This is a genomic window from Thermotoga sp. RQ2, from assembly GCF_000019625.1.
GTDB classification, from domain to species: Bacteria; Thermotogota; Thermotogae; order Thermotogales; family Thermotogaceae; genus Thermotoga; species Thermotoga maritima.
In genome coordinates this window covers 1,600,652-1,658,322 of sequence record NC_010483.1, presented here as the reverse complement: position 1 = coordinate 1,658,322, position 57,671 = coordinate 1,600,652, and the positions used below count along the sequence as shown (strand labels likewise).

50 protein-coding genes and 1 tRNA gene (2 of these 51 running past the window's edge) are annotated in these 57,671 nt (G+C 46.5%); 18 read left to right on the top strand and 33 right to left on the bottom strand.

Annotated elements, in window-relative coordinates; all coding sequences use genetic code 11:
• Positions 1-233, bottom strand: partial view of a chromosome segregation protein SMC gene (gene smc, locus TRQ2_RS08460; RefSeq protein ID WP_012311232.1) — the beginning only. It extends 3,280 nt beyond the left edge of the window; 233 of the gene's 3,513 nt are visible here — the first part of the coding sequence; the start codon lies at positions 231-233; its stop codon lies off the left edge, out of view.
• A gap of 73 nt (positions 234-306) precedes the next feature.
• On the opposite strand from smc, the gene TRQ2_RS08455 reads away from it, so the two are divergent.
• From TRQ2_RS08455 to TRQ2_RS08445, 3 genes are read left to right on the top strand one after another with little or no spacing between them, the layout of a single operon-like run.
• A complete protein-coding gene (locus tag TRQ2_RS08455) occupies positions 307-1,446 on the top strand; it encodes an aldo/keto reductase (protein WP_012311231.1) in 1,140 nt (379 codons plus the stop codon).
• A complete protein-coding gene (locus tag TRQ2_RS08450; RefSeq protein ID WP_012311230.1) occupies positions 1,443-3,374 on the top strand; it encodes a sensor domain-containing diguanylate cyclase in 1,932 nt (643 codons plus the stop codon). Before TRQ2_RS08455 ends, TRQ2_RS08450 begins: the two co-directional genes overlap by 4 nt.
• Positions 3,367-3,867, top strand: a complete 501-nt coding sequence (locus TRQ2_RS08445; RefSeq protein ID WP_004080162.1) for a methylglyoxal synthase — start codon at positions 3,367-3,369, stop codon at positions 3,865-3,867. Before TRQ2_RS08450 ends, TRQ2_RS08445 begins: the two co-directional genes overlap by 8 nt.
• Here TRQ2_RS08445 and TRQ2_RS08440 read toward each other — a convergent pair.
• Positions 3,864-4,070, bottom strand: coding sequence for a zinc ribbon domain-containing protein (locus tag TRQ2_RS08440; RefSeq protein WP_011943987.1), 207 nt, complete (start codon positions 4,068-4,070; stop codon positions 3,864-3,866). The genes TRQ2_RS08445 and TRQ2_RS08440 overlap by 4 nt on opposite strands.
• Before the next feature lie 4 nt (positions 4,071-4,074).
• Positions 4,075-5,040: an AI-2E family transporter gene (locus tag TRQ2_RS08435; RefSeq protein WP_012311229.1), complete on the bottom strand. Its 966-nt coding sequence runs from the start codon at positions 5,038-5,040 to the stop codon at positions 4,075-4,077.
• A 43-nt stretch (positions 5,041-5,083) separates the two neighbouring features.
• Here TRQ2_RS08435 and TRQ2_RS08430 point away from each other — a divergent pair, with 43 nt between their 5' ends.
• Both TRQ2_RS08430 and TRQ2_RS08425 read left to right on the top strand, forming a co-directional pair.
• Complete coding sequence (locus tag TRQ2_RS08430) at positions 5,084-6,094, top strand: acyltransferase family protein (RefSeq protein ID WP_011943985.1); 1,011 nt, start codon at positions 5,084-5,086, stop codon at positions 6,092-6,094.
• A gap of 89 nt (positions 6,095-6,183) precedes the next feature.
• Positions 6,184-6,259, top strand: a tRNA-Asn gene (locus TRQ2_RS08425).
• Positions 6,260-6,264: 5 nt separating this feature from the next.
• On the opposite strand, the gene TRQ2_RS08420 is transcribed toward TRQ2_RS08425, so the two are convergent.
• The 17 genes from TRQ2_RS08420 to malE all read right to left on the bottom strand — a co-directional run bounded on the left by TRQ2_RS08420 (position 6,265) and on the right by malE (position 31,286).
• Entirely contained in the window at positions 6,265-6,609 is a 345-nt protein-coding gene (locus TRQ2_RS08420; protein WP_235231220.1) for a GGDEF domain-containing protein, read from the bottom strand.
• A 39-nt stretch (positions 6,610-6,648) separates the two neighbouring features.
• Positions 6,649-7,857 (bottom strand): RNA-guided endonuclease TnpB family protein, encoded by a 1,209-nt coding sequence (locus TRQ2_RS08415; RefSeq protein ID WP_012311228.1) that lies wholly within the window; start codon positions 7,855-7,857, stop codon positions 6,649-6,651.
• A 251-nt stretch (positions 7,858-8,108) separates the two neighbouring features.
• A complete protein-coding gene (locus TRQ2_RS08410; protein ID WP_011943983.1) occupies positions 8,109-9,161 on the bottom strand; it encodes a galactokinase in 1,053 nt (350 codons plus the stop codon).
• Positions 9,158-10,114: a galactose-1-phosphate uridylyltransferase gene (gene galT / locus TRQ2_RS08405; protein ID WP_011943982.1), complete on the bottom strand. Its 957-nt coding sequence runs from the start codon at positions 10,112-10,114 to the stop codon at positions 9,158-9,160. The genes TRQ2_RS08410 and galT overlap by 4 nt, the downstream gene beginning before the upstream one ends.
• On the bottom strand, positions 10,111-11,769 hold the full coding sequence (galA, locus tag TRQ2_RS08400; protein WP_012311227.1) for an alpha-galactosidase: 1,659 nt from the start codon (positions 11,767-11,769) through the stop codon (positions 10,111-10,113). Before galA ends, galT begins: the two co-directional genes overlap by 4 nt.
• Positions 11,770-11,774: 5 nt before the next feature.
• Positions 11,775-15,029: a beta-galactosidase LacZ gene (gene lacZ, locus TRQ2_RS08395; protein ID WP_012311226.1), complete on the bottom strand. Its 3,255-nt coding sequence runs from the start codon at positions 15,027-15,029 to the stop codon at positions 11,775-11,777.
• A gap of 5 nt (positions 15,030-15,034) precedes the next feature.
• Positions 15,035-16,015, bottom strand: a complete 981-nt coding sequence (locus tag TRQ2_RS08390) for an ABC transporter ATP-binding protein (RefSeq protein WP_011943979.1) — start codon at positions 16,013-16,015, stop codon at positions 15,035-15,037.
• A gap of 14 nt (positions 16,016-16,029) precedes the next feature.
• Positions 16,030-17,979 carry a beta-galactosidase gene (locus tag TRQ2_RS08385; RefSeq protein ID WP_012311225.1) on the bottom strand — a complete coding sequence of 650 codons (1,950 nt, stop codon included), beginning with the start codon at positions 17,977-17,979 and terminating at the stop codon, positions 16,030-16,032.
• A gap of 12 nt (positions 17,980-17,991) precedes the next feature.
• On the bottom strand, positions 17,992-18,951 hold the full coding sequence (locus TRQ2_RS08380; protein ID WP_012311224.1) for an ABC transporter ATP-binding protein: 960 nt from the start codon (positions 18,949-18,951) through the stop codon (positions 17,992-17,994).
• A gap of 21 nt (positions 18,952-18,972) precedes the next feature.
• Positions 18,973-19,848, bottom strand: a complete 876-nt coding sequence (locus tag TRQ2_RS08375; RefSeq protein WP_012311223.1) for an ABC transporter permease — start codon at positions 19,846-19,848, stop codon at positions 18,973-18,975.
• A 16-nt stretch (positions 19,849-19,864) separates the two neighbouring features.
• A complete protein-coding gene (locus tag TRQ2_RS08370) occupies positions 19,865-20,869 on the bottom strand; it encodes an ABC transporter permease (protein WP_012311222.1) in 1,005 nt (334 codons plus the stop codon).
• 70 nt (positions 20,870-20,939) lie between these two features.
• On the bottom strand, positions 20,940-22,841 hold the full coding sequence (locus TRQ2_RS08365) for an ABC transporter substrate-binding protein (RefSeq protein WP_012311221.1): 1,902 nt from the start codon (positions 22,839-22,841) through the stop codon (positions 20,940-20,942).
• 153 nt (positions 22,842-22,994) lie between these two features.
• Complete coding sequence (locus TRQ2_RS08360) at positions 22,995-23,996, bottom strand: LacI family DNA-binding transcriptional regulator (RefSeq protein ID WP_012311220.1); 1,002 nt, start codon at positions 23,994-23,996, stop codon at positions 22,995-22,997.
• Between the two features lie 15 nt (positions 23,997-24,011).
• A complete protein-coding gene (locus TRQ2_RS08355; protein WP_012311219.1) occupies positions 24,012-25,832 on the bottom strand; it encodes a glycosyl hydrolase 53 family protein in 1,821 nt (606 codons plus the stop codon).
• A 14-nt stretch (positions 25,833-25,846) separates the two neighbouring features.
• Entirely contained in the window at positions 25,847-28,318 is a 2,472-nt protein-coding gene (locus TRQ2_RS08350) for an ABC transporter permease subunit (protein ID WP_012311218.1), read from the bottom strand.
• Complete coding sequence (locus TRQ2_RS08345) at positions 28,318-30,051, bottom strand: DUF4896 domain-containing protein (protein WP_012311217.1); 1,734 nt, start codon at positions 30,049-30,051, stop codon at positions 28,318-28,320. Before TRQ2_RS08345 ends, TRQ2_RS08350 begins: the two co-directional genes overlap by 1 nt.
• A 59-nt stretch (positions 30,052-30,110) precedes the next feature.
• Positions 30,111-31,286, bottom strand: a complete 1,176-nt coding sequence (gene malE, locus TRQ2_RS08340) for a maltose/maltodextrin ABC transporter substrate-binding protein MalE (protein ID WP_004080109.1) — start codon at positions 31,284-31,286, stop codon at positions 30,111-30,113.
• A 326-nt stretch (positions 31,287-31,612) separates the two neighbouring features.
• Between malE and TRQ2_RS08335 the strand changes: the two genes are divergently transcribed.
• The 13 genes from TRQ2_RS08335 to TRQ2_RS08275 are packed head-to-tail and all read left to right on the top strand — an operon-like array spanning position 31,613 to position 42,171.
• Complete coding sequence (locus TRQ2_RS08335; RefSeq protein WP_012311216.1) at positions 31,613-32,080, top strand: Na+/H+ antiporter subunit E; 468 nt, start codon at positions 31,613-31,615, stop codon at positions 32,078-32,080.
• Positions 32,077-32,325 carry a cation:proton antiporter gene (locus TRQ2_RS08330; RefSeq protein ID WP_004080106.1) on the top strand — a complete coding sequence of 83 codons (249 nt, stop codon included), beginning with the start codon at positions 32,077-32,079 and terminating at the stop codon, positions 32,323-32,325. The genes TRQ2_RS08335 and TRQ2_RS08330 overlap by 4 nt, the downstream gene beginning before the upstream one ends.
• Complete coding sequence (gene mnhG, locus TRQ2_RS08325) at positions 32,322-32,645, top strand: monovalent cation/H(+) antiporter subunit G (RefSeq protein WP_004080104.1); 324 nt, start codon at positions 32,322-32,324, stop codon at positions 32,643-32,645. Before TRQ2_RS08330 ends, mnhG begins: the two co-directional genes overlap by 4 nt.
• Positions 32,642-32,884 (top strand): Na(+)/H(+) antiporter subunit B, encoded by a 243-nt coding sequence (locus TRQ2_RS08320; RefSeq protein WP_012311215.1) that lies wholly within the window; start codon positions 32,642-32,644, stop codon positions 32,882-32,884. Before mnhG ends, TRQ2_RS08320 begins: the two co-directional genes overlap by 4 nt.
• Positions 32,881-33,645, top strand: coding sequence for a Na(+)/H(+) antiporter subunit B (locus TRQ2_RS08315; RefSeq protein WP_012311214.1), 765 nt, complete (start codon positions 32,881-32,883; stop codon positions 33,643-33,645). Before TRQ2_RS08320 ends, TRQ2_RS08315 begins: the two co-directional genes overlap by 4 nt.
• Positions 33,646-33,651: 6 nt before the next feature.
• Positions 33,652-33,990: a sodium:proton antiporter gene (locus TRQ2_RS08310; RefSeq protein WP_004080098.1), complete on the top strand. Its 339-nt coding sequence runs from the start codon at positions 33,652-33,654 to the stop codon at positions 33,988-33,990.
• Positions 33,987-35,387, top strand: coding sequence for a complex I subunit 5 family protein (locus TRQ2_RS08305; RefSeq protein WP_012311213.1), 1,401 nt, complete (start codon positions 33,987-33,989; stop codon positions 35,385-35,387). Before TRQ2_RS08310 ends, TRQ2_RS08305 begins: the two co-directional genes overlap by 4 nt.
• A 1-nt stretch (position 35,388) precedes the next feature.
• On the top strand, positions 35,389-37,269 hold the full coding sequence (locus TRQ2_RS08300) for a proton-conducting transporter membrane subunit (RefSeq protein WP_012311212.1): 1,881 nt from the start codon (positions 35,389-35,391) through the stop codon (positions 37,267-37,269).
• Between the two features lie 4 nt (positions 37,270-37,273).
• Positions 37,274-38,155, top strand: a complete 882-nt coding sequence (locus tag TRQ2_RS08295; protein ID WP_012311211.1) for a respiratory chain complex I subunit 1 family protein — start codon at positions 37,274-37,276, stop codon at positions 38,153-38,155.
• 12 nt (positions 38,156-38,167) lie between these two features.
• A complete protein-coding gene (locus tag TRQ2_RS08290; RefSeq protein WP_012311210.1) occupies positions 38,168-38,704 on the top strand; it encodes an NADH-quinone oxidoreductase subunit B family protein in 537 nt (178 codons plus the stop codon).
• Positions 38,685-39,212, top strand: a complete 528-nt coding sequence (locus TRQ2_RS08285; RefSeq protein WP_012311209.1) for an NADH-quinone oxidoreductase subunit C — start codon at positions 38,685-38,687, stop codon at positions 39,210-39,212. Before TRQ2_RS08290 ends, TRQ2_RS08285 begins: the two co-directional genes overlap by 20 nt.
• On the top strand, positions 39,205-40,311 hold the full coding sequence (locus TRQ2_RS08280; protein ID WP_004080082.1) for an NADH-quinone oxidoreductase subunit D: 1,107 nt from the start codon (positions 39,205-39,207) through the stop codon (positions 40,309-40,311). The genes TRQ2_RS08285 and TRQ2_RS08280 overlap by 8 nt, the downstream gene beginning before the upstream one ends.
• A 12-nt stretch (positions 40,312-40,323) precedes the next feature.
• Positions 40,324-42,171 carry an FAD-dependent oxidoreductase gene (locus tag TRQ2_RS08275; protein ID WP_004080080.1) on the top strand — a complete coding sequence of 616 codons (1,848 nt, stop codon included), beginning with the start codon at positions 40,324-40,326 and terminating at the stop codon, positions 42,169-42,171.
• 24 nt (positions 42,172-42,195) lie between these two features.
• Here the strand turns inward: TRQ2_RS08275 and TRQ2_RS08270 are convergent, their stop codons facing one another.
• From TRQ2_RS08270 to mggS, 13 genes are all read right to left on the bottom strand, one after another.
• Positions 42,196-43,182 (bottom strand): LacI family DNA-binding transcriptional regulator, encoded by a 987-nt coding sequence (locus tag TRQ2_RS08270; protein WP_004080078.1) that lies wholly within the window; start codon positions 43,180-43,182, stop codon positions 42,196-42,198.
• 1 nt (position 43,183) lies between these two features.
• Positions 43,184-44,131, bottom strand: a complete 948-nt coding sequence (locus TRQ2_RS08265; protein ID WP_012311208.1) for an ABC transporter ATP-binding protein — start codon at positions 44,129-44,131, stop codon at positions 43,184-43,186.
• Positions 44,128-45,108, bottom strand: a complete 981-nt coding sequence (locus tag TRQ2_RS08260) for an ABC transporter ATP-binding protein (protein WP_004080073.1) — start codon at positions 45,106-45,108, stop codon at positions 44,128-44,130. The genes TRQ2_RS08265 and TRQ2_RS08260 overlap by 4 nt, the downstream gene beginning before the upstream one ends.
• Complete coding sequence (locus TRQ2_RS08255) at positions 45,105-45,953, bottom strand: ABC transporter permease (protein ID WP_004080070.1); 849 nt, start codon at positions 45,951-45,953, stop codon at positions 45,105-45,107. The genes TRQ2_RS08260 and TRQ2_RS08255 overlap by 4 nt, the downstream gene beginning before the upstream one ends.
• Before the next feature lie 5 nt (positions 45,954-45,958).
• Positions 45,959-46,948 (bottom strand): ABC transporter permease, encoded by a 990-nt coding sequence (locus TRQ2_RS08250; protein WP_004080068.1) that lies wholly within the window; start codon positions 46,946-46,948, stop codon positions 45,959-45,961.
• A gap of 55 nt (positions 46,949-47,003) precedes the next feature.
• Positions 47,004-48,677 carry an ABC transporter substrate-binding protein gene (locus tag TRQ2_RS08245; RefSeq protein WP_012311207.1) on the bottom strand — a complete coding sequence of 558 codons (1,674 nt, stop codon included), beginning with the start codon at positions 48,675-48,677 and terminating at the stop codon, positions 47,004-47,006.
• Between the two features lie 131 nt (positions 48,678-48,808).
• Entirely contained in the window at positions 48,809-49,915 is a 1,107-nt protein-coding gene (locus tag TRQ2_RS08240; protein WP_004080064.1) for an ROK family transcriptional regulator, read from the bottom strand.
• A 13-nt stretch (positions 49,916-49,928) separates the two neighbouring features.
• Positions 49,929-50,909 (bottom strand): glycoside hydrolase family 130 protein, encoded by a 981-nt coding sequence (locus tag TRQ2_RS08235; RefSeq protein WP_012311206.1) that lies wholly within the window; start codon positions 50,907-50,909, stop codon positions 49,929-49,931.
• A 52-nt stretch (positions 50,910-50,961) separates the two neighbouring features.
• Positions 50,962-52,644, bottom strand: a complete 1,683-nt coding sequence (locus tag TRQ2_RS08230; protein ID WP_012311205.1) for an ABC transporter substrate-binding protein — start codon at positions 52,642-52,644, stop codon at positions 50,962-50,964.
• A 2-nt stretch (positions 52,645-52,646) separates the two neighbouring features.
• Entirely contained in the window at positions 52,647-54,656 is a 2,010-nt protein-coding gene (locus tag TRQ2_RS08225) for a cellulase family glycosylhydrolase (RefSeq protein WP_012311204.1), read from the bottom strand.
• A gap of 158 nt (positions 54,657-54,814) precedes the next feature.
• A complete protein-coding gene (locus TRQ2_RS08220; protein ID WP_004080056.1) occupies positions 54,815-55,615 on the bottom strand; it encodes a MurR/RpiR family transcriptional regulator in 801 nt (266 codons plus the stop codon).
• Positions 55,599-56,741 carry a glycosyltransferase gene (locus tag TRQ2_RS08215; protein ID WP_012311203.1) on the bottom strand — a complete coding sequence of 381 codons (1,143 nt, stop codon included), beginning with the start codon at positions 56,739-56,741 and terminating at the stop codon, positions 55,599-55,601. Before TRQ2_RS08215 ends, TRQ2_RS08220 begins: the two co-directional genes overlap by 17 nt.
• On the bottom strand, positions 56,738-57,671 hold the 3' portion of the coding sequence (gene mggS, locus TRQ2_RS08210) for a mannosylglucosylglycerate synthase (protein ID WP_012311202.1). Its footprint extends 350 nt past the window's final position; 934 of the gene's 1,284 nt are visible here — the last part of the coding sequence; the start codon falls outside the window, past its right edge — the gene reads right to left on this strand; the stop codon is at positions 56,738-56,740. Before mggS ends, TRQ2_RS08215 begins: the two co-directional genes overlap by 4 nt.

The following is a 57,671-nucleotide window of genomic DNA, read 5'->3' as shown; positions in this document are numbered from 1 at the left end:
GCAGAACCAGCCGGTGGAAGGTTCTCCGATCCAGCGAAGATCATATCGAACTTTTCACTCGCACGGAGCTCTTTCTTCGATTGTTCACCGAACACCCATTTTATGGCATCTATGATGTTGGATTTCCCGCTACCGTTGGGGCCAACGATAGCGGTCACGCGATCGGAGAAACCTATCAGGGAAGGTCTTCCAAAGGATTTAAAACCTTTTAAGTAGAGTTTTTTCAATCTCAAACCGATCCCCTCCCACACGTTAGATTTTATCATTGTGGAGTGATAAAATTGATAACTGTAAGGAGGTGAAAATATGCAGTACAGAGATTTCGGAAAAACCGGAGTGAAGACGTCGCTCCTCGGTTTTGGAGCCATGCGACTCCCCGTCATTGGAGAGGATCATTCAAACATCGACGAAGAGAAAGCCATCGAAATGATCCGTTACGCCATCGATCACGGTGTGAACTATGTCGATACGGCCTATCCTTACCACGGAGGAAACAGTGAAAAAGTCGTGGGAAAAGCTCTGAAAGACGGATACCGTGAAAAAGTTTTCCTCGCAACCAAATCTCCCGTCTGGCAGGTGGAAAAACACGAAGATTTTGAGAGAATTCTCGACGAACAGCTGGAGAAACTCCAGACGGATCACGTTGATATGTACCTCATGCACGCACTGAACAAAGAAAGATGGGAGAAGATCAAGAATCTGAGATTCTTCGATTTCTTCGAGAAAGCGAAAGCAAAAGGGAAGATAAGATTTGCGGGCTTTTCGTTCCACGACAGCTATCCAGTTTTTAAAGAGATCGTCGATGGGTACGACTGGGACTTCTGCCAGATACAGCTCAACTACATGGACGTGAACTACCAGGCAGGACTGAGAGGGTTGAAATACGCTGGATCAAAGGGACTTGCCGTTGTGATCATGGAACCACTCAAAGGTGGAAAGCTCGCAAGACTTCCAGAGAAGGTCATGGAAATTCTTAGGAAATACAACAAGGACTGGTCTCCGGTAGAACTGAGCTTCAGATGGATTGGACATCACCCGGAGGTTTCCACCATATTGAGTGGAATGAGCACCCTCGAACAGGTGGAACAGAACGTAAAGATCATGAGCAATATCACTCCCGGCAATCTCACAGACGAAGACATGAAGATGATAGAAGAGGTAAGAAAAACCCTTGAGTCTTTTGCTGTGATAAACTGCACCCAGTGTGGATACTGCATGCCGTGTCCGAACGGTGTGGATATCCCCGGAAACTTCCGTCTGTACAACGAAACCATCATGTTCGAAGATTGGGAAGGTGGAAGAAGAACGTACAAATGGTTTGAAAGTCAAAAATCCGCCGCTTCCTTCTGTGTTGAATGCGGCGAATGTCTCAGTAAGTGTCCGCAAAAGCTCGACATACCGAACCTTCTGAAGAAAGTTCACAGGGAGTTAGCGGAGGTCAAATGAAAAAACTCATCTGGCCGGTGCTCCTCGTGGGCACCGTACTTTTAATCATTTATTCTTTCCTGATCGGCACCCCTCTTGAAATTCACTTAGCGACTCGCTGGGAAATTGCCCTTCCCAGAGTTCTTTTTCTTCTCGGATCTTTTTTGCTGAACACTTTGTTTTCCCTGACAGGATCGTACGTGGTTCTTTTTGGAAGCGTTTCTTTGTTTCTCGGCGCGCTGATGAATCTTCTGGAATTTTTCTTCGCTTTTCCTTCTTTTTTCTATACAGTCAAATTGATCTTTTACGTGGCCGGTTCTCTTCTGCTTCTAATTGGAATCTTCAGAGTATTTTTAAAACTGAAAAGATTCACCCTGATGTTCAGAGGACTCTTCGAGGAAAACAACGACATGGTGATATACTACGACCCATCTGGAAAGATCGTTGATGTGAATCCAGCCGCTGAGAAATTCCTGGGATACACTCGCATCGAGCTTCTCGGAAAAACCATAGAGGAGATTTCTAAGCCAGGTGAAGAAAGGGTATTGTTTCAAATCTTGAATTTTTCACAGAATGGTATAAAGACTCTGGAAAGGGAACTTCTCTCAAAGGATGGAAGAACCGTTCTGTGCGAGTGTAAATTGGCTCCGGTATATGAAGGAAAGAAGATCGCTATGATTCAGGAAATCGCACGCCCCATCGATGATATAAGGAAAATAGAGGATCAGATCAGAAGAGAAAGAAAAAGATTCCTCACTTATTTCAACAACATTCCCGTTTTGAGTGTGATTCTGAGAGAAGATGGAACGGTTGAAGACGTGAACGAAGCAGGTTGCAAACTTCTTGGAGTGAACAGAGAACAGCTTCTGAACAAAAACTGGTTCGACATGTTCCACGAAAGTTTTCCACACGAAACTTTTGAAAGATCCTTCAAAGAAAAAATGGTGCACGAAGGTACCATAGATGGAAGAATCATAAGATGGGTGTTCATACCCCTTGAGGAGAACAGAGTGATGGTAACAGGCCTTGACATCACTGAGTTAAAGGAAAATCTCACCTCTCTGGAAGAAGACAAAAAATTCTATCAGCTTCTTCTGGATCTTTCAAAAAGCCTTCTATCGCTCGGATGGAACGATTTCGTGTTCAAACAGTATCTTTTATCACTCGGTGAAGTGTTCGGTTCAAAGAGTGTGGCTCTGTACGAAAAAAAGAACGGGGATTTCGTTCTGACAGCCTCTCTCAACGGTTCTTTCGAAGAGATTTTGTCCAGGATACCGGAAGACATAGATTGTGAGAATAGAATGTTGAGAATTCCTCTTGAGTACGAAACAGATACTTTTGCAGTACTCCTCATCGGCTGTGGAAAAACCGATGAGAGACTTTTTGAGATGGCCAGACTTTTGAAAAATCACCTAGAACTCATCTACTGGAAATTGAAGGGGGAGGAGAGGATCCTCTGGCTCGCTGAACGCGATTCCCTAACTGGTGTGTACAACCGAGAAGCGTTCGAAAGTAGACTCGCTTACCTCATCAACCTTTCAAAGAGGTACAGCAGAAAACTCTCCTTCGTCTTCATCGATCTTGATGATTTCAAGCGTATAAACGATTCAAAGGGCCACCTGGTTGGAGATCGAGTTCTGAAAGAGTTTGTAAACAGACTCACCTCACTTCTGAGAAAATCGGATGTAGTTGGTAGACTCGGGGGTGACGAATTCGGTATCATACTCCCTGAAACGGATCGAACAGGAGCGGAAATTCTCATGAAGAGAATAGAAGAGCACTTCAGAGAATCTGTTCCAGTGGATGGAGAATTGTTTTCAGTGAATTTCAGTTATGGTATCAGCGTGTTCCCCGAAGACGGAGAAAGTGTGGAAGAACTCCTGAAGGTCGCAGACGAAAGGATGTACATGAATAAATTCAGCAAGAAGAGGGGGAGAGAGAATGTCTGACAGACCAAGAAGGTACAAGATCTTTATGGATAAAAAGAAGAGGATCGCTCTCATTGCACACGATAGGAGAAAGAGAGATCTTCTTGAGTGGGTGAGCTTCAATCTTGGAACGCTCTCCAAACACGAGCTTTACGCTACAGGTACGACCGGTGCTCTCCTTCAGGAAAAACTCGGTCTCAAAGTACACCGACTGAAAAGCGGACCCCTCGGTGGAGATCAGCAGATCGGTGCGATGATCGCTGAAGGAAAGATAGACGTGCTCATATTCTTCTGGGATCCTCTGGAACCCCAAGCTCACGATGTGGATGTGAAAGCACTCATCAGGATAGCCACAGTGTACAACATTCCCGTCGCCATCACAAGATCCACAGCGGACTTCTTAATCTCCTCACCGCTCATGAACGATGTGTACGAGAAGATTCAGATAGACTACGAAGAAGAACTGGAAAGAAGGATCAGAAAAGTAGTGGAGGGTGAGGAAGAAGAGACTTAGCTACATCCTGAACATCCTCCACAGCTTCCACCGCACGAGGAGGAAGAAGAACCACCCTGCACGGAGAAGGAAATCTTCCTGTACACTCTTTCCTTCTCTTTTGAGTCACACTTAGGACATCTCACCTCGTCTATTTTGCTGTAAGAGGTGAATACCGTGTATTCTTCCCCACACTTTTTACACCTGAACGTGTAAGTGGGCATCGTTTCAGCCTCCCATTACGTACTGCTTCCAGAAGTTTTTCAGGAATATCAGAAACGGAAGCGCAATTAGAACGCCACCGAAACTGAAAAGATCGCCGAGGATGAGTATAGTGATCAGAATGATGAACCAGTGAACGTTCAAGGTGTTGCTCTGTATCTTTGGAGCGAGCACCCACATTTCCAGTTGATTCGCCGCGACGAGGATGATCGTTCCTATGAGAAGACCGCTCAGACCATGAACAGAGAAGGCAAGCATCAGAAGAGGAATAGCAGATATCACCACCCCAAGATACGGAACGAAATCCGTTACGAAAGCAAGCATTCCTAAAAAGAACGCACTCGGTATTTTGAAAATGAAAGCACCAAAGCCAACAAACAGACCGACGAATATCGCAACGAGCACCTGACCACCCACAAACCTTTCGAACTCGGTGTAAGTAGTTTTCAGGAACTCTTTACCGTCACTGGGATTTGTGGGAAACAGGTAGTGTACATTTTCTTTTATGAGTCTCTTCAACGAGGACACGATAAAGGCCGTGATCACTATGAGTATGGCAGCCGTTATGAAAGAAGGAACGTAGCCTATGATTTTGTTCACAAGCGAGAGTGCCCCTTCTGAGAAGGATGCGCTGATGCTGTTCAATATAGAAGACAACCATCCGGGTATGTCGATGTTCTCCAAACCCGATTTTATTCTGTCTATCTCAGTGAAGACCTTCTGCGCTTCTCTTACGATCACCGGAAAGAAATTAACAGCCGAATAGGCTGTCGTGAGGAAGACAAGAACGTTTGATATCACGCGGGGAAGAACGCGCGGTTTTTTTACGAGTATTCCCAAAAATCGCGCAACGTAATCGATAATTATCGAAAGATACAGCCCCATTATCAGAGCGGTTATAATGAAAGGGGAAAGTTTTGCGAGTACTAAAAACAGAACAAGATACAGCAGGGCAAAGTGTTTGTTCTTCAAGTTCTTCACTCCTTTCGATATTATTTTAGCAGAGGTGGGACCGTTGGAATCGTTGAGGGGACTTTTGATTCTGTTCGTTTTAATGGGTCACGCTATCGTGGGGGTGTACAGAGACCTCACTTTTCTCGTTCCACTGCTCAGATTCGTGAGTCCTTCCGTTTTCGTCTTCGTGTATCTGTTCGGATATTCACAGGGAAGAGTGAAAAAGAACCCTTTGAAGATTCTCCAGAAGGCTTCTTCTTTCTTTCATTTCTATCTCTTCTGGGCTTCCCTTTCTTTCATTGCTTATGTGTTGTTGGATGGAGAATATACGAACGTCTGGGTGACGAAGAGGGTTTTCAGCGTTGATGATTCAATACTCAAAAAATATCTGATCACCATCTTTTCTTTCACAGGATCGTGGCAGTACTATTTCGTACTGGTTGTAATGATTCTGCTGTTGATATCGATTTTCATAAAAGATCCCCGGAAGATTCTGCCGTTTTCCTTCGCCGGAGCTGTTGTTAACTCCTCTTTTGTGAGTTTTTGGTTCCTCACGAAGGACAGACTCCTTCCTCCCATAGAAGGTGCGTTGATCACTTATCTCAATCCTGTTCACTGGCTTTTTCCATTTCTGATGGGATACAAAGATGCTGTCGAGAGAAAGAAGAGAGAACCACGAAAGCTATCTTTGTTCCTATACGTCTTTCTCTTTGCGATCGGATCTCTGGAGTACTGGAACGCGTACGGAAAATTCCACACACTTTTGGGAGTCGATCAGTTTTCTCTCACAGGAGTACTTCTGGGAATCTACAGTATAGAGGTGTTCACCTGGCTGGCTGAAAAAGTTAATCTGTCCTTTTTGAAAAGGATGGGAAGGTATTCTTTCCTTCTCTTCATGATTCACATGCCGTTTCAGTGGATGTTCTACGTGTTTCTCGACACTTTTGTTGATCTTCCCGAATGGTGCTGGGTGATCATCATGGTGGTGTTTTCCTTGATGATCATGGAAATTCTACTGAAACTGGCACGGATCCTTCCAAAACCGGTAAGAAAAATAGTCATCGGTGCTTGATATCAACCTTTTTTCAATTTTTTCATTCATTTTACCATCAAGTCCACTTGAAATTCAGGAAGGTATGTAGTACAATTATCCGTGGAGGTTCCGGCGTAGCTCAACCGGTAGAGCGCCTGGCTGTTAACCAGGTGGTTGCAGGTTCGAGTCCTGCCGCCGGAGCCATTTTTTTATTTTAACGTCCCCTTCTTAACATCCTTCATTCTGTACATCGATTCATCGACTTCCCTAAGTGTCCTTTCGAGGCTTTCTTTGAAGGGAACCACACCGTAGGAAAACTCTGGCTGGAGAGGATGGCTGTTTTTGAATTCAAGCAGTATCTTCTGGAAGATTTCCTCCGCTTTCTCTGGTTTGCATCCTCTCAATATCACAAGAAATTCATCTCCTCCCATTCTCACCACGATATCGGACTGTCTCACATTCTTTTTTATTGTTTGAACGAGGGCCTTCAAAATCTCATCACCGCTTTCGTGTCCGTAGGTATCGTTGATCTTTTTGAAATTGTCCAGATCCACGTGAACTACCCCACCTTACAGAAGATGTGGTTTCCCGCTTCAACCCGTGATAGCTCGTAGACCCCTTTCGGATTCCGCCGCCAGAGCACGGTCCACAGGCATGAACTCGGACGGTTCCCGCCCTATTGAAAGCATCAAGCCGTACCTGACCAAATTCTTCGCAGCGTTCACGTCTCTATCGTGATGCGCTCCACATACAGGACACGTCCATTCTCTAACGCTCAGGTCTTTGACTTCTTTGTTTATGTACCCGCATTCACTGCACATCTGACTTGAGGGATAGTATCTGTTCGCTTTTATCACTTCGATCCCACAGCGCTTTGCCTTGTACTCGAGAAGTTCTAAGAATCTCCTCCACGACTGCATGTGGATGTGCCTGGCAAGTCTGTGGTTTTGAACCATACCTTTGATGTTGAGATCTTCCACCACGATCTTTCCAGCTTGGCTTTCGCTGACAAGATCGTGTGTGATCTTGTGAAGCCAGTCGTTTTTTATGTTGACTATTTTCTCGTACAGCTTTGCAAGACACAAACGTGCTTTTTCCCAGTTCTTTGAACCTCTCTGTTTCCTGGATAATCGTCTGTGAAGTCTTTTGATCTGTCTCTCGTATTTTGAAAGGTCTGGCATTTTATATTTCTTGCCATCGCTCAATGTGATTGTGTCTTTGATTCCAAGGTCTATACCTAGAATGTCGGTGGAAGTATTTTGTACTTCAGCATCTTGGACTTCAAAGACTATCGCAGCGTAATATTTGTTCGTTGGTGTTTTGATGAACGTTGCTTGTTTTATCTTTCCGTCTTTCGGAAGCTTTCTGTGAAGCCGCACTTTTATCCCTTCTTTGAACTTGGGAACGAATATACAGCCGTATTTTGGATTGTCTTCTTTGATATACAGCTGAATGTGCTGTGGAATACGAAAGGTTTGGCGGGAGAATTTCTTTTTCTTGAACTTTGGATAGCCAGCTTGCTTTTTGAAGAAATTTTTGAATGCACGTTCTAAATCTTTCAGCGACTGCTGGAGCGCTTGAGAGTTCACTTCGTTGAGCCATGAATATTTGTTTGTCTTTTTGAGTTTTACCAAAACAGATGCCCATTCGTTGTAGTATGTAGGACGTTCCATTACTCTGTAGATGATGTTGGCGTAGTTCAGAAAGAAGTTGTACACGAATCTGGTGTGACCGAAATGTTTGGCCAGTTTTTCTTCTTGTTCTCTCGTAGGGTAGATTCTGAACTTGTAGGTTCGAAGCATTTTTGTCACGTCCTTGAGATTTGATGTATTCTTTTAACACTTCCAAAGGTGATCCGCCTACTGTCAAAAGACAATCTTCTTCATTTCTCTATGATATATTAACATTTTGGCACAAATTAAATTGCAAATTCATCCCCACCTTATAGAAAATGGTGTCTTCTTTGCACTTTGTTCGATAAACAAAGATCGCAGATCCCCCCGAATCTGGAAATACCAACTTCATTTTAACAAAAAAGGGAGCTCACGCTCCCTTAGATTTTTTGAACACCGTCTGAACTCTCTATCTCGTGGAAGGTGAGATCTATCCCGAAATGCTTCTTATAAGACTCCACCAGCTCTTCTTTTATCTTCCCAAAAGCCCCCTTCTTTGAAAGAACGATCACTCCTCCTCCGAATCCGCCACCGACCATCCTCGCACCGAGGATACCTTCCTTTCCTCTCAAATAATCCACGATGAAATCCGTTTCCTCGCAGGAAACTTCGTACAGGTCTCTGAGACTCTCGTGAGAAGAAAAGAGCAGTTTTCCAAGGGTTTCAAAATCTCCTTCTTTCAAAGCCTGAACACTTTTCAGGACTCTTTCGTTTTCTTCGAGCACGTGCTGGGCACGTTTTCTCAGAGTGCCTGAGAGTCTTTCGAGATCTTCTTTTGTCACTTCTCGAAAGCTCTTTTTCCCAAGCGTTTTCAGTACCTCTTCGCACTCCTGTCTTCTTTTGTTGTACTCCGAAGAGGAGAGCTCGTGTTTAACATTCGAATCGACGAGGTTGATCTCGTAACCTTCCAGTCTCAGAGGAACGTACTCGTACTCGAGGGTCATCGTGTCCAGAAAGATTGCGTGGTCTTTCTTTCCAAAAGCGGAAGTGAACTGGTCCATGATACCACACCTGACTCCCACGAACTCCACCTCGGCTTCACGAGCGATCTTTACGAGTTCGAGTTTCGGAACGTTGAAACTGAAATATTCTGAAATCGCGTAAGCGGTCGCCACCTCGAGAGCGGCGGAACTGGAAAGACCCGCTCCCATGGGAAGATTGGAAGAAACGGAGATTTTAACAGGAGACACCCTGTAGCCCCTTTTTTCAAAAGAGGCGATGACTCCCGAGATGTAATCCGTCCATTTGTTGAGTTTCTCTATCTTTTCCATCTCCACCGTTTCGTTTACGTTTTCTGAGTGGAAGATGAATCTATCTGAGCCTTCTATCGAGAGAAACACGTATCTGTTCACCGCAAACGGCAGAACGTAACCGTCGTTGTAGTCGGTGTGCTCCCCGATGATGTTTATTCTTCCTGGTGCCTTCACTTTCATATTTCCACCTCCGTCTCTCTGAGCTGCCTCGCTGCTTCTTCGGGAACGACGGGGTTTATGAACGCCCATGTACCCGTCTCGACACTCGCCATCCACTTCAGTTTATCTTTGTCTCGCTTCGGTGGGTTGAACTCCACATGGAAGTGGAAGAAGTGAGACACATCCTCTTCGTTGAACGGTGCCTGGAAGAACATCATCATGTAGGGAAACTCCTGATCGAAGAGTTTGTCGTACTTTGCAGTTACCACCTTGAGAACTTTCGCAAACTCTTTCTTTTCTTCTTTCGAAAATTCCAGAAGAGTGCTCACGTGCCTCTTCGGGTAGATGTGCACCTCGTACGGGAAGCGTGCATAGAAAGGAACGAGTGCGAGGAAATGTTCCGTCTCGTAAACTTTTCTTTCCTCTCCTTCGCTCTCCAGGACCTCGCAGATGGGACACTTCCTTTCCTCTTCGTACCAATTCCTCATCGCGTCTATCTTCACTTCTATTCTCTTTGGAAGGAAAGGAAACGCGTATATCTGACCGTGCGGGTGTGGAAGGGAAGCACCGACTTCCTTTCCACGGTTCTCGAAAATGAAGATATATTTCACAAAGTCGTGCTGAGAAAGGTCCCTTGTTCTGTCCACCCACATCTCAACGAGCTTTTCTATCTGCTTCAAAGGCATTCCAGGAAGTGCTGTGTTGTGATCCGAGGTGTAGACGACCACCTCGCAGATACCGCGGGACTCTTCTTTCCTGAAAGGCCCCTTATCTTTCCAGTCCACAGGAGGTGGATCTTTTTTCAGAGAAGGATACCTGTTCTCGAAGGTGACAAGATCGTACTCCTCGGGAAGCTCGAGGCCTCCAACACAGATGGGACACTCCGTCTTCGATGGCTGTACCGGTCTTTTCTGTGTGGCCGCCGAAACGATCACCCATTCATCTGTGAGCGGATTGTACCTGAGTTCCATCATTCTCTCTCACCCTCTTCGTAGAAGTAGAAGTTTCTTCCGTCTTCTCTTTTGACGACTCTTTTTTTCAGGGAGGACTTTCCTTCTTTTTCCAGGTGGTACTCTCTGCTGTTCAGATCGACCACGATCTTGACGTTTCCTGAGAGAGTGCCAGACGAGACGATCTCGTATCTCAGATCCTCCGACATGATGTTCTGAACCCGTGGTCTTCCACCGAGGAGTTCGAGCGTTTCTTTCAGAACCTTTTTTCCATGATCTCTGACGAGCGAGAGATCATCGCTTTCTATGATCATGTTGTCGAGCACTCCACACGTGTACGAGTAGAGCTCCTTTTCCTTCTGTGTGAGATCCGTTTTCTCCTCTCTCAATATCAAACAGTCAGGGTCGTTCAGCCAGAGTCTGTCGTGCATGAAGTACCTCGTTATGGCGTTTCTCAGCGCCCATCTTGCAGCGGGAGCTCCGTTGTCTTCTATATGTTCTCCCCAGAACGGTGTGGTGTCGGGTCCTATCCTCATGCCGTCGACGTATCCCACTGCGGGAAGAAGGGGAGAACCGCATCCGAGGATGAAAGAATCTTCTCCCACAGCCTTTCTGATCGTCTCCATTCCTTTTCTGAATGCTTGAATCGGTGTTATGTTCTTTTTTCTCTCTCCTGGAACGGCACCCGCGAAGAGAAAGTCGATCTTGAAGTACCTGTAGCCCATCTTTTTCAGAAATGAGAAGAGATCGAAGAGCCAGCTCAGAACCTCATCGTTTGAAAGATCGAGGGCGTATATCTTTTTGTTCCAGTTTCTGTAAGCCATCTTCGGCTCTCCGTTTTCCTTCACCACCCAGTCCGGATGTTCGTTGAATACATCGGAGGTTTCAGAGACGCTGAACGGAGCGGTCCATATACCCGGGATGAAACCGTTTTCCGCTATAACTTTTGCCATCTCTTCCACCGATGGAAAGTCTCCTCTTGTCACGAGCCAGTCACCTATGTCCTTTTCGTAGGCGTCGTCTATCTGGAAGACCTCGAACGGGAAATTCTTCGCGAGCTTCAGGTTCTTGAGGGTCTCTTCCCAGGTGAGATCGAGGAAGTAATGGTACCAGCTGCACCATCCAGTGGGTGTGTGTTTTGGAACTCTCGCGTTGTTTTCCATTCCAACGAGTTCCGCGTATTTCTCCAGAAGAAGAGATGTGTTGGGATCCTCGAGTACAACGAGAGGTTCAAGAGGAACAAAGTCTTCGAACTCGACATCGAAATATTCGAGGTATGCCACAAGTTCCCCATCTTCCACAGCGAAGAAAGGATGAGCGATTTTCGAACTCAGAAAGCCGTACACTTTTCCTTCTTCAGCCACGAAATAGTCGCTCTGGAGGTTCCTTTCAAGTACGTCGGGCACCACCGAAGCGGTGTATCTCCAGTTCGGGTCTATTTTGGGTGGTTTGAAAGAAAAGGCATCGACCACCCTGCACGGTCCCCAGGATTGCCAGTTGTTCACAAGTACCTTTTCCGGTGCTTTCGTTCGAAGAACCTCAAGCCTTCCCGGACTTCCCTTCACCCTGCCGGAGATCTTCCAGCCAAGGTGTATCTTCTCCACCGCGAACTCAACTGTGAAGTTTTTCTCTTTGAGAACGAATCTTCCCTCTCTGAAGGTCTTTCCGAATATTTCCACACATATCACCTCACGTAGATAGTTTTTCTCGTGTTCAGATTAGTATGTATCAGATGTTCTCCCTTCTTCAATCCTTCTACTTTGAACACCAGCTCTTCCTTCTTGAAGGGTGGAATCACCACTCGCCTCACCGAGTATTCGTTTCCATCAACAAAGAGAACCACCTGTTCTTCCTTGCTCAGTGGAGTGTCGTTCAGAAGGGAAAATTTCACTCTCAGGGTGTCTCCTTCGCGTATCACGTCTTCTGAGGACATCTCAACATGGAGCGTTTCAGGGATCGCCGCAAGAACCCTCCAGGATGGAATCTCTTTGCTAATCCTCATTCTGAAAGAAAAACGATACGGCTTTGGTAGAAGCCTGTACTCCAGATGAGGCATCGCACCCCAGCTGTCGTCTCCTCCAAGGCCCATCTGTCTGAAGTCCACGTTCACGGTGACGAAGTCCCTCTCCGGGAGTTCACTTATGTGCTGAGCCCTCTCGAGATCCTCCATGGAAAAGGGCCAGACGCTGAAGTCTATCTGCGGCATGCCTGACACAAAGAGTTTTGTTTCACCATCGGAAAGCGCAAACCATCTCACGTCCGATCTGTTCCCCGTTTCCTGGGGCCTGACGTACCTGTGTATCATCTCATCGACAGCTTTTCTGTGCCTTGCGAAAAGGCCACTTTCTTTTCTGTCCCAGTAAGTCTCGTGCGGTCCCCTTCCGTACCACTCCACGGTGCCGAACTCTTCAGGGACCGTGAACTGAAGACCGATCCTTGGAATCTCCGGTACATCCTCAGCGAGAATCAGAGAAAGGTCCACTAGGATGTCTCCATTTCCGAAAACGGTGTATGTTGTGTACACCCAGCTGTTTCCCGGAAGCTGAAAAACACTATGGACAGAAACACGATTTTCTTCCTTTTTCCAGTGCATTTTGAAGAGTTTTCTCTCTTTCGATGCCCTCTTCCAGATGGCGAGCCTCTGCGGCATTCTGTTTCCGATGTCGTTGTCGGTTGGAGCTCTCCAAAAGTTGGGAACAACGGGACTTTTCAGGATCTTTTTTCCTCTGTGAAGGATCTGCTCCAGAAGGCCTGTGAGTTTTGAGAATACATACACCGTGTCTTTTGCTTCAACGGTGAGATGTTTCCCCTCTTCTCTGAGTGATACTCCATCTGAAATGGATTTTTTCTCAAATGCCGGTGCTTTCAGAAGGAACTGCTCCCACGCCACAACGTGGCCTTTTTCCGCCCAGGGGGTATCCTCAGAAAGGGAGAAACTGATCTCGAGGAAATACTCAGAATCGTCCATTTCTGGGAGTGGTATCTTCAAGAGACGCTTTTCTCCAGGTTCAGCGAAGATCTTGAAGGTTTTTTCTTCGATGACCTCTCCGTCTTTTCTGATTTTCCAGGCGCCATCGAACATCTCAAGGTTCGTGAATAGATACCTGTTTTCCACTTCATAAGTGTCTTTCGATACTTGTCTTATTTTGACGTTCTGATAGACCTTCTTCACCTCGTAAAGTTCCGGCTCAGGTGTTCTATCGGGCAGTACCACACCGTTTATACAGAAGTTTCCGTCATTCGGTGTGTCACCGAAGTCACCACCGTACGCCCAGAATTCTCTTCCGTTCTCGTACTTCTTTCTTATTCCCTGATCCACCCAGTCCCAGATGCAACCTCCATGAAGGTACGGATACTTTTCTATCACGTCCCAGTAGTCCTTCAGATTTCCCACACTGTTTCCCATCGCGTGCGCGTATTCACACATGATGAAGGGCTTTTCCCTCTTCTTTGAAGCGTACTCAAGAAGAACGTCCATCTTCGGATACATGAGGGAGAAAACATCGACGTAGTACGATTCTCCCCTCCTTGTTGTTCCCTCGTAATGGATAAGTCGCGTGTTGTCCCTTTTCTTTATCCAGAGAGCGGCTTTTTCGAAATTCACTCCATCTCCCGCTTCGTTCCCGAGAGACCAGAGGATGATACTGGGATGATTCTTGTCGCGCTCGACCATCCTTTTGATCCTGTCGAGATGTGCCTTCTCCCATTCCGGTCTGTTCGCAAGGGTCACTTCAGGAGCTTCACCGATTCCATGAGATTCGATGTTTGCCTCGTCTATCACGTAGAGTCCAAAATAGTCACACAGATCGTACCACTTCGTCTGGTTCGGATAGTGTGATGTGCGAACTGTGTTTATGTTGTGCTGCTTCATTAGCTTTATGTCCTGAATCATTCTCTCCACTGTCACCGCATGACCCCTGTCGGGGTCGAACTCGTGTCTGTTCACTCCCTTTATGTAGAGAGGTTTCCCGTTGAAAAGAAGCATTCCGTCTTTTATCTCTATCTTCCTGAATCCGAAGTTGACTTTCTTTTCGTCTTCTCCCAGTTTCAGTTTCAAAACGTACAGATGTGGTGTCTCCGCGGACCACTTCCTCGGATCTTTCACGTCAAAGGCAAAGGAAAGGACTCTGTCCTCCGGCTTTACTGTCTCTTTCACGAGTGTTTTTTCGTCTCCATCCGGTGTGATGAGTGTTACTTCAAGGTCTTTTTCTTCTTCCTCACCGAGATTTCTCATCTCTACGTCCAGAAAGATCTTTCCGTCTCTGTAATTTTCATCCAGATCCGTTCTCACGAACACGTCCCTGATGTGAAATTTCGGCAGCGAGTACAGATAAACGTCCCTGTATATCCCCGCAAACCACCACATGTCCTGATCTTCGAGATAGCTTCCATCGCTCCACTTCAGAACCTCAACGGTGATCAGATTCTTCCCTGGCCTTAGAACATCGGTGAGTCTGAATTCAGCGGGTGTGCAGCTGTCTTTGCTGAAACCGATCTTCTTCCCGTTCACCCACAGATAGAAGAAGGATCGAACACCTTCAAAATGCAGAAAGATCTCCCTTTTGAACCAATCCTCAGGTATCTCGATCCACCTTCTGTACACCCCGGTCGGATTGTCGTCTTTTGGAACAAAAGGAGGGTTCGGTTCAAATGGATAAACCACGTTCGTGTAGATGGGCTTCCCATATCCTTTCATCTCCCAGTTGCTTGGAACTTCTATCTCATCCCAGTTCGAGTCGTCGAAGTTCTCTGAAAAGAAATCCTCCGGCACCTCGAAGGGATTTTTCGCGAAGAGAAACCCCCAGTTCCCGTTCAAAGAGATGAATTCCTCAGGGTACTCCCATTCCCCGCTGAACGGGTCCAGATAGGGTATGAAAGAAGCGTGTGGCTTCTCCGTTCCTTCACCCACAAGCTGTGGGTTTTCCCATTCGTAGGACATGTTCTTCACCTCTCCATTAAAAAACAAGCTACTTTATAACCCGGTTTTATCTCTTTTAAAAGTGGTTCTTCTTCCCTGCATCTCTGGGTAACATGTGGACATCTCGGGTGGAATCTGCACCCCGGCGGGGGTGTCACCAGCGAGGGTGGCGAACCGGGAATTCCTGATCTCAATTTCTTATCACCGATTGATGGAAGAGACTGTATCAGATAACGCGTATAAGGATGGAGAGGATTTTTGAAAATTTCCAGCGTGGGGCCCTCCTCCACGATCTTTCCCGCGTACATGATCGCCATCCTCGTTGCGATTTGAGCGTGCACACCCATATCATGAGTTACCAGAACAACGGTGTTTTTTAGATCATTTTGAATCTTTCTTATTAGTTGCATAACAGCTCGTTGAGCCACCACATCGAGTGCCGTTGTTGGTTCATCTGCGAATATGACGCGGGGTTTCAAGACTGTGGCGAGTGCTATGGTAACCCTCTGTCTCATACCTCCCGACAGCTGATGTGGGAACATGTTCAGAACCCTCTCGGGAAGTCCAAGATCCTTCAGATGCTGAACTGCGAGGTCGAGAAACTCCTTAGTCTGCTTTTTAACGTGACTGCTCAGAATTTCTATGAAGGTATCCCTCACTCGCTTTACGGGATTGAGCACGTGCATTGATCCTTGTGGAATGTAAGAAATAAAACTCCATCTCAATCTCCTTGTTGCTTCACTTTTCAACAATGTTACATTCGTAAGATTTCCTTCTATGTTGTACAACAACTCACCATCCATCAGACGTAGCGGTGGATCGAGAAGAGCAAGCAAGACTTTCAAAAGCGTGGACTTTCCACAACCCGATTCACCAGCTATGCCGTAAATTTCGTTAGGTAGTATTTCAAGACTAACATTATCAACAGCTTTTACTATTTTTTTACTACCCCAAAAGTCAAGCACGTAATAAGCTTTCAAATTCTTTCCCGATATCAACGCTTCCATCTGTTGGATCCCCCTCAGTGTTCGTTTTCCCTCCATATCAACAGTCCGTAGGGAGGAATCTTTTGATCTCCTAGAACTATCTGAACCTTTGCTGGTATTTCTAAATCTACCTCCTCAGAGGTGAAATTGAAAGAAAAAACATATTCACCTCTCCTTTGAATGCGTATTCCTTCTGGTAATCTTTTCGTTTCAATTCCTGATTCTTTTGAAAGTGCTTCAAAGAAATCTACAAGAAATTCTCTGTCAGGCCAGAAAGAAAGGTAAAAAACGTTGTCTTTCCGGAATATGGCTCCAAAACCATCTTTGAATCTTGCGATCACTTCCGTGATAGTAGGATCCACGTCCTCCCTCCAGATCAAGACGGGATACTCTTTCCCGTTCCAAATAAGAGTTTCAGCGTTGTACCCAAGGCTTTCAACTTGTCTTACTTCAACGGGTATGAGCTCTTTGAGAAGACCTGGGGGCATCTCGGGAGGAATCTGGAACGTCTCTGTTTTGCTTCCGCTTCTTGGGCCAAGTACGAGAAGACCGTCGTATTTTTTAAACGTGTTCAGAACCTCTTCCTTCACAATGGCAAGACTTGGAACAACGACCATTTTGTATCCGTCCAGTGAAGATCCAGGGGGTACTATATCCACGTTCAGACCAAGACTTCTGAGCGCGCTGTAGCATCTGAAGACAAGATCGAGGTAGTTCGCCCCCTCGCCGTGCGGTTGTATGGAGAAGATCCATGCTGTTTCATAATCGAAGACAAGTGCCACTTCGCTTTTCACGGGTTCATTGATATCGATGTTTTTGAGCTCCTCGAAAACCTGCTTTACCTCATGGTATCCAGGGGAAGGTGCTGAATCCGGTGCCAGAAGTCCGGAGTGCATCTGCTCCTGCGCGAAAGGAACCTGCCTCCATCTGAAGTAAGAGACCACCTCCGCACCGTGTGCGAATGCCTGCCACGTCCAGAGTTTCACTGCTCCTTTGGCAGGCCAGAGATTGTAAGGAGCCCAGTTCACAGGTCCTGCTTGCTGTTCCATCACCCAGAATCTTCCCCTGCCCACTCCTCGGTACAGGTCGTGTGAGAAGGAGATGATGTCCGGGTGTCCTACTCTATCGAACGGATTTTTCGTCTCACCCTTCATTCTCAGAAAAACGAGTGTGTGTCCGAGTGGGTAGTTGTCCCAGGATGCAAAATCCAAGTCTCTTGAAAGTTTGTAATGGTCAAAATCTACAAATCCTCCCATGAAATTGTGTGTGATGAATCTTCCAGGAGAATACTCCCTTATGATCTCCACTTGAAGCTTGTTGAATTCCACCACCTGGTCGGAAGCGAACCTGTAATAGTCGAGAAGATGAGACGGGTTTGGATCGGCAGGAGTGAGATTCGGAAGCTCTATTTCGTCGAAGGATCGATACTCCTGGCTCCAGAACACTGTTCCCCACGCTTCATTCAATTTCTTTATGTCTCCCTCGTACTTTCTTTCCAACCATTTTTGGAAGGCTTTTTTGCACCTCGGACAGTAGCACTTAACCGTATCGTGACAGCCGTATTCGTTGTCCGTCTGCCAGCCTGCGACTGCCGGGTGTTTTCCGTACCTTTTCGCTATTATGGTGACGATTCTTTTCACTTCTTCTCTATAGACAGGGCTGGAGAAGCAGTAATGTCTTCTGGAACCAAAATTTTTCACCCTGCCATCTTTATCAACGGGAAGGATCTCCGGGTGTTCATCGATGAGCCACTTCGGAGGTGTAGCTGTGGGAGTTCCCAGTACGATCTTGAGCCCCATCTTCTCTGCCAGCTCAAGTGTTTTGTCGAGCCAGTCCCAGTTGAACTTTCCACGCTCAGGCTCTATCCTGCTCCAGGCGAACTCTCCAATCCTCACGTACTCTATCCCGAGTTCTTTCATCCTTCTGAAGTCTTCTTCCACTCTCTCTATTCCCCAGTGTTCAGGATAGTAACAGACTCCGAGCATCACAGTCCCCCCTCACTTTTTGTAGATATGACATTTCACCAGCACACCGTCCACGAGAACATCATCTGGCTTTTCATGTCTGCAGATCTCTTTCACATAGGGACATCTTCCCGCGAATCTGCAACCTTCTTTCAGATATTCTTCGTATTCAGTGTCTGAGACTGTGATTTCTCTGGACCATTTCTTTTCTGGATCAGGGTCGGGAATGGATTCACAAAGCAGTTGTGTATAAGGATGCTTTGGATCAATCAACACTTTGTCAACGGGTCCCGTTTCTACGATGTTTCCCCGAAACATGATGGCTATTCTGTCGCTCACATAATATGCCGTTGCTAGATCATGCGTGATGTAAATAACACTGACTCCCAACTGATCCCTCAACTTTGCAAATAAATTGACAATGGACATTCTCAGTGATGCGTCAACCATCGAAACCGGTTCATCTGCGATCAAAAGAGAGGGATTACTCAAAAGTGATCTTGCAATGGAAGCCCTTTGAAGCTGTCCACCTGAAAGTTCGCTTTGATAACGACCGTTAATATCTTCAAACTTCAGACCAACAAGTTGGAGTTTCTCATCTATTAATTTCTCTGCTTCGTTTCTTGAATTTGCAAGTCCATAGTTCATAACAGTTTCGAAGAATATATCATCTACCGTAAGCAGTGGATTGAAACTCTCAAAAGGATTTTGAAAAACTGCCTGCACCTTTCTCAAAAAATCTTTTTTTCTCTTTTTCCACCATTGGATGCTATTGCCTTCAAAAATGATATCGCCACTGGTTGGTTCTTCAAAGCCTAATATCATTTTGGCAGTTGTGGACTTACCACAGCCACTCTCTCCAGCAAGGGTAAAGATCTCTGCCCTCTTTAAAGAGAAAGATACACCGTCAACAGCCGTTATTTTCGATCTGAAAAGGAGAGAACCTATTGAATACACCTTGGTAAGATTCTTCAGAATCAATATATCTTCCACGCAATGACACCTCCGCTATTGCTACTTTCCAGCACCAACTCTCTGAAAACGTGCCCTTGGATCGAGATACTCACTTATACTCACCGATAACCAGTAAAGGGCTATGAAAAGCAATACAGCGGTTACTATAGGAGCAGCAAGCCACCACCATAACCCAAGGAACAAAGCTTGTCTGGTTATAGCTCTCTGAAGCATGGTCCCAAGTGTCGGAACGGTAGGATCTATTCCTAATCCCAAGTAAGCCAAGGTAATTTCCATCCCGATTGCCCACGACATGTTGTTTATAAAGGTCGTGAATATCACAGGTAAAACGTGAGGAAGAAGTTGCTTACCAACGATTTTCATGGTTGACATACCGGAGAGAACTGCTACACGAACAAAATCTCTCTCCCTAACGCTGAGTACCTGAGATCTTATAACACGTGCATCCCAAGCCCACGAAAAGAACGCCAGTAACAGACCCAGGTTGACAAACGATCGAGCCCAGTCTTTTAGAATCATGGAAATCACTATGAGAACAATCAAAATTGGCAGAACCATTGTTGTATCTCCAATTGTCATCAACACCCGATCCAATGTTCCACCTTTATAACCCGATACTATTCCAACAATAATTGCAATGATACGTGAGAAGAAAGCTGTTATGACAGCTATCAAGAGTGAATTTCTAACAGCAAATGTTAAACGCCAGAATACATCCTGACCGAGCCAGTTAGTACCAAAAGGATGTTCAAAAGAAGGGGGAAGTCCACGTGGTACCTGGTATATGCTTACGGGATCATACGGTGATACATAAGACAATAGAGATAGAACAAGAAGGAACAGCAAGGCAATGAAAGCTACTGTGAATCGATAATCTCTAAAAAGATCTCTGAAAACTCTTACTATTTGTTTCATCTTCTCACCTTACCTTTCATCTGTATCTCACTCTGGGATCAAACAATGGATAGATCAAATCCAACAGGAGAATAGAGGTTGTAATAGCAATTGTAGATATACACATCACACCCATGATCAGATTGTAATCTGCCTTCATGATGGAATCGTACAAGATCCATCCTATTCCTGGATATGCAAAAACCATCTCGGTGATGAGGGCACCCGAGAATATACCACCAAACTGAAGACCCAGCTGGGTTATCATGGGAAGCATTGCGTTCTTAATCACGTGGTTTTGCACAATCATTTTTTCTGTAACTCCAGCTGTTTTTGCGTACCAAACATGGTCTTCAGATTTTACTATCTGAACTATCAATTTCATGCTCTGAAACTGCCAAGCAATTCCTACTATCATGAGAGTGAGCGCAGGAAGAGTACCATGTTTTACGATACTCAGAATGGTTTCTAAATCGAAGGAAAGTTTTTGACCTATGCCAATTCCTCCGCTGAGAGGAAATATAGGAAAAACGTAAGCAAACAGAATCAAGCAGACCAGAGCCATAACGTAGTAAGGGATAGGTCTTATTATCATGACGACAACATCGAGTGCTTCCATCCAACGTTTTCTATAGTATCCCACAATTCCTCCAACGATCACAGCTATTATCCAGCTCAGGATGGTTGTAAGTGATAGCAATCCAACGGTCCAGGGAAGAGCCTGAGAAATAACCTTTGATACAGAAACTGGAAACCTAGAAAACGAAGGTCCAAAATCACCTGTGAGTAATCTTTTCCAAAAGTTCAAATACTGTTCCCAAAGTGTTCCTTCAAGACCGTAGAGCTGTCTTAGTGTTCTCATCATTTCTTCCTGCTGTTCTGGTGGAATGTAAACGCCAAAGGTTTGGTACTGCTGAAGTTGCTGTTTAACAGGATCTGTGGGAAGTAACCTTGGAAGAAAGAAAATCGCTGAAAGACCTAAAAATGTTACTATGAAATACTGAAGCAAGCGAGGTATGAGGTAACCTTTTATGAAGTTCATATTTGATCTTTTCCCCCTTTGTTCTTTTCAAGTTAAGGGAGGGGGGAACCCCTCCCCGAAAGTTCCATGATCATTTAGCAGGTTTGACCATGTGGAGCAGGTACTTCAGCTGGGGCCAGGTGGTGAAGTTGTCACATCTCGCATAATCGTTTTCTGGACTTGGGAAGTTGGTCCAGTAATACTCATCGAAGACGATCGTTATAGGACAGTTGAACACCGGTATTGCTACCATCTCTTCAATTTCGAGCTTCAATCCTTCGACTCCAAGATCTATAACTTTTTCGTAATCGTTCCAGTCTGTTTTTTCGAGTTCCTCTATGATTTTGTCCATTCTGGGATCACTCCACCTAAGAGCACTACCAAGTGTCAGTTCACCAATGGGTTTTACAAAATCGCTTCTGAACGCATTGAAACATCTGTAAAGATCCGGATGGAATCCCCATGGTTCACCAGCAAAACCACCGTGTGCTGTGTTGACCACCTCAAACCGTCCTTCACCTGCGAGCGTCGCAGCGGCAGAGGAGACATTGAAGACGACATCTATACCGAATTCTTTCCACTGTTCGGCGATTCCCTCTATGATGATGTTAGCCATATCTGTAGGATCTGGGCCTCTGAGTATGGTTATCTTCCACAGGTCACCATTTGGTAGATGCCATTTTCCGTTTTCATCGCGGTAGAAACCATGTTTTTTCAACAGTTTCTCCGCTGCATCTGGAGCGTATTTCCACCAGCCGTAACCCAGAGTCAGACGCACTTCCTCTTCATTATTTGGATCGATATCCACTTTGTACATTTTCTGAGCCCATTCCAGGAGTTTCCATGGAGCCTGTGGATCCCACGGTTTGAAGGTTTCACCGTTTCCAAGATCCAGTGCTAGTTCCCCCAGCCACGGTTCCAGTCTCTTGAAATACCATTCGTAGAAGTTTTTGTTGACAACCAGAGGAAGTCCTGGAGTCATAGCGACCATTCCGTCGTACGTTGAAATGGCGAGTTTTACTATGTCTATGGACAAAGCTAGTGCCCATCTCACGTCTTTGATGTTGTACGGATACACCATGAAGTTGAAACCAGGTCCTCTCGTGGAAATATCTCTTGGATCTATGTATGGCCATGTTTTTCTGTAACTTCTGGTATTTTTGCTCATTCTCAGAAGTGTAATCAATTGTTCTGCCGATCCCTGAAGAACGTCCAGTTCGTGCCTCAGCATAGCCATCGTGTTCTTCTCAGGAGTACCGTAGTTTATGAAGAGGACGTACTCAGGAACAGGTTCACCGAAGAGTTGACCAGTGACTGTTCTCTGCCAGTCTTTTCTCTTCTCCCAGAGCACCCAGTATCCTGCGGGGTCATAATCTTTCAAAACGTATGGTCCTAAGCTTACAGGTGGGTTGAAGTCGAAGGATACCACATCTTTTACCTTTTCGAAGATGTGTTTTGGCATAGGTCTTAATGCATTCCATCTTTCAACAAAGTAGGCATGGAACCTACTGTTTGGTCTCTCAAGTTCCACAACGACCGTGTACTTGTCAAGGGCGTAGACATCTTTCACATCTTGCATCGGGCCGTGATAATCCAGACCGGGTGTGTCTTTCACCGTTTTAATCGTGAACACAAAGTCGTCCGCTGTGAATTCAACCCCGTCGCTCCAGTAAATTCCTTTTCTGAGTTTGATCGTAAGCTTTGTGAAGTCTTCGTTGTAGATAGGAGGCTCCGCAGCGAGTGCGTTGATGATCCCGCCTTCCTCAGGGTTGGGGTTGATGGTCCAGAGAGGTTCGGTGACGAACTGGTGAAGACCGCAGTTTTGAGCTCTCCATCCTGCCCAGAGGTTCCAGTTACCTGGTGCGGGAAGTGGTGCAAAGAGGAAAGGCAGTATCAACGTCTTTTCCCTAGGGATACCAGGTGGTAGCATCTGAGCCATTACCGCTGAAATAGCGCTGAGGACTAAAAACACGAACACAAGAACCTTTTTCATGAAAATCCCCCCTCTACTGGAGTCATGTAAATGATACCGTGAACGTTCACGTAAAGTCAAGAATAAGAAAAGGTTGAAAAAAAGAAAAAGAAAAAATTAATCGCAAATAAATCCTTTTATTTCCAGATAATCACCTGCAATTGTCAGAAAAGACTAACCACTTTCCCTCACAACGAGCTCCACGTCCAATATCACCCGTTTTCTTCTCTTTCTTCGTCCTTTTAATCTTTGAAGAAGCATCCTGAAGGCCTCAAAACCCATCTCAAATTTCTTAATCCTCACCGTTGTCAGAGACGGGCAGACAAAGGAGGAGTAAACGATGTCGTCGTAGCCAACAACAGCCACATCTTCTGGTATACGATATCCACACTCTTTCAAGGCTTTTATCACACCAAAAGCGAGTAGATCGTTGTAACAGAAGACCGCATCGAATTCAAGTCCCTTTTCAATCGCTTCCCGCATCGCTCGATATCCACTCTCTATGTCAATGTCTGTTTCAATGATCATTTTTTCACTGAATGGAATTCCGTACTCTTTCAAAGCCTTTCTGTATCCTTCAAGTCGCATGTAGGCAGCCGATTTGAACAGATATCCGCTGATCATAATGATGTTTTTTCTTCCTCTTTCTATGAGATGTCTGGTTGCAAGATACCCTCCCTTTACCTCATCACTGTGGATCTCATCCACTTCTAACTCTTCGAAGTGTCTGCCGACTATGACGAAGGGAACTTTTCTTTCGATCAAAGCTCTTATATCGTCTGATTTATCCTGAACAGGTGTTATGAGAAGACCATCGACTCTCCTCTGGAGAAGCACTTCTATAGCCTTCTCTTCATTTTCGTAGATTCTCTCAGTGTTCATGAGCATGATCTGATAGCCGTACTTTCTCGAAGCGGCTTCTATTCCCTTCAAGACCTCCGCGTAGAACGGGTTGGCACTGTCGGCTATGATGACCCCCACGATGTTCGTTTGCTTGCTCCTCAAAGAGGAAGCGGTGGCATTTTTCACGTATCCCAGTTCTTGTGCAATTTTCAGTATCTTTCTTCTGGTTTCTTCGCTAATGTCGGGCTTGTTGTTGAGTGCCCTTGAGACTGTGTTTATGGAAACACCCGCTTTCTCTGCTATGTCTCTGATCGTAACGTACTTTTTCTTCATGTTCTAACCCTCCGGTTACTCTTCTCTGAAAAGATAGAAATCATCAATGAACCCCCAGTCACCTGCCCTTCCCTCGACAGAAACGGTAATCTTTATTCTTCCTGTTTCAACTTTTATGTTCCTTATCTCCGGGTTCTTCCATTCGAGCCAGCCCGTTGTTTCAACTTCTACAGATCGTTCATCTCCTCCGTAATCACTTACCTTCAGAGCAATCTTCACACCTTTTTCTCCATGGGTCCAGAACCCTACTCTGTACACACCTGCTGGAAGTTCCACTTCTTGTGACAGTTCGAAACTGAAGGATTCATCGAGCCAGAAATTCACTGCGTACTCTCCCTGGTGCGCATTGCTTGAAGGATTGACTTTTACAACTTTCACCGCTTTTTTGTCTCCCGAGACCTGCCAAGGCGAAAATTCTCCTGTTTCGAAGCCCGGATTTTTCAGATAGTTTCTGCTACCCTTCACGGTGAGTGTCGCGAAAATTTTCCGGTCAATGTCTTTAATGTAGCCTTCCACTTTGTAAACACCGGATTCTTCAACAAGGGCAGAATCAAAGTTCCATTCGACAGGTAAAGATCTGATGGAATCGTCGCTGAACAGAACTTTCACAGCATCTGGAAATTTTGGAACCTCTCCCAGGTTGGTTGTAACCTCCACAGGAAGGATCTCTTTTATCGCAATCTCCACTGGCGATGATGTTTTCACCAGTTTGAAAACATTCAGTGATGGGAGAGCGTTCCCACTGAAATCGAACATAGCTTGGTTGTCCCAGGGGTTTCCTTCTCCGGTTTTCCATCCAGCCCCCCTCACAGGGATCCAATCTCCTTCCCAGTAGAAAATCCCGAGTCCATGGCCGTTGGGAACGCTGTTTACCACTTCCATGAGATCTCTCAGAAATGTTGCCTGTCCCTGAACGGTTGCCTTGTAGCCACCTGTTAGTTCCATTTCTTCACCATTGAAGATGTTGGGATAACCATCTCCATCCTCGAGTGTCCAGGCGTAAGCTGTTTCAACAACGAGCACATCCTTGTTATATCTTGTGGCTATGTCGTAGAGGTTGTTTTTCAGATCCTCGAGGGTTCCGTGCCAGTACGGGTAGTAAGATACACCTATTACATCGAAGTCCACGTTTCTTCTTGTGATCTCGTCGAAGAACCATCTGAAGAGAGAGTTGTTTCCACCTTCCGCCAGATGAATAACGATCTTTATATCCGGATCAACCTCTCTAACGGCCTTGATGGCAGCTTTCAAAAGTCTTGTGAATCCGTCGAAACCACCTGCACCTTCTCCAGAAATCTTGCCGTCAGGCCAGAGAAAACCGTTGTTCACCTCATTCCCCACCTGGACCATATCTGGTAGTGCCCCGTTTCTTCGCATGTGGTTCAGTACAAGTTTCGTGTAGGAGTAAACCGCCCTCTCCAGAAGTTCTCCATGAAGATATTCCCACTCTTTTGGTTTGTTCTGCTTTCCAGGATCCGCCCACCAGTCGCTGTAATGGAAGTCAAGAAGCACTTTCATTCCGAGTTTCTTTGCCCTTTTAGCGATTTCTGTCATCTTCAGGTAATCGCAGTTTCCTCCTCCGAGAGGATTTCCATTCTCGTCTCTCGGATCATTCCACACCCTCAACCTGATCCAGTTTATTCCATGATTCTTCAGTATTTCAAGACAATCTTTTTCCACACCATTCTCGAAATATTTCCCACCCAGTTGCTCGATCTCGTAGAGCATAGAAACATCCATTCCAAAGATGAAATCCTCGCACAGGTTTTTCACCGGGTTGACTATCAAACCAAAGGCCATGGAAGAAATCATCAGCACGAAAAGCACCCCTCTCATCAAACCAACCTCCTTCATTCTTTAACTGCACCCCTTGTAAGACCACTCACGAGATACCTCTGGAGTGAGAGGAACAGAATCACCATCGGTGTCATTCCAAGAAGGGCTGCCGCTGTGAAAAGTCCCCATTCCGTTTCATATGGACCCGTGGCGAACGCTTGAAGACCAAGAGCGTACGTGTAGTGCCTCACATTTTGAAGGATTATCCTCGCAACAACGTATTCGTTGAACGTTCCAATGAAGACCAGCAGGAACACCACCGTGAGAATTGGTCTTGCAAGTGGAATTATGATCCTGTAGAAACTCTGGAAACGCGTTGCTCCATCGACGATGGCTGCCTCCTCAAGCGAGGTGGGAATTGTGTCGTAGAAACCTTTTATCAAGTACATGTTGTAAGCGATGTTGGTGAGATATGCGAAGATCAAACCACCTAGAGTGTCAATTCCTATGAATGGAATGTACTTTCCCATGAAGTTCAGAAGGTCGTATATGGCAATCATGAAGATCACACCCGGGAACATCTGTATCAGAAGGAGTGCCATGATTCCGTAACGCCTTCCAAGGAATCTCATCCTGCTGAAGGGATAGGCCGCTATCGCACACACGGTCGTTGTTATGAATGCCACTATCAGGGATACGATCACGGAGTTGAGAACCCACAGCCAGAAATAGTGTTTCGTTTTCTGTTTCCAGATCTGGTCTATTCTGAAAAGCTCTCTGTCTATATTTCTCAGGTCTTTCTTAACTTCGGAGAATGGTACAAGGTCAATCAGGTTACCGGCCCGCCTCGATGCAACTGACATGTTCGCCCTGACTCTGTTGACGAAATCCATTTTCACAATGTCGTACATTCTGCTCAGAACACTCGAAGACACGTACAATCCCTGAGATGAAAGTGATATGAGATCACCGGAAGATCTTTCGAGGTCGCTCAGTGAGGTGTGCATTTCTTCCAGTATTGCTTTCAGATTCTCCGGGAAAACATCGAATTTGCTTGCAAAATCTCTGTACTCTTCTATCCACCGCATCTCTTTTACCACTCTGGATATTCTGCTGTAGAGTTCGTCTTTCTTCCAGTAAGAATTCATGAAATCGCGAAGAGTTTTCAAAGCGGAGGAGTATCTGAGAAGATCAGTTTTCTTGAAAGCTTTAACTCCTTCAAGTGAGGAAATTGTTTTCTCAAGATCGTATCTGAAGACGATCAGGTTCAGCGTTCTTTGAGGTTCCAATAGTTTCTGCTGAACCTCAGAAATTTTCTGCTGATACTCAGAAATTTTCGCAGTTAGATCCTTTTCCTGGATCTCAAGATCCTTTAGACGCTTATTGAGAACGTTCAGAACCATTATTCTGTCTTTTATGCTGGCAATAGTTTCGGCGGCTTCCTTCAGAATTCTGATGAGCCTCGGATGCAACTCTTCGTAAATTTTCATAAGATCGGAGAAAAGGAGACGGTTTCTCAAATCTTCGTTTCCTTCGGAGAGTTTTGTAAGCTCCTTTTTCAATTCCACAAGTAAATCTTTCAAAGAATCGTATTCAGCGAAAGTGATCATTTCATCGAGGAATTCATTCAGCATCTGAACAGCTTCTGAGGTGTTTCGGGAGAATTCTTCATCGGCCACAGGAAACGGGCTGCTCAACGCAGTTTGTCTTATTTGTTCCCTGAGATTGTTGAGTTCTGAAAGTGAGATCTTTATTCTTTCCAGCTCCGGTATTATGTCTTTTTCGATCACGAGATTGGCCTCCATTACATCATCCTGGAGATCACTGTACTGTTGTCTGAGAGAAGACATCTCCTCTTTCACAGCATTCAGTTCTCTTTGAGTTTCTTCAATGAGTCCATCGTATCCATCAGCCAATTTTTCGTAGCTTTCTTTCAGACTCTCTATCGCTTTTTCGTATCCGTCTCTTGTACCGGTGTCAACACCCGTGAACCTTTCCAGTAACTCTTTCAACGCCTTGTGAGCTGTTGAATTGTATCTTTCCTTTGAAAGAACGAGATAAAGAGCCGCTCTGTTTTCTACCGAATCATTCAGATCCGGTATCTGGATGGATGAAAGAAGTTCCCTCATTTCCTCGATCGTTCTGTTTTTTATCTCTTCGGAGTGATCGTTCAAAAAAGCATCAACTCTTTCAAAGGAATTCACAGCGTCGTTCAACCTAGCCTCCGTCTCTGACAGATAGGATTTCACTTTTTCGATAGAACTCCCTACAGCGTCCTTGAGTTCTTCCTCAGACCAGGTATCGTAAGGTTTTACCTTTGAAATCATTGCCTGGAGATCCTGCACGAGAAAAGGAAGATTCTTTTCGGGTGCCACAAGATCCCTGTAGTGTTGCAGAGTCAGTCGTGACGTGAACAGTTTCGAGGAAAAGGCCGCTTCATCTCTTCTGAGAGACGTTGTTACTACCCAGACAACGGGAAACAGAATCACCGCAATTATGAAAATGAGAAAGATGTGTGTAAAGATATTCCCTCTTCTCTGCACCATTATCTGCTCACCTCTTCGAATGCACCAGACAGCTTGAAGTTTACGAAGCTGATTCCTCCGACTAGGAAGAAGATGAGTATTGAAATGGCACTGGCAAAACCGAAGTCCTGTCCCTGACCACCTTCAAACGCCAGTTTGTAGACGTAAGAGATCAAAATATCTGTGTATCCTGTTGGAGTGGTCGAGTTAGGAATTGGAGGCCCACCACCCGTAATCAGATATATGATGGTGAAGTTGTTGAAACTGAAGGCGAAACTGCTGACGAGGAGAGGTGCAACGATGGTCATAAGGAGTGGAAAGGTGATGTGTAAGAATCTCCTGAATCTTCCTGCACCGTCTATTGCCGCTACCTCGTAGAGCTCTGGTGGAATGCTCTGAAGGGCACCGAGTGAGATCGTCATCATGTACGGAAACGTGAGCCAGACGTTGACGAGAAGGACTCCCACACGTGCCCAGAAGGGATCGTTGAACCATTTTATTGGTTCGAGGCCAAAAAGAGGTAAAAGGAACTTGTTGATCACACCGTAAGACTCGTTCAGAAGTCCATTGCGCCAGACCAGAGCCGAAATGAAAACTGGAATGGCCCAGGGAATGATCAGAAGCGTCCTGTAGAGGTTTCTTCCCTTGAGTCTTGGGTTGTTCAAAACAAGCGCAAACGGAAGTCCCACAGCGAGGGAAAGGACCACGCTGAGAACAGCCCACACGAAAGTCCAGAGAAATATTCTGAAGAAAGGACCGGAAACCTTTGGATCTTTAACGATCCTCAGGAAGTTTTTCCATCCCACAAAATCTATGAATCCAACAAGGAACGTCTCGTTCCCATTTTCGTCCACATCGTAGAAAGCACCTTCACGTTCTACCACTTCTCTTCCCGTGAGATTGTTCACTACTGTGGTTTTTATCTTCATTTTCACACCGTCGTATATTTCTTTGTAAGCCAGTCTGTAGAGCCTCTCCACGTACATGAATCTCCATTCTCCATCCGGAGCAATTCTCAGGGCCAATTTTTTTCCATCGGGAAGCACGTATTCTGCGTTCACCAGATAACCCTGAGCTATTCTGCTCTTGAAGTAAGGTGCATTCAACCTCAGAATCTCGTCATCGGGTGAGTAGAAGCTCTTGTAGGTCTTCTCACCACGTACTACAAGATTGATCTCCGAGAGATCCGCAGGCCATGGAACAATCCTGAAGGTGTCGCTGTTCAGTGAGATCGTTTCACCCGTGATCGGAACCAGATTGAACTGACTCAGGAGAACCTCCTGACCTCGTGCGACAACTGGTTTCGGTCTTTCACCAAGGAAAATGGTATCTCCCGTTTTGAAAAGTATTAGGAAGTCATCAGTGGGAGAGAGGCCGTCGTACACCACGAACACCTTATATGAAACAGGAGTCGAATCTACCACATAGGAAAAATTTGGGTCATAGAGAAGTCTCTCTATAGCTTCCTGTCTCGACATGAAGTGGCCCGTTCCATAATTGGTGAATGCCACTTTGAAGGTGAAGTATATCGGATAGAGTACAAGAACAAAAAGCAGAACAAGAGCAGGTATGGTGTATCTGTAAGGATATCCCTTTGGGTTGATGATGAAGAAATCTATTAGAACTAACAGAGAGAAAAGCACTATCGAAAGTTCGTAATACTCGTTCTGGAAAAGAAAAACACCTGCCCAGAAGAGAGCGATGTTCAAAATGGCAAGAAGAAACCAGAGAAACAATTTAACGATGTTTTTCACTGTTTTCCCTCCCTGAACGTATGGAAGGGGCTGGAAACCCAGCCCCGTAAAATTTTATGTTACTGAATCTGAGCTTTGATTCTTTCAACGGCGTTTTTGAGCGCTTCTTCGACCGTTGCTTTTCCGTTCACAACGAGATTGAGCGCATCGTTCATAGCGGCCCAGACAGCGGCCATCTGTGGAACGTTGGGCATTGGAATACCGTTGGCTGCGCTCAGTGTGAAGCCAACTACGTCTGGGTTATCTTTCACAAGTTCGAGCACGTCCTTTCTGGAGGGAAGTCTTGGATCTCCAAGGTAGATTCTGTACATCGTTTCCTTTTTTGCAATGAAACTGGTCAGGAATTCGATGGCAAGGAGTTTGTTTGGGGATTTTGCGTTCACCATGAAGCCCTGGACCCCAACGAAAGGTCTTGCAGGAACGCCAGGTTCCAGATCGGGGATTGGGGCTACACCATAGTCTATTCCTGCATCCTTGTACGCCTTAATGGCCCACGGTCCGTTGATGATCATCGCCGCCTGGCCTTCCCTGAACATGGAATCCATGATCTGATAATTGTCACTGGGATCCAGTATTCCCTCATCAACCAATCTTTTGAGGAGTTTCACACCCTTGATGGCTCCTTCGTTGGCCAGTCCGATATCGTTGACGTCCAGTCCTTTTTCTGTCTGTTTGAATACGTATCCACCGTATCCGAAAATGAAAGGAGCAATGTAGTAAAACTCGGCCGCTGAGGTGATGAAACCTCTCACTTCTCCTCCAAATTCTTCATCGATCTGTTTTGCTATTTCTATAAGCTCGTCCATGGTCTTTGGGGGTTCAGGAACATAGTCCTTGTTGTAGATGAGTGCGATCGCTTCCATGGCGTAAGGAATACCGTAGAGTTTTCCACCGTAAGAGAACGCGTTGAGAGCGGTTTCATAGAAGTTTTTCAGGTCACTGAAGTTTGGAATGGGTTCGATCAAACCGTTGACTGCGAGTTCGCCTACCCAGTCGTGTGCTCCAACGATGATATCTGCACCCTGTCCCTCAGGAGCTGCTGTTAGGAACTTAGACTTGATGTCTTGGAAGTTCACGTACTGCACTTCAACCTCTACGCCGTACTTCGCCTTGAACTCCTCTCCGAGTTTCTGAAGGATGTCAACCTGCTTCTCAGAGCACCAGATGGTGAGTTTCGGTTGGGCGAGGACAACTAGAGAAACGACAAGCAAAGCGATCACCAGAAATTTTTTCATACCACCTTCACCTCCTTGCGGGTAGATATTACCATACGTAAACGTTACCGTGAAAGTTACCGTGATGTCAAGCGACATCCCGAGGAGATTTTCGATGTTATTTCCAAATAATTTCCTGGAATCGACTTTTACGTCCAGAAAACGAATATTTCTGTGTTTCGTTTACATAATCTGGACTGTTTTGGTCTAAATTTCCCTCTTCGTTCTCTTCGAAACAGGTTTTTATCTCTACTAATTAGGTTGACATTATCGATTCAGAAGAGTAAAATTACTCTTGTGTTGTGATTGTGAAAACTTTCTCTTTCAATCCCAAGGAGGTGTGATGAGTGAGCGTTTTTCTGACGAGTTTGATATTGTGGCTCGTGATCACCAGGTTTTCCTATTCGGAACTGCTCGCAGGAATCGTGGTTTCTCTAGCCGTGTCTTTGATTTTTCGAAAGTACCACGGTATCAGATTCGATGCGAAACTACCACTGAGAATCGTCCGGTACGCGGTGATGTTCCTTCCCATCTTTATCATAGAGATGGTGAAAGCCAACATCGATGTTGCCTTGAGGGTCTTGAATCCACGCCTTCCGCTCAAACCGGGCTTCGTTGAATTAAAAACGAATCTGAAAAAAGATGCTTCCCGCCTCTTTCTTGCCAACAGCATAACCCTCACCCCTGGAACGCTCAGTTTGGATGTGAAAGACGACAGGATTTTCGTCCACTGGATCGAAGTGAAATCCACCGAAGAGAAAGAAAGATACATTTCCGGAAAATTCGAAAGACTCATCAAGGGGGTGTTCGAATGAGTTTGCTGTTCTTCGTTCTCGTTGGAGCCGGTGTTCTGCTTTCATTCATCAGGGTAATAATAGGTCCCACCTCCTCTGACAGAGTAGCGGCTCTCGATACGATGAACGTTATGCTGACAGGACTCATAGTCTTCCTCGCCTACGTCTTCGACAGAGCAATTTATCTGGATATCGCCCTTGTTTACGCCCTTCTTTCTTTTCTGGAGACGATCATCGTATCCCGCTATCTGGAGGGGAGAAAATGAACGAGGTTATCGGAGAGGTGCTGATAGCGATAGGAGCGTTTTTCTACTTTCTCGGAGGTCTCGGTGTTTTCAGAATGCCGGACGTTTACAACAGACTCCAGGCGGGTACCAAGGCCACGACTCTTGGAACCTTCTCAACCGTGTTGGGAATCGGCATCGCAAAACCGGAATTTCTTTTGAAAGCCATCGTTATCATCGCGTTCATCGCTCTTACAAATCCTGTTGGAAGTTCTGTGCTGGCTCGAGCTTCTTACCTTTCTGGTGTGAAACCGTGTGAGTGCACGGTCATCGACGAATACAAAGGTGGTGATGAAGGATGAATCTGCTGATATGGCTGACTGGAGGTATGATGCTGATCGCTGCTTTCTTTGCAGTTGAAGCGAAAAAAGTTCTGGACAGCGTCATAGCCTTCTCATCGCTCAGTCTTCTTTCGGTGTTTCTTTTCATCATCATGAAAGCTCCCGATGTTGCCATAACGGAAGCATCGGTTGGTGCGGGTCTCACAACGGCCGTTCTTCTCATTACACTCTTCAAAATGGGAAAGGATGATGAAAAATGAGAAGATTCTTCGCCATTCTTATATCGGCCGCGTTCGTCTACGTGATGCTTTCATTCGTCACCACCTTGGAACCATTCGGAAAGATCGATCTCTCCAGAAGAGTCTCCGTTCATTACCTGGCGAAGGATGTAAACACCGTTGATTCCAGAAAATGGATCGAGGGAAACTTGCAAGTACCTTCTGAAAGAAGAATATACGGCGAATCGAATTTAGAAGACGGAAGTGCCAACGTGGTGACATCAATTGTCGTCAACTACAGATCTTTCGACACTCTGGGAGAAGTGACTGTGCTTCTTGCCGCTGCCATCGGTGTGGGAACGATCCTTCGAGGAAGCAGGAGGATGAAATACAGAAGAGAGCCGAATTTCATTCTCAAGGTGAGCACAGGAATCCTTCTGCCTTTGATCCTGATGTTCGGTGTTTACATATTCGTTCACGGCCACCTCTCACCCGGTGGTGGATTTCCCGGAGGTACCGTCATAGCCGCAGCGATTCTGCTTTTATATCTCTCGAACGAAGAATTCACATTGAACGAAGGAAGAGCAAAGCTTCTCGAAGGATCGATGGGTGCTCTCTACGTTCTCGTGGGATTGATCGGTCTGCTCACCGGCGGTGCTTTCCTTTACAACTTTCTGTCTACGGGAAGAGTAGGAGATCTCTTCAGTGCCGGTGTGGTTCCCGTTGTTTACATCATCATCGGTCTCAAAGTCGGATCGGAACTCTCCGGAGTTATATCAGAGATACACCGGAAGGGAGAGTGATTCGAGATGATCTATGTGATATCCATTCTCCTCGCAGGAATAGGAATTTACGGCTTGCTCACGCAGAAAAATCTCTTCAAGCATCTCGTCTCACTCACAATCATCGATACGGCTGTTAACCTGTTCATAATAGCGCTTGGTTACAGAGAAGGAGACGCACCCATATACACAGACAGAGTCATGAACTTCTCGCTGAACTTCGTTGACCCTCTACCACAGGCTCTCGTTCTCACAGCGATCGTCATAGGTGTTGGTGTGCTGGCACTCGGAGCTTCTCTTCTCGTTCGGATCAAAGAAAAACACTCCTCACTTGATCTCGAAGAGATGAAGGGAGTGAAAGAATGATCAGCCTGCTCGTGGCTGTGCCACTCCTCGCGGCTTTCGTTTCGCTTTTCTGGAAAAAGGCGTCAGATGTTCTGTTCTCGCTGGTGGCTCTGTTCAACGTGATCGTAGTTCTCAGCAAGTGGTTTCCGGGCGTCGTGGAGATTCATGCCATGGGAAACTGGAAACCGCCGTTTGGTATAAACCTCGTTCTGGACGATGCCAGTTTTTACGCTGCTTTGATCGTGAATCTCATCTTTTTAATGGTTTCGTTTCTTCCGGTGGAGACAAAGAAAGGATACGAAACCTCTCTCATGCTCCTTCTGGGGGCCACGAACGGATTCGTTCTGACGGGAGATCTCTTCAACTCGTTCGTCTTCATGGAAATAATCACGATAACGGCGGTCACGATAGCCGCGAAGAGAGAAAATTTCTACAACGCTTACAAATACCTGATACTCGGTGGCATTGCTGGATCGTTCTATCTTCTGGCAACAATCTTCGCCTACGGCGCAACGGGAAGTTTGAATATGGCTCACATCGCAATGGTTGGACTTTCTGGAAGCTCTCTACTTGCGGTGACCATGCTTTACACGATCGGTTTTGGAGTTGAGGCGAAACTGTTCCCGTTGAACGGATGGGTCCCCGGAGTTTATGGTGGAAACGAGATCTCTCCGATCGTTCTCGGAACGGCCGTTTCGTTCGCGGCTCTTTACATGCTCGGAAGACTCTTTGGAACGGTATTCCATGGCAGTGGATTGAACACTCTGTACGTTCTCTCCCTCGTTACGATCCTGACCGGTGAGATGGCGGCACTCAGAGAGTCCAGACTGTTGAGAACTTTCGCTTATTCGAGTGTCGCACAAGCCGGAGTTGTGGCTGCGATGATATCTAAGGGAACAGAAAATGCCTTGAACCTTGCGTATTTTCATCTCACGAACGATGTTATAGCGAAGTTTGTGATCTTTCTAGTGGCAGGTTTTCTGGTTTACAGTTACAGAGATCTGAATGGAGTTTTCAGAAAACACAAATTGCTTGGAATTTCTTTCAGCATGGCCACGTTTTCTCTGGTAGGGTTTCCAATGTTCGCAGGCTTTCAGAGCAAGATCAGGATGATCATGGAAGCTTTCTCAACGAAAGATTTCCTGTTTCCGGCTGTGCTTCTCATCGCAACAGCCATCGAGGTTGGATACGTGATCAAATGGAACGTGAGACTCTGGTTCGAAGAAGAAACCTTTGAGGAAAGATCGAAAGTATCTCTCACGATCGGGTTTTTCTCTTTTGCCCTCGCGATCCTTCTCGTTGTCGTCTTTCTGCAGCCCGATGTGTTTCTTGAAGGAACACAAAAGATGGCAAAAGCCCTTCTGGACACAGAAAGTTATGTGAACGGTGTCTTTTCTGCGGTGAAGGGAGGGATGTGACGTGGCACTGGGTCTTCTCCCATTAGTTCTCCTCACACTTTCCATTTTCATCTACCTCGTCTCGAAGATGAGCTGGAAAATGGGAGCGCTTCTGAATTTTCTGGCAGGGCTCTTCACTATTCTGTACATCTTCACATTGAAGGTGGGCACTTTTGAGAAGCTGGACCTGTTCGGTTTAAATATCCAGTTTGAATGGACGAACGTATCTTTCTATTTCTCTTTTGTCAGTCTTCTGGTGATTGTGTCCGTGATGCTCTTTTCCACGAAATGGCTCGAGACTCAAAAGTATCGTGCAAGCTACAATATGTTCCTGCTCATGGTAACGGCGGGATCACTCGGTGTCTTCATGGCTGCTGATCTCATCACGCTCTACGTTTTCTGGGAGATAGCAGTTCTCTCTTCGCTACTGATCGTTCCCATGGAAAAGAAAGAGGCACGAAAAGCAGTCGTTGTGTACGCGGTTATGAGTGCTGTGGGAACGTACGCTTTCCTCTATGGAACGTTTCTCGCGTATCAGAGATATGGAACGTTGAACATACACGGCATAGCACAGGGTATGCTCAACGACACTTCGATAGGGTTCAAAATGGCTGTGTTTTTGCTCTTGAGCGCGGCCGGTATAGCAAAAAGTGGAATATTTCCATTACACATCTGGCTTAGAGAGACTCATGGTCTTGCACCAAATGCGTTTTCTTCAGTACTTTCCGGACAGTTCATCAAACTCGGAAACTACATCTTTTTACTCGTTCTCTCCGTTATACCTTCCTTGAAAGTTTTCTCAGAAGTCACCGTTTATTCGGGAATCCCTCTTCCAAACTACATCCTCATCGCTCTTGGAAACGTGTCGATCGTGATAGGAACACTCATGGCAATAAAGCAAGATGATATGAAGATGCTCATGGCTTATTCCTCGGTTGCGAACGGAGGTTACATCCTGATAGGAATCGGCACCATGGACCCACTGGGCTTCGAAGGAGGAATGTTCCACATCTTCAACCACGCAGTCGCTTCTGCGGTTATATTCATGGCTTTCGCTGCGGTCATTTACAGAACGAAAACACAGAAGATCAGCGAAATGGGTGGTCTGATCCACAAAATGCCCGTTACTTTCCTGGTTTATCTCTTCTCCATCATCTCTCTTGCCGGAATTCCTCCGATGAGTGGCTTCATCTCGAAGTGGATGATTTACCAGGCACTGGTCAGAAAGGGTATGTTCATAACCGCTTTCTTGGCATTCTTTGGATCGATAGGATCTTTCCTATACGTCTTCAGGCCACTTGCAGGGGTGTTCCTGGGACAGCTTCCCAGAAAGTACAGGGACGTGAAAGAAGCCCCCGCTGTGATGCTGACACCCATGGTTCTTCTTGTTCTAATCAGTTTCTTCTTAGGAGTGTGGCCCTTCCCCATCCTTCAGGTGATCGAAAAAATCAGGGTGGATCTGGATGTCGCACCTTCATTCAAAATATCTGATCCGGAGAACTGGCTTGTGAAGGGATTCGCGGGAAGCTGGAATCCCGTGCTCGTCTTCGGCCTATTTCTTGTGGGCTTCATCGTTGCTTACATCCTTTACTCTCTCTTTCCAAGGCCAAAGAAAGTGGACCTTCTGGCACCTCACAGGGAGGAGGGAACGCCCATCAACATCTACACGGGCGGAGAGTTCATATACAATCCAGATCTCTACCACTACAACACGAAATTCTACGCAGGTTTTGAAAGAATGTACGAAAAACATCCATCGTGGGAGAAACTCCTCAAAATGTTCGGGAAGCTGTTCCACGACGCCGGAGAATGGATACACAGCTGGTTCTTCGAACCTTCCTCCTCGGCTTACACTTTCTGGGTTGTTGTGACTCTACTTCTCGTATTCTGGGTGAGGTGGTGAGAGGATGATAAAAGCACTGTTCAACCTCGTTCTTGCCTTCTTTCTCGTTCTATCTCTTGAGGGAATCGCAAGGAAAATAGTCGCGAGGGTCCAGAGGAGAATAGGACCTCCCTGGTACCAGAACTTCATAGATGTCTTCAAGGCGCTGTCGAAACATCCATTCAGCAACGGTTGGATCTTCGATTTTGGAGTCCTGATGGCGCTCGGGGGATCCATCGCAACGGCCATGCTCATGCCTCTTGGCTCCTTGAAATGGACTCCGTTCCCAAACACAGATAACTTCTTCGTGATCACGTACCTGTTCACCGTTGGTGCTCTCGGCATGGCGATGGGAATGGTGGGAAGCGGAAACCCCTGGGCTTCCATAGGTATAAGCAGGGCGCTCACACAGATGCTCGGCTACGAACTACCGTTCCTGGTCGTTATGGCATCCGTCATATTCAACTATAAAACCGCGTCGATACACCAGTTGATAACCCTTCAAGGAGAGAAATGGAACCTGTTCAGTATGCCTCTTGGTGCAATTGTGGCGTTTATCTCACTCATCGGAATGATGGGAAAGAAACCCTTCGACATCGCTATCGCTCCCGCTGAAATAGCCTCCGGTCCCATGGTGGAACTGTCTGGAAAGTATCTCGGTCTTCTTCAGATCATGCATGACTTCTCACTGTTCGTGGAAATCTCCCTCTTTGTGAACGTGTTTCTCGGTGGAGGGAGCCTCGGTTGGTTCCTCGTGAAATTCGTGACCGTCTGGGTCGTAGCAGTTCTCATCTCTTCTGTTCTTCCGAGGTTCAGAATAGAACAGATGCTGAAGTTCTACTGGGGTGTTCCTCTTGGACTTGCCTTTTTGAACGCACTCTTTGTGGTGCTCGGTTTGACACTATGAGGAGGTGATCCGATGAAAGAAAGAAGCATCTGGGAAAGAATAGCAGACAATCTCAGATCGCGTTCCATATGGATGCTCCATTACTGTACTGGATGCGGTGCTGTTGAACTTCCACCTTCCATGACCTCGAGATTCGACATGGAAAGGTTCGGCATAGCCCCCATGGCAACGCCGAGGCAGGCCGATATCCTTCTCATCACAGGATACCTGAACACGAAGACCCTCAGGAGAGTGATATACACGTACGAACAGATGCCCGATCCAAAGTACGTCGTGGGCTTTGGAAGCTGCACCATAAACGGTGGTATATACTTCGACTCCTACGCAACGGTGAACAGGCTCGATTACTACATACCCGTCGATGTGTATATAGCCGGCTGCATGCCAAGGCCAGAAGCAATTCTTGAGGCCTTCAACTACCTGATGGAAAAGATCAGAAAAGGTGAAGCGGACGGCTGGAAAAGGTACAGGGAGAACTACGAGTGGTACAAACAGAATCAGATCCGCTCCCTCGGGGAGGTGTATGTGAATGACGAATTCCATGAGTGATGCGTTGAAAACTCTGGAAGTTTTCCGTCCAGAGGTTGAAGAAATAGACGAAAGAGAAGTGAAGCTGTCCGTCGCACCGGATAGAATTATTGCCGTGTTGGAAACGTTGAAATCTCTTGGATACTCCCATCTTTCGTTGATGACCTGCATAGACTGGATCGAGGACAGTCAGTTCGAGCTGGTGTACATCCTCTTCTCGTGGAAAGACGGTGGGAAATTCATCGTTACAACGAGGATAGACAGAAACAATCCGCAGTTTGTAACAGTGAAGGAAATATGGCCTGTTGCGAGGTTCTACGAGAGAGAAATCCACGAGTTCTTCGGCGTGAAGTTCTCTGGAAACGAGGATATGAAGCCGCTTTTCTTAGAACTCTGGGACGACAAACCACCCCTCAGAAAGGACTTCGATCCTCTCGAGTACTCCAGAAGAAAATTCCCCGGAAGGGAGTACCAGAAAGACGTGATAGACGAGGCGAAAAAGATATTCAGAGGTGAGATCAATGGGTGAAACGAAACTCTTTTTCGGGCCGAATCACCCGGGAATGCACGGAAATTTCTCCGTTCACATGTACGTGGAGGGAGACATCGTAAAGAAGGCAAGACCTGTACCTGGTTTTCTTCACAGAGGATTTGAAAAACTCATGGAAAGGCGTTACTGGTATTCCAACATCTCACTCATACCGAGAATCTGTGTTCCCGAGCCGGACATCAACGAAATATGCTACGCTATGGCAATCGAGAAGATAGCAAAGGTCGAAGTTCCAGAAAGGGCCCAGTGGATACGGATGATCGTTCTGGAACTTGCAAGGATAGCGAATCACATCTGGACCGTTGGAGGAATAGGAGGTCCCCTCGGACTGTACACGGCGTCTCACTGGGGAGTGGCCGATAGGGACAGAATTCTCGATATATTCGAGGCACTGAGCGGTGCGAGAGTGTACCATATGTACATCATTCCCGGCGGTGTGAGAAAGAACATGACACCAAAAATTGAAGAAATGATCTGGAAGACACTCGACTACATAGAGTCAAGACTGCCCGATTATGAAAACCTGATCTTCAAAAACAGGATCGTCCATTCGAGGCTCAGGGGAAGACTCATTCTCACAAGAGAACAGGCTGTGGAGATGGGGGTCACCGGCGTTGGTTTGAGAGCCACTGGCGTGGAGTACGACATAAGGAAGGTGGATCCTTACCTGTTCTACGACAGGGTGGAGTTTGAGGTTCCAACGGCAACAGACGGAGACGCTTTCAGCAGGGTCTATCTGAAGTTCAAAGAGATACCTCAGAGTATAAAAATCATCAGACAGGCTCTGGAGAAGATGCCACAGGCTGACAGAGTTAACGTTCCTATCGGTCGTGGGAACGGTCTCAGAAGAATCGTTCCAAAGGGTATGGCTTACGCGCATGTGGAATCGACGAGAGGCGAATACGGATTCTTCGTCGTCTCCGATGGAAAAAACAAACCCTACAGAGTGGCGGTGAGGGGAGCTTCTTATCCTCAGGGACTCTACGGAATAGAAAAGTACCTTCCAGGAACGAGAATAGAAGACGTCCCCATCTGGCTCGCTACGATGGACGTCTGCGCACCTGAAATAGACAGGTGAGGGGTGAGAAAAATGGCAGTCCAGAAGCTACCAGAAAAGGATTTCTTTGCTCCTCTGAAGGCATGGAAATTTCTTGTCAGAAAACCGGTTACAATAGAGGTTCCAAACAAAATCAGGAGAGAAGCTTCGGAAAGATACAGAGGATTCCACGTGAACGACTGGGGAAAGTGCATAGGGTGCGGTACATGCGCAAAGATCTGCCCAACCGATGCCATAACCATGGTGGAGGTCCCGGATCTCACTCAAGAAGATGGAAAACTTCCGCAAAGACCCGTCATAGATTACGGCAGGTGTTCTTTCTGTGCGCTCTGCGTTGACATCTGCACAACGGGTTCACTCAAGATGACGAGGGAATACATCCACATCTCGGAAGATCCGGAAGACTTCATCTTTATGCCAACGGATAAGGGATTGAACGCGAAAAAAGGTCTCTACGAATTTGGAAAGGCACCCCTCGGCTGGGTGAGGGATGAGAACTCTGAGCTGCTCGATCTCGAAAGAATAGAAATGCCCGTGGAACCACCGGAAGTCAGGATCAAATCTTTCATAGAAATCGTGAAAGGATACAGTAGAGAACAGGCCATGCAGGAGGCCGCCAGGTGTGTGGAGTGCGGTGTGTGTACCTACACCTGTCCCGAACACATGGACATACCCCAGTACATAAAATCCGTGTACGAGGACAATCTGGAAGAAGGACTGAGATGGCTCTACAGAACGAATCCTCTCTCAATGGTCTGTGGAAGGGTCTGTACTCACAGGTGTGAAACCGCCTGTTCTGTGGGAGTCAGAGGAGAACCCGTTGCGATTCAGTGGTTGAAAAGGTACATAGTGGACAGCATTCCTCTCGAGAGATACGGAGAGATCCTGGACATAAAACCGGAGAGAAAAGGAAAGAGTGTGGGAATCATAGGATCGGGTCCCGCTGGGCTCGCCGCAGCCTACTTTCTTGCCACCATGGGATACGATGTTACCATATACGAATCGGAATCAAAACCTGGTGGTGTGATGAGGTACGGTATTCCAAAATACCGACTTCCCGATGAAGCGCTGGACAAGGATATCGCATTCATCGAGGCGCTCGGGGTGAAAATTCTACTCAACACGAGAGTCGTCCAGGATGTGTCTTTCGAAGATGTCAGAAAGAGACACGATGTTGTCTTTCTTGCAACAGGCTTCGGTCTTGGAAGGTCAACGGGTGTTCCGGGGACCGATCACCCAGATGTGAAACAGGCACTCCCCTTGCTCAAGATGATAAGGGACTACCTGAGGGGAGATGGTCCAAAGCCACCGGTCCCAGAGAGACTCGTTGTCATCGGTGGAGGAAACGTCGCGATGGATATCTCCAGGTCGATGGCAAGACTTCAGTTCATGGAGTACGGAAGGGTGAACGTTCAGGTGCTTTCACTTGAAGGATGCTTCGAGGACATGCCGGCTGATATGGAAGAAATAGAAGAGGCTCTCGAAGAGGGTATTGTCATAAATCCGGGATGGGGACCGATGGAAGTCGTGATAGAGAACGACAGGATAAAAGGTGTGAAATTCAAAAAATGTGTCAGTGTGTTCGACGGCGAAGGACGGTTCAATCCACAGTTTGACGAAAAAGAACAAATCTTTGTAGAAGCGGACATGGTCGTAGAAGCGATTGGACAGGCACCGGATTATTCTTACTTGCCCGAAGAAATACGAAGCAAACTCGAATTTTTCAGAGGAAGAATCAAAACAAACGAGTACAATCAGACCTCTGTGGAATGGTTGTTTGCAGGAGGAGACATCGTTCACGGACCGGATATCATTCACGGTATTGCAGATGGATACGCCGCGGCAAAAGGGATAGACATGTACCTGAGAAAGGAAAAATGAAAAAGCCCCTCTCCGGAGGGGCTTTTATAACTGTTTAACGGATTCTCTCTCAACGATCTCAACGGGTAGAACGACTCTTCGCGCAACGCCTTTCTTTCCAGAAAGTCTCTCGTAAAGAATCTCAAAGGCCACTCTTCCCATCTCTTCCCTCGGTTGCCTCACCGTGGTGAGTGGAGGAATGGTGTAGCTTGATATTGGATCGTCGTCGAATCCCATGACAGAAACTTCATCGGGAACGAGTACACCGAGATCGTGTAGTGCCTTGAGCGCACCGAAGGCCGAAAGATCGTTTATTGCAAAGATCGCAGTGAAATCCCTGCCGTGTTTTTTCAGGTACCTTTCCACCGCGTGGTAGCCGTGTTCGGCAAAATAACCGCACGGTGTGACTTTCACGTCTATTCCGTGTCTTGTGCTGTAATCTATGAAACCTCTTTCTCTGTCGGAAAAAGAATAAATGTCTTTTCTACCCTTCAAAAGGAGAACCTTTCTGTGACCCTTTTCCAGAAGGTACTTCGCACACATCCTTCCAGCGGCGTAGTTGTCGATGCCAACGTTGTCGAGCCTGATCTCCGGTTCTTCCCTGTCCACCACAACGACTGGAATTGCGCTCTTTATCAATCTTTCGAGTTGTTCCTCGTCCTTTTTCGACGAACAGACTATGATACCATCCACTCTCTTTGCAAAGAAAACCTCCAATCTTTCCAGCTCCACAGAGGTCCTGTGAAGTGTTGTTGAAATCATGAGGGTGAAGTCTCTCTTTATCGCTTCTTTTTCTATGCCCGTCAATATCTCGTTGTAGTGAAAGCCCCCAAAGTTGGGGACGAGAACTCCTATAGTTCTCTTTAAAACAGCCCCCTTCACAGCGTACACGGGGTGATAGTTGAGCTTTCTGATGGCATCGATTACCTTCTTTCTCGTCTCTTCCGAGACGTTGTTGTAGCCGTTTATCACACGTGAGACGGTTGCTATAGAAACACCTGCGAGTTTTGCCACATCCTTGATGGAGGCCATTTCAATCCCCTGCCTTCAAACAGAGTACCTTATGATTCTCCTCTACCTCTACCATCTCCGGCTTTTGAACAAGACACCTTTCATCTCTTATAGGACACCTGTCGTAGTACTTGCACGGTGCGTTAGACGAAGAGACGAGTTCCGGGATGAATCTCTTGCTGAGATCCCACTTTCTGTCTATCTCCGGAACGGATTCAAGGAGCATCTTAGTATAAGGATGAATCGGGTTGTGAAAAACCTTCTCGGTGTCTCCCATTTCCACTATGTTTCCCCTGTACATGATGAAGGTCTCATCGCTGATGTAATAGCCAAGAGAGAGGTCGTGGGTGATAAAGATAACGGACATTCCTCTCTCACGCAGATCACCTAGAAGGTTCAGTATGTCCACCCTCGTGGAAGCGTCGAGCATGCTGATGATCTCATCGGCTATCAGAAGTTCCACGTTGAGAAGGAGCGTTCTCGCAATGAGTATTCTCTGAAGTTGTCCTCCACTGAGCTGATGCGGGTATTTTCCTAAGATTTCACGTGGGTTCATTCCAACCGAAGCGATCACTTCTTCCATCCTGGCTCTTCTTTCAGAAGCGGGGGTGTCCGGGAAGAATTCCTCAAACACCATGTTCAGAACTCTGTCTATTTTGTATATGGGGTTGAAAGATGAGAACGGATCCTGAAAGACTCCCTGTACTTTTCTGTAGTACTCTCTGAGTTCTCTTCCTTTTATTTGAGTTATGTCTCTTCCGTTGAACAGTATCTGACCAGATGAAGGTCTTATGAGTTTCAGGATGAGCTTACCCACGGTGGTCTTTCCGCTTCCACTCTCTCCTATGAGAGATACGATCCTGGATCGCTCTATTTCAAAAGAAACGTCATCAACCGCTTTGAGTCTTTCCTTACCGAAGAAACCAAGAGGGAATTCCTTCGTCAAATTTTGAACCTTCAGAAGACTCAATTTGCATCACCTCTTTCGAAAAGCCAGCATGAGACCTTTCTCCCATCAACGTCGAACACTGGTGGATCCTGTTCACACTTCTCGAACGCGTAAGGACACCTGTCTCTGAATCTACATCCCGGTCCTATGTTGAGAAGACTGGGTGGATATCCCGGGATTCCCTTGAGCTTCGTCTGGGAATATCTGACACCTATCTTCGGAAGTGAAGAAAGAAGCATCTTGGTGTAAGGGTGAAGGGGTTCTTGGATGATGTCTTCCATTGGAGAGATTTCCGCCACTCTTCCCGCGTAGAGCACCATCACCTTGTCTGCGATCTGATAAAGGACCGAGAGATCGTGTGTTATGAACGCGAGTGATCCCATGATTTCCTTTTCTCTCATCTCATAAAGCATCTGTATAACCGATCTTTGAGAACTCACATCCAGGGCTGATGTGATCTCATCGGCTATGAGGACATCGGGATTCATCAATGTAGAGATCACCATCACCATTCTCTGCTTCATTCCTCCAGAGAGTTCGATCGGATACATGTTTAGAACTTTCTTTCCAAGGTTGACGATCTCGAGCCTTTCCTCGATAACATCTTTTTTTCTTTCAAAACTTTCTCCGTGTTCGTGCAGAAGGTCGTCTATGATCTGTTTTATCTTTTTCGTCGGGTTCATAGCGTCCATGGCATACTGTGGTATGATGGAGATCTTTTCGTACCTCACTTTCCTGAGCTCTTTTGGAGATAGTGCCATGATGTTCTTTCCATCGAGGATCGCTTCTCCTCCCATGTACTTCATGGGAGGTTTCAAAAGGATCAAGCCGTTTCCAAGAGTGGACTTTCCACAGCCAGATTCACCCGCAATTCCAAGGATTTCACCTCTTTTTATATCGAAACTCACCCCATCAACGGCCTTCACGTAGCCGTAGAGGGTTCTGTAATAAATTCTCAGATCTCTGACATCCAGTACCACTTCAGCCACGCCTATCACATCTCCCTGAGCTTAGGATTGAAGACTTCATCAAGGCCAGCATTCATAACGTAAAGAGTTGCAACCATCAGAGTGATCACCGCACCGGGAGTGATCGCCCACCACCACATGCCAAGCTGTATAGCGTTCCAGAGAGTGGCCTGCTGCATCATGATTCCGAGGGAGATACCCCTTGTCGGACCAAGACCGATGAAGTCGAGCCCCGTAGCTGCAAGAATGGCACCGCCGAACTGGAGAATGAACACCATGAAAACGTAGGACATCATGTTGGGCATGATCTCACCGAAAATTATTTTCATAGGTTTCCTCGCGGTGATTCTTGCAAGATCTACGAACTCTCTTGTTTTCAAGGAGAGAGTCTGTGCCCTGACAGCCCTCGCGGTCCAGGGCCAGGCGGTGAGACCGATTATGATACTCTCGATGAACACTCCTCTGTAAGGAAGGTACGCCGCTATGATGATGAGGAGCGCAAGTGTTGGTATCACCATGAGTATGTTGGTGAACATCATCAGAAGTTCGTCGAACCATCCACCTTTGTATCCTGCAACAAAACCAATGAGAAGCCCAATAACCGTCGCCAGAGTTCCTCCAAGGACTCCCACGAACAAGGAGCTTCTGAGACCGTAGACGAGCTGTGTGAAAATGTCCTGGCCGAAGGTGTTGGTCCCGAGCCAGTGCTCTTTGCTCGGAGGTTGATATCCAGGTCCCACAAAAGCAAGGGGATCCTTATAAGGTGAAAGATAAGGTCCTACCAGAGCCAGGATGATCAACCCGGCGTACACACATATGGCAAAAATGACCTTTTTATTTTTCAAGAAGAAATGGACGAATTCTTTTCTCGTCATGGCTATCAAACCTCTCCCGAATAGGATTTTCTGATTCTGGGATCTATGATAACGTAGAAGATATCAACGAGGAAATTGGCAAGAAGCACTCCAAGGATGATGAACAAAAAGCACCCCTGAATCAGGAAATAATCCTGGTTCAAAATTCCCTGCATGAGGATGTATCCTATACCGGGGTAGGAGAAGACGATTTCCGTTGTGAGAGCACCTGCAACCACCGTTCCGAGCTGGATGGCAAGACCGGTGATCTGCGGGAGGATGGCGTTTCTGTAAGCGTATTTCCTTATGAGTCTCTGAGATGATCCGAGCGCCTCGAGATATCTGGAATAGTTCGCTTCCAGTTCGTAGATGATCATGTTCCTCATACCTATTGCCCAGCCCCCGAGCATCACAAGAAACAGAGAACCAAATGGAAGTACCCAGTGGTGCAGAAAATCGAGTATGAAATCCCAGGAGAATGAAGGTGTTATTCCAAAGCTGTAAGCACCTGCGAGGGGAAACAGAGGTATAACCACACCGAATATCCAGGCAAGAAGAATACCAAACCAGAAGTAGGGAGATGCTGTCAGAGTGTAAAAAACAGGCAGTGCAAAGTTATCGAGTCTCTTTTTCCTTGCAACGAAAGCTCCAAATCTGTTTCCTATCGCAAAACTCAGAAGAACGGCTGGAAGAAGCACTATCAGCGAGTAAGGCAAGGCACGAGCTATCACTTTTGCAACTGGTTGAGGATACATGTAGATGCTTATACCAAGGTCACCTCTGAAAAGCGCTTTCCAGAAATTGATGTACTGCTCCCAGAGGGGTTTGTCGAGACCAAAAGCCTGAGTGAAGTAGCTTTGAAGAACCTTGACAGATTCTGGAAGTCCGGCGAACCTTGAGATCAGAAAATTTATAGGGTTTCCTGGCATAAATCGAGGAATAGCCCAGTCAATTGTGACGGCAAAAAAGAAGGTCAGAATGTAGATCAGGATCTTCTTTGTAAGATACTTTCTCAAGACTCCTACCTCCTTCTTTTTTTAAAACCCCGCCCCGAGGGGCGGGGTCATCATTTTACTTTGCTTCAATACCAAAGAGCGTCTTGATTCCTGTGAGCTGCCACCAGCCGTTCCAGCCTATCGGGACAGCGTACGGATTCTTCTCCGTTGGCCAGTTGGTCCACACAGCTTCAGAAGCCTGGAACCATGCACCGTTGTACCACAGAGGAATGAACGGCAGATCCTTGAGCAGTATCTCTGACAGCTTGGCTACTACTTCTTTAATTTTAGCATCATCATTGCTTCTGTTGAGTTCGTCGAGAAGAGTCTCAACTTCAGGATTGGCGTACTTTCCAAAGTTTCCGGAGTAGGAGTACTCGGATTCTACTGCATCCGGATAGAACACACCGTTGAAATAGGACCAGATGGTAGCGGAAACACCGGTTGTAAAGTTGTTGAGTATGAGATCGAACTTTCCACCGTAGAGGTCGTCTGCGTATTTGGAGTAGTCGGGGTATTTAGGTTCGACGTTGATTCCGACTTTCACGAGATCTTCTGCAATGGACTGGATAGAAACCATCCAGTCGGTCCATCCGTACGGACACTCAATCGTGAGCTTGAACGGCTTTCCGTTCGGATCTTCTCTGAATCCATCCTTGTTCACATCTTTGAATCCAAGCTCGTCGAGGATCTTCTTTGCCATCTCCGGATCGTACTTGAATCCGTACTTATCGACGACTTCTTTCGGATAGTACTTCATGTAACCGGGAAGCGGCAGGATTCCAGCGGGATTGGCAGCCGTCACCATGTTCTCGTAAGCTCTGGTAACGATCTTCTCGGGATTGATAGCGTAAGCCATTGCTCTTCTGAACTCAGGTATGCTGAGAGGATACTTGCTCACGTTGATGTAGATTCCTGCGGTGTTGGCCGGGAGCATGTAAGGAGCGTTTTCATACCAGGTGACGATTCCGTATGCTTTCTTCAAAACCGGAACACCCGGCAGGAAGAAGTTGCTCCAGTCGAGTTCTCCTTTCATGAGCATTCCTACTGCGACATTGTTGCTGAGCACTCTCAGTTCCACGATCCTTTCAGGTTTGGGATCGTAACCGAGTTCTCTGATGCCCCACCAGTTCCCGTTCTTCTTGAATACACATCTGTCGTCTGCCCAGCTTTCAACGTAGTACGGACCGGATCCAACTGGATTTTCATTGGCCGCCTGAAGAACTTCTTCCTCTGTTTTGTTTTCCCAGATGTGTTTTGGTACGATCGGTGTGTTGATGAGCATCTGTTTCCATTCCTGGTACCTCGGGTCGGAGAAGACGAACTTCAGCGTTCGTTCATCGACCCTTTCGATCCTGTCGAGCCAGTTCCACACAGGACTGTAGCTGATACCAGTGTACTTCTTGGCGATTTCAAAGGTGAAAACCACGTCGTCTGCCGTGAGAGGAACTCCGTCCTGCCATCTGAGACCCTTTCTGAGCGTGAGTACGTATTCGTTGTTGCTGACCCATTCTCCTTTTTCTGCAAGCCACGGCTCGAACTTGTCGTTCAGAGGATCGTAGAGGAACAGAGGTTCATAGACAAGACCGATGGTTCCCGCAACCGCGTTCCATGGTGTGAACGGGTTCCAGTTGGATGGAGGAGACCACAGCGCTCCACCCCAGTAGAGCGTTTTGTTTCTCTCAAAAGTCTGTCCGAAAACCGAAACCAGTGCCAGGACCAGAACGAGAACGACTAAAAACCTTTTCATAAGAACACCCCCTTAAAAGAGTATGAGATCGCTATCTCCACGTGTAAATGTACAGTGAAAATGTTTACATTCCAAATCCAGTCTCCCGGGATTATCAAGATTTATTTCTGATTATTTGCAACAACTTTTCTTTAACTCGTTGTTACTCTCTCGAGATAATTTTCCAGTGCGTGTACGGCTGCTCCAAAGGCGATCACCGGTTCCTGCACTTTCGAAAAACTCATGTCCACACTGTGTTTGTAAAGAAGGTGTGTTTCCACTTCGATTTTGATCTTTTTCAGAAAATTCTCACCAAGTTCTTTGAAAAACCCTCCTATGACGATCTTCGATATCCCAAAAAGATGTATCAAATTCAAAAGACCTATACTGAAATACCTCGCTATGTCATCAAAGTACTCTTTCACGCGAACATCACCAGAATCTCTTGCTTCAGCCAGAGAGCTGAATCCCATAGAAAGAACGTGTTTCAGAACAACATTTTCGTTGCACACATCTTCCAGGAAGACGTACTCGTTTCCATTGAAAACCCTGGTGTATCCGATCTCTCCTGCGTATCCGTTTTCTCCCCGGTAGAGTTCTCCATCGATGATGATGCCAGCTCCTATTCCCTTTCCTGTCAGGATCCAGGCGAAAGAGTCATCCCGCTTTGTATACCACTTTTCTCCCACGGCTCCCATGTCCGCGTCGTTCTCCACCCAGACCTCGATGCCGTACTTCTCTTTCAAAAGGTTCGCCAGAGGAATCTGTGAAAGTGGAAAGTTTCTCGGATCTATGATGATGCCTCTTTCAGTATCTATCGGTCCAGGAGCTGCCACTGTCAACGCTGAAAGTTTACTGCCGAGTTTTTCCATCATATCTTTTGCGCGGTCTATAATTCTGTACATGACATTCAACGTTTCCTCTCTATCGCTCTGAGATGGAAGAGGATGTGCTTCGTGTGCGAGAATGTTCATACTGGCATCTATGAGACAGGCAGCTATTTCGTCCCTCGTCACCTCTATACCGAGAACATAAGCACAATTCGGTGAGATTTTCAAAGATTTTGTGGGTCTTCCCACCCCCTTCGGAGAATCTTTCTCTTCAACGACGATCCCCTTCTCCAGGAATATCTTTGCGATCTCACCAACTGTGGTCTTGGTGAGACCGAGTTCCTCCGCGAGTTCTACACGCGACACGGGTGATTTCATTATTCGTTTCAGAATCCTCGATATGTTTTCTGCTCTCACCGATTTCGGCAAGTTCTCACTTCCTTCACATAGAATTTCTTTTCACAAAATCCACGATCTCGTCGATGTATCCAAATGCAAGGGCCACGTGGGTGTCTGCCGCACCGTAGTATATTGCAACTCTTCCTGTGTCGGCGTCGCAGAGCGCGGCACACGGAAAGACAACGTTTGGAACGAAGCCCACCGTTTCGTACTCTTCTTCCGGCGTCAGAAGATAGTACCTCGACCTGTAGAGAACCTTGCTGGGATCGTCGAGATCGAGGAGAGCTGCTCCAAAACTGTACACGTAGCCGTTGCAGGTGAGTGTCACACCGTGGTATATGAGCAGCCATCCTTCGCTGGTTTCTATTGGATACGGTCCCGCTCCTATTTTCAGATTCTCCCACCAGTTGTAACTGCTTCTTCCCAAGACGAACCTGTGGTTACCCCAGTGTATCATATCGGGGCTTTCACTGAGAAATATGTCTCCAAACGGGGTGTGACCGTTGTCGCTCGGTCTGTTGAGCATCACATATTTCCCATTTATCTTCCTTGGGAAGAGAACTCCGTTTCTGTTGAATGGAACGTAAGCGTTCGGAAGTCGAACGAACGTTTTGAAATCCTTGGTCATGCCCACTCCAATCGTGGGGCCGTGGTCGTCTGTACAGAAGGTTATGTAGTAAGTATCCTCTATCTTCACTACCCTTGGATCGTAAGCGTAACTCGGCTGGAACGGTTCTCCATTCACATCCACCCACTGTATCTCTTCTGGCTCTAATTCCCAGTTTATTCCGTCTTTACTCCTTCCGAAGTGAAGGAAGGGCCTTGTGTTCTTGTGATCGATCCTGAACACCCCCACAAACTCTCCGTTGTACGGTACAACTGCGGAGTTGAAGACTCTTGCTCCCTTTGGAACCGGGTTTCTTCCAATTATCGGGTTTTTGCTGTATCTCCACACAGGACCAGTGTAGCCTTCCGGCCTTTCTTCCCAGGGAATGTTTGGAATTTTCTCCGTAAACACTTTCATCCATGCTTCCCTCCTTAGATTTAGAGCCCCACCCAAGAGGGTGGGGGAAAATTTATTTTGCCGGTTTGAGATTAAATAGAATTTTCAAGGCACCAGTTTGCCACCAGTTGGCCCAACCACATGGCCAGGCATATGGATTATGTTCGTTGGGCCAGTTAGTCCAAACGTTATCTTGTGTTATAAACGCCATCGCTCCATACCAGAGAGGGATGAAAGGTAGATCTTTTAAAAGGATCTCTCCAAGTTTTCCACAGAGTTCGGTGACTTTCTCAACATTGTCAAGTGGTGTCCTGTTGAGTTCTTCAAGTAAACTTTCCACCTCGGGATTCTGGTATCTTCCATAATTTCCTGTGTAAGAGAATTCAGATTCTAAAGCATCAGGATAGAAAATAGTATTGAAATATGTCCAGGGAGTGCTGCTTATACCTGTTCCATTGGCATTCATTTCTATATCGAATTCTCCTTTGTACATGTTTTCATAGTATTTGGAAGAATCCGGGAAGTATGGTTCAGCGTTTATTCCAACCACCTTGAGTTGATCTACTATCACCTGAATTGCCTGCATCCAGTCGGTCCATCCATACGGACACTCGATGGTGAGCTTAATGGGTTTTCCATCTGGGGCTTCTCTGAAACCATCTCCATTTACATCCCTGAATCCAAGCTTATCAAGAATACTTTTCGCCTCTTCAGGATCGTATTTGAAACCATGCTTTTCTACAACTTCTTTTGGATAGTACTTCATCCAAACAGAATTCGGAAGAAAACCAAGGGGATCTGCTTTTAAGACGGCTCCTTCATAGACTCTTTGAACTATTGGATCTGCATTTATCGACATAGCAATTGCTCTTCTGAACTCGGGAAGGCTAAGAGGATATTTTCGTGCATTGAGGAAAAGACCAACAACCGTTGATGAGAGGTGATACGGTGGTTCGTCGTACCATGTATTGAGATTATAAACTTTTTTCAAAATGGGAACACCTGGGAGCATGAAATTACTGAAGTCCAGTTCTCCTTTCATCAACATGCCGAGCGCCACGTTGTTACTGAGGACTCTCACTATAACAACGTATTTCGGAGCAGGTTTCACACCCATAACTTTTGTTCCCCACCAATTCTCAAAACGCTCGAAAATCATTTTATTCTGGTCCCACGAGTGAGCAACATATGGGCCTGATCCCAATGGATACTCATTTGATGATTGAAGTATAGTGGTTTCATCTTTTTCTTCCCAAATATGTTTTGGAACAATTGGAAGTGTATAGAGGAGTTCATTCCATTCATGATATCGAGGATCTTTGAACACAAAAATGACGGTTCTGTTGTCGGGTGTTTCAATATGATCAAGCCATTCCCAAACACTACTGTAATGTATTCCCTTGTACTTCTTAGCTATTTCGAAAGTAAATCGAACGTCTTCTGATGTCAATGGAACATTATCATGCCAGTATATACCCTCTCTCAATACAACCCTGTAAGTCTTACTGTCTAACCATTCACCTTTTTCTGCAAGCCATGGATCAAAATTTCCAGTGAGTGGATCGTAAAAGAACATTGTTTCATAGACAAGTCCAGTTGTTCCTGGTACCGCATTCCACGGAGTGAACGGATTCCAATTAGAAGGAGGAGACCACAGAGAACCTCCATAGTACATAGTTTCGTTTCGTTCTAAAACTTGGGAGAACAGACTTGAGAAAAGAAAAACAACCACGAATACCAGTAAAAATCTTTTCATATTCACATACCTCCTGTTCTTTTATAAAGTCTCACATTATCGATGAAAATCGGTCCATCGTACCTCAGATGATCACCGACAATTCCTATGTGAAGTTCTTTCACCCCCGCTGTTCTGTCGAACTCAATTCTTACATGGAATCTTCTGTACTCTTTTCCGCCGAAAGTGATGATCTCCGCACTTTCCACGTTCGCGTTGTTCATGTCGAGGCCTATCTTCACCCAGCCGGGGTTCAGAACCGCGTACGGCCTCAACCTTCCCTTGAGTCCCTCGACGTTTGGAATGTAGATGTCGTACTCGAGGATCTCACATTCTGAGAGTCTTTCGAACTTCCTTGCTACTCTCACTTCTTCCCAGTCGCTCTTTCCGGGCAGTTTCACGTTCAGCTGCAGTGCTCCATTTCCCACCTCACCGTTCCATTCAATGTCAGGTGACCCGAACTCTGCCTGCCAGGTTCCGCTGTTCCACCAGCTTTTCACCTCCTCTGAAGAGGAAAAATCAACCTCCTCTGCGAGCACGTACCGCGCTTCGTTCACCACTTTCGCTTTGATAGAGTCTTTCACCGTCTTTCCCTGAAAGTGGCCTTCAAGGAACATTTCATGTTCTCCATCCGGGATCCGGGTTGTGTCGAGATCGAAGCCGTAAATTCCGTATCCGAGATGCTCTATCTCATTTTCAAAAACCAGATCTTCGACTTTGACAGACAACTTTTCAAACGTGTTGCTGTAGTCGAAAACACCAACTCTCACTTCCACGGTCTTTTTGATCTCCATGCCGTCTTTTGGAAGGATGAAAGAGCAGGTGTCTTCTCTTATGTCTTCACCTGTGTTGAACAGCTTCGCGTATTCTCTGATCAGTTCCGCTTCTGGACTGTCGTCGTTCACTATTCTGAAACCGTCGTAGTCCGGATAGTACCCCCTTTCATCCTTGTCCCAGCCTTCCCCGATTCCCGCGAGCATCCAAAACATCGCTCCATCTCCACCGAGATCGTAGACCAGATCGTTCCAGAGTCTGTAGATGGCCGTTCTGTTAACTGGCGCACTCTTTGGAATTCCATATTCTTCCAGAACAACGGGTTTTCCGATCTCTTTTGCGATCTTTATGTGGTCTTCTATCCACTTCGCTCCCCACTGGGCATAGTTCTCTGGACTGACACCCCAGTGGGACGGATAGAGGTGGAACGTGCCGAAGTCCACCGTCTCTATCGAAAGGAGCTTCTTCCAGTCAACACCGGACCAGCCGTTGTAGGCCCACTCGGCTTCTCCACCGTAAGGTTTGAATCCTTCGTAGTTGCTGAAGAATCCTTCGTCCCCCACAGCCACGAGGTGGTTGGGATCCAGACTCTTTATGTAGGAGCTCATCTCCTTCACCCACTCAACGAGCGTGTTCCCCGATTTGTCCGTCTCACAGCGCGGTTCGTTTGCAAGCTCCCAGGCCATGATGGTGGGCTCTTCCCTGTAAGGAACTCCCGTGTAGGTATTGACATGGTTTACGAGGAAGGAGACGTACTTTTTGTACTCTTCTTTGATCTTCTCATCTCTGTAGAAATCGTCGTGATGGGTTCCTCCAAACCACCTCACGTACTGGTTCATTCCACCGAAGTCGTCCCAGTTGTTCACAAGAACAATGACAAGTTTTATACCGAGTTCTTTCGCTTTCGCAACTGTGTAGTCGAGTCTTTCGAAACCGCTCTGGGCGTTCGATATTCCTTCTGGCACCCCGAAAACACCGGGCTCAGGATGCATGTAGGTGTTCTTGTCTCTGCAGTAACTCTCCCCGTCGAGGAAACCCCAGATTCTGAGGACCTTTATACCCATGTCTCTGGCACTCTCCAGAACACTGTCTATCATTCTGTTGCTCTTGTAGTGCATGTAGTAGTTGTTGCTTCCAATGAATCTGAATTCTTTTCCGTTCAGAGCGAATTTTCCGTTTTCCACTTTCACGAACTCGTCACTTGCAAAGAGAACGAAAGAGAGCTCAACGATCAATAAAATGAACATAAATCTACGCATACCGATACCTCCCGTTAATTAGTAAACTTTACTTATTTATCAGGGTCATCGAGAAAAAATGTACCATTCGGACTTCTGCAAAGTCAAGTCCTATTTTTCGTGATTTTCGAGTTTTATTTGTGAAAGTGAGCAATTATTTCCGATTAGAATCTAAAATCTCAAAATCTCTTCGGTTTGAACACTCCTTCCAGGTTTTCGAAGTGTTTCTTCCTCTCCCGGTATATTCTTTGGAACGTTTCCTTGAAGAGCACATCCACAACGGCGATCTCTCCGATGTTCTCCCTGAGGAATTCGTAGGTGTCGTACTTCACGGGCGGGCTTTGAAGCACCAGATGAACCACCTTGGCGAGTTCTGACTGTCTGTTCGTTGTGATTGCGATCGTCTTCGCTCCCATGTCTTTTGCCACCTGGGTGGATTTCACCGTGTCTCTGATGTTTCCCGTGTGACTGATCGAGATCACCAGGTCTTCACCGGTCAGATTCACGGCCTCTATCACCTGAACGTGCGGGTCGTTGGAAAAGAACGTGTGGAAGCCAAGAAGAGAGAACTTCAGGCTCGCGTACTCAGAAACCACTCCCGAGAGTCCCACACCGAAGAAAAGAATGCGGTGGGCGGAGAGTATCCACTCCACCGCCTTTTCCACGTTCTTCATATCGAGGGTGTCCTTGAGCCTTCTGAGGATGTCTATCTCCTCGTCTATGAAATCTCTTCTTTCTATGGTTTCTTCGAGCCCGCTGAGTTCTCTTGCAAGTGCGATCTTGAAGGCCTGGTAACCTTCGAAATCGAGCTTTTTGATCATCCTGTGAATCGTGGTTTCGCTCACACCCACGATCTTTGCGAACTCTGTGATCGAGTAGTGGATGACATCGTCCGGCCTTTCGAGCACGTAATCCGCGACTTTGCGCTCTGCAGGGCTGAACTGTGTGTAGACGTTCAGAATTTTATCTCTTATCTTCAACTTTCCATTCCTCCCTGAGCGAGTGTTTCTTCTCCAGAAACACATCGAGCTGTTCGTACACGTACCTTTCTGCCTCTTCATCCGATAGAGATTTTACCTCTTCCGCAAAGCGTGCGGTTCTCGCGAAGTAGAACGGCAGAAGATTTTCCACCACTTTTTTGTCCCTTGTTTTCCTGTACTGAACAGCGCTCCTGTAGAGGGTGTCGACCCAGGAAGAGAGGCTCAGTGTACCGCTCTCTTTCACTTCCGACAGGATACCGCGATCTATGTATTCCACTTCTTCAAGGGTTTCTCTTGCGAGTTTTTTGAGGTTTCCAATGTCTATACTCATAGAAGGAACTTCCTCTTGAGGAGTTTCACCATAGATGGGAACGTCTTCTATTTTCCATATTTCTTTCCAGACGTTTTCGTAGGTGATCACAAGTTCAAAAAGCGTTCCCACGACCTGAAGGAACATTCCTTTAAGGTGTTTTCCCGGGTCCTTCACGTCGTGCACCTTGGTTCCAAGAGCTGCCTGAACAACCCTTCCAGATTCGTTTATGGCGGTTGTGGTCATCCATATGTCGATCCCGAATCTTGCAACGTCCGTGTTCCAGATCTCTTTTGGCTTTCCCAGGTAAATCTCGAGGAGCTTTCTTCCCACACCGAAATCCCCACCAATGGGCTGGCGCACCTTTTTACCGTAGAGAACAGCCGTCATAGGAAAACACACGTTGTTCGTGATCGTGCCGTCGAACCTGTGCCTCAGGTAGAAGGGAGTGACGTAATCTGCCTCCCCTTTCAAAACAGGTCCTGCGAGTCTTTCCACCCACCAGGGTTTGACGCTTCGAAGATCCGCGTCGAGAAAGACGACCGCCTCCGCATCCTGCTTCAGGGCAAACTCCATGATCGCTCTCATCGCGCTTCCCTTTCCGGGAATACCTTCATAAACGAAGCTCTCTTTGGGAAGACCGAAAGTATCGGTCTCCATGAAGCGCTCTCTTGTCCCATCTGCCGATCCTCCATCGGAGTTCACGATCATACCATCACCATCGAAGAAATCTACAATTCCCTGCGCCGCTGTTCTCGCAACGTGAGAAATCGTTTCGGCGTTGTTGTAACTCGGTATCCCCACAACCACTTTCATGGTAATACCTCCCTGCTCAGTATGTCTTCCAGTCTCTCTAAACTGAAGTGCCTCTTTCCCACTTCGAAGTTGTGTTCGACAGTCTCCCTGTAAAGAGACGGATCGAAGAGGAGACGAGAAATTTCCTCGACGGCCTTTTTCAAAATCCTCTCGTCCACCTTTACAAGGCCGTTCTCTCTGAAGCATCGATCTCCAAGACTGACGTATTTCAGGCCGGCTGGTTTTATATCTGATTTGAAGACTTCGTACTCGAAAAGCACCACGGGCTTTTTGGCTGCGATCGCTTCCAGAAGCTGATTCCCCCATCCCTCGAGTATCGATGGATACGTGACAAAATCGGCGGCGTTGTAGAGCTTCCAGAACAAAGAGGTGTTTTTTCTCACTTCCTCGCTCAGGACAAGAAGCGATACTCCTTTTGAAGAAGCGTATTCTTTGAGTTCTTTCAGATACTCTTCGTCTTCGCAGATACCGGAAAAGAGAAGGATCACTTCTCCGCTGTATCTCTCTCCGTTGTAGAGATCAGCTTCTTTTTTCGATGTCAGTGTTTCCTTCAGAAGTGACACCACATCTATCGAAAGTTCGATCGCTTTTCTTCTATCGATTCTGGTTGCCTGGAGGGCCACAATCGTGCCAGGCGCTATCTGAAGTTCTTCTCTCACCCTGTGGTACATCTCTTCAGAAGTGATGGGAGAGCTGAAATCCATGACGTTTGGCACCACGACAGAATCGATGTTTCTGCGTCTTTTAAGCTCCCTTTGAGCGATCGTGTTTATGACAACGTGTTTCACGTTTGGAAGATCTGGAGGGAAGTGTTTCTCAAGGATCTCCCTGAATCTTCTGTTTTCCGGAATCAGATGTTTCCTCTCCCACCAAAAATCGTGGTGATGCGCGACGAAGTTCTTTTCCAATCTCGAAAGGGCAAGGCCCAGG

Excerpts from the sequence above, each read along its gene's own strand:
- TRQ2_RS08455 (WP_012311231.1), top strand. The coding sequence starts at position 307 with ATGCAGTACAGAGATTTCGGAAAAACCGGAGTGAAGACGTCGCTCCTC.
- TRQ2_RS08450 (WP_012311230.1), top strand. The coding sequence starts at position 1,443 with ATGAAAAAACTCATCTGGCCGGTGCTCCTCGTGGGCACCGTACTTTTA.
- TRQ2_RS08445 (WP_004080162.1), top strand. The coding sequence starts at position 3,367 with ATGTCTGACAGACCAAGAAGGTACAAGATCTTTATGGATAAAAAGAAG.
- TRQ2_RS08440 (WP_011943987.1), bottom strand. The coding sequence starts at position 4,070 with ATGCCCACTTACACGTTCAGGTGTAAAAAGTGTGGGGAAGAATACACG.
- TRQ2_RS08415 (WP_012311228.1), bottom strand. The coding sequence starts at position 7,857 with ATGCTTCGAACCTACAAGTTCAGAATCTACCCTACGAGAGAACAAGAA.
- TRQ2_RS08410 (WP_011943983.1), bottom strand. The coding sequence starts at position 9,161 with ATGAAAGTGAAGGCACCAGGAAGAATAAACATCATCGGGGAGCACACC.
- galT (WP_011943982.1), bottom strand. The coding sequence starts at position 10,114 with ATGATGGAACTCAGGTACAATCCGCTCACAGATGAATGGGTGATCGTT.
- lacZ (WP_012311226.1), bottom strand. The coding sequence starts at position 15,029 with ATGTCCTACGAATGGGAAAACCCACAGCTTGTGGGTGAAGGAACGGAG.
- TRQ2_RS08390 (WP_011943979.1), bottom strand. The coding sequence starts at position 16,015 with ATGGAAGCGTTGATATCGGGAAAGAATTTGAAAGCTTATTACGTGCTT.
- TRQ2_RS08385 (WP_012311225.1), bottom strand. The coding sequence starts at position 17,979 with ATGCTCGGAGTCTGTTACTATCCTGAACACTGGGGAATAGAGAGAGTG.
- TRQ2_RS08375 (WP_012311223.1), bottom strand. The coding sequence starts at position 19,848 with ATGAAACAAATAGTAAGAGTTTTCAGAGATCTTTTTAGAGATTATCGA.
- TRQ2_RS08370 (WP_012311222.1), bottom strand. The coding sequence starts at position 20,869 with ATGAACTTCATAAAAGGTTACCTCATACCTCGCTTGCTTCAGTATTTC.
- TRQ2_RS08365 (WP_012311221.1), bottom strand. The coding sequence starts at position 22,841 with ATGAAAAAGGTTCTTGTGTTCGTGTTTTTAGTCCTCAGCGCTATTTCA.
- TRQ2_RS08360 (WP_012311220.1), bottom strand. The coding sequence starts at position 23,996 with ATGAAGAAAAAGTACGTTACGATCAGAGACATAGCAGAGAAAGCGGGT.
- TRQ2_RS08355 (WP_012311219.1), bottom strand. The coding sequence starts at position 25,832 with ATGAGAGGGGTGCTTTTCGTGCTGATGATTTCTTCCATGGCCTTTGGT.
- TRQ2_RS08350 (WP_012311218.1), bottom strand. The coding sequence starts at position 28,318 with ATGGTGCAGAGAAGAGGGAATATCTTTACACACATCTTTCTCATTTTC.
- malE (WP_004080109.1), bottom strand. The coding sequence starts at position 31,286 with ATGAAAAAATTTCTGGTGATCGCTTTGCTTGTCGTTTCTCTAGTTGTC.
- TRQ2_RS08330 (WP_004080106.1), top strand. The coding sequence starts at position 32,077 with ATGAGTTTGCTGTTCTTCGTTCTCGTTGGAGCCGGTGTTCTGCTTTCA.
- mnhG (WP_004080104.1), top strand. The coding sequence starts at position 32,322 with ATGAACGAGGTTATCGGAGAGGTGCTGATAGCGATAGGAGCGTTTTTC.
- TRQ2_RS08320 (WP_012311215.1), top strand. The coding sequence starts at position 32,642 with ATGAATCTGCTGATATGGCTGACTGGAGGTATGATGCTGATCGCTGCT.
- TRQ2_RS08315 (WP_012311214.1), top strand. The coding sequence starts at position 32,881 with ATGAGAAGATTCTTCGCCATTCTTATATCGGCCGCGTTCGTCTACGTG.
- TRQ2_RS08310 (WP_004080098.1), top strand. The coding sequence starts at position 33,652 with ATGATCTATGTGATATCCATTCTCCTCGCAGGAATAGGAATTTACGGC.
- TRQ2_RS08305 (WP_012311213.1), top strand. The coding sequence starts at position 33,987 with ATGATCAGCCTGCTCGTGGCTGTGCCACTCCTCGCGGCTTTCGTTTCG.
- TRQ2_RS08295 (WP_012311211.1), top strand. The coding sequence starts at position 37,274 with ATGATAAAAGCACTGTTCAACCTCGTTCTTGCCTTCTTTCTCGTTCTA.
- TRQ2_RS08290 (WP_012311210.1), top strand. The coding sequence starts at position 38,168 with ATGAAAGAAAGAAGCATCTGGGAAAGAATAGCAGACAATCTCAGATCG.
- TRQ2_RS08285 (WP_012311209.1), top strand. The coding sequence starts at position 38,685 with ATGACGAATTCCATGAGTGATGCGTTGAAAACTCTGGAAGTTTTCCGT.
- TRQ2_RS08280 (WP_004080082.1), top strand. The coding sequence starts at position 39,205 with ATGGGTGAAACGAAACTCTTTTTCGGGCCGAATCACCCGGGAATGCAC.
- TRQ2_RS08275 (WP_004080080.1), top strand. The coding sequence starts at position 40,324 with ATGGCAGTCCAGAAGCTACCAGAAAAGGATTTCTTTGCTCCTCTGAAG.
- TRQ2_RS08270 (WP_004080078.1), bottom strand. The coding sequence starts at position 43,182 with ATGGCCTCCATCAAGGATGTGGCAAAACTCGCAGGTGTTTCTATAGCA.
- TRQ2_RS08255 (WP_004080070.1), bottom strand. The coding sequence starts at position 45,953 with ATGACGAGAAAAGAATTCGTCCATTTCTTCTTGAAAAATAAAAAGGTC.
- TRQ2_RS08245 (WP_012311207.1), bottom strand. The coding sequence starts at position 48,677 with ATGAAAAGGTTTTTAGTCGTTCTCGTTCTGGTCCTGGCACTGGTTTCG.
- TRQ2_RS08235 (WP_012311206.1), bottom strand. The coding sequence starts at position 50,909 with ATGAAAGTGTTTACGGAGAAAATTCCAAACATTCCCTGGGAAGAAAGG.
- TRQ2_RS08230 (WP_012311205.1), bottom strand. The coding sequence starts at position 52,644 with ATGAAAAGATTTTTACTGGTATTCGTGGTTGTTTTTCTTTTCTCAAGT.
- TRQ2_RS08225 (WP_012311204.1), bottom strand. The coding sequence starts at position 54,656 with ATGCGTAGATTTATGTTCATTTTATTGATCGTTGAGCTCTCTTTCGTT.
- TRQ2_RS08215 (WP_012311203.1), bottom strand. The coding sequence starts at position 56,741 with ATGAAAGTGGTTGTGGGGATACCGAGTTACAACAACGCCGAAACGATT.